Source organism: Xanthomonas populi (assembly GCF_002940065.1).
GTDB classification, from domain to species: Bacteria; Pseudomonadota; Gammaproteobacteria; order Xanthomonadales; family Xanthomonadaceae; genus Xanthomonas; species Xanthomonas populi.
Genome location: NZ_MDEJ01000013.1, coordinates 1 through 48,674 on the forward strand (window position 1 = coordinate 1; position 48,674 = coordinate 48,674).

The following is a 48,674-nucleotide window of genomic DNA, read 5'->3' on the forward strand; positions in this document are numbered from 1 at the left end:
AGCTGATCATGTCTGTCGTTCTCCGCTGGCAGGGCGTCAAGTCAATGATGGCAGATTGATGGGGTTTTTAGAGGCTCCTTGGACATGATCGCAGCGCAGTACGTGGACGATTTCAAGCAATTGCTCAAGTCGTTGTCCAAGGGCGAGCCGCCACCGGCGCAGTACAAGGTCGACGCACGCCGACTGGGAGGCGACACCTTCCCGGCGACGATGGAATTCGCAACAGCCACGTATGAAGGCGAGCCGTGCATCCAGGTGGTGTTCCGGCGTCGCGAAGAGTTCGATCCGGAATTGGCGCGCGAAGTCGAAGGGCTGCGTCAACGCGATCAGGTCACCGGCCTGCTCAATCGGCCGACCTTCATGGTCGCGCTGGAACAAGCGGTGGCACAGGCTGGCCGCAGCGAGGGCCAGTCCGGCTTCCTGTTGATCGAGCCGGATCACTACGCGCGTCTGCTCCCGGAAATCGGCCTGGATTCGGCCGATGCCTTGATCGCCGCCTTGGCCGCGCACGTGGCCAGCATGCTGGATGACAGCGTGGTCGCCGCCCGTTTCGGCGAGCACAGTTTTGCCTTGTTGATGGACGGCAATTACGCGCGCACCCATGCCCTTGCAGAAACGGTGCGCGATGCGTTTGCGCAGCATGTCTTCAGCATCGGTGCGCGCTCGGCCACGGTGACGGTGAGCATTGGCGGCGTGCAGATTGGCGAAAAGATTGCCAGCATCGGCCAGGTACTCAATCGCGGCACCGAGGCGGTGCGCACCACCGCCGAGATCGGCGGCAATGCGGTCAGCATCTATGACCCGGCGGCGTCCGATCGAGCCGAAGAAGAACGCATCGAACGCTGGCTGGAACAGCTGCGCGAAGCACTGGTCGGCGATGGCTTCCTGCTGCATTACCAGCCGGTGCTCAACCTGCAGGGCGAGCCGCTGGAGCTGTATCAGGCCTTCCTGCGCCTGGAACGCAATGGCGAGATGATGTCGCCGAACGCGTTTATCGCCATCGCCGAAGAGCACGACCTGATTACCGAGATCGATCGCTGGGTGGTGGCCCGCGCGATTCGCCAGCTCGGCGAGCGCCAGCGGGCCGGACACAAGACGCATCTATTGGTGCGCATTGGCCCGAACTCGTTCTCCGACCCGCAGATGATCGAAACCATCCGCGAGCAGTTGGCGGTGTACAGCGTACCGGGTGAGCGGTTGTGGCTGCAGACGCCGGAATCGAAGGTGTTTACGCACCTGCGCAATGCCCAGCAGTTTCTGGCATCGGTGTCGGCAATGGGCTGCAAGATCGGGCTGGAACAATTCGGCTCGGGCCTGGATTCGTTTCAGTTGCTGGCGCATTTCCAGCCAGCCTTTCTCAAGTTGGATCGCGGCATCACCGGCGATGTCGCATCTGCGCGTGAAAGTCAGGAGAAGATCCGTGAGATCACCTCGCGCGCGCAACCGGCCGGCATTCTCACCGTGGCCGAATTCGTGGCCGATGCGCAGTCGATGAGCAGCTTCTTCGGCGCAGGTGTGGATTATGTTCAAGGCGACTTCGTCGCACCGACCGGTCCGTTGATGAATTACGAATTCGGTTGATGTCTTGGCTGGCATCGCGTCCGATGCCAGAGCGATTTACACAACAAAAAACCCGCATCACGCGGGTTTTTTGTTGGCAAGCAATCATCAAACCCACAGCATGGTCTTACATCGCAGCGCCGTTACTCGCACGCAGCGCGGCGATGCGCTCGGTCAGCGGCGGGTGGCTCAGGAACAGACGGCGCAAGCCATCGCCAACCCCACCGGAAATACCGAACGCCTGCACCTGCGAAGGAAAGGTGTTCTGGCCGTGATTAAGTGACAGGCGCTCCAGCGCGGCGATCATCTTGCTGTGCCCGGCCAGCTGCGCACCACCGTCGTCGGCACGGAACTCGCGACGACGCGAAAACCACATCGCGATCATGGTGGCGAACAAGCCGAACACCATCTCCAGCGCGAACACGATGATGTAGTACGCAAAGCCGCGACCACCTTCGCGATTGTTGGAGATGGCACCGTCGATGACACCACCGACCACCCGCGCCAGAACGATCACGAAGGTATTGAGCACGCCTTGCAGCAGCGCCATGGTCACCATATCGCCGTTGGCCACGTGCGAGATTTCGTGGCCCAGCACTGCTTCGGCCTCGTCCTGGCTCATGTTCTGCAACAGGCCGCTAGACACCGCCACCAACGCATTATTGCGATTGGCGCCAGTCGCGAAGGCGTTGATTTCCGGGCCGTCGTAGATCGCCACTTCCGGCATACCGATGCCGGCCGCCTGGGCCTGACGGCGCACGGTTTGCAGCAGCCAACGCTCGGTCGGGGTGCGCGGTTCGGTGATCACGTGGGCGCCGGTGCTGCGCTTGGCCATGAACTTGGACAGCAGCAAGGAAACGAGCGACCCGCCAAAGCCGAACACAGCCGCCATCACCAGCAAGCCGCTCATCTGCGCGGGATTGACGCCCAGCACCGACATCACGATGCCAGCCAGCATCAGCACCGCAAAATTGGTCAGCAGAAACAGAAAAATGCGGTTGAACATGGCGCGATGACTCCACACATGTGGTAATGAACAGCAGCGGATTTGCGGCCGCCTGCGCTTGAAATCAAGCAAGCATCTCACCGACGATTCAGTTGCCCATGTCATCGCCCACCTACCGCGGCCGCTTCGCGCCCTCCCCCACCGGCCCCCTGCACTTCGGCTCCCTGCTGGCGGCATTCGGCAGCTGGCTGCTCGCGCGGCATTCCGGCGGCGAGTGGTGCGTGCGTATCGAAGACATCGACCCGCCGCGCGCCGAGCCGGGCGCCACTGAACGCCAGTTGCGCACGCTGTCCGCATTCGGGCTGAGCTCGGACCTGCCGGTGCTGTATCAGTCCGATCGCGACGCGCAGTACACCGCCGCTCTGATCACGTTGCTGGACGCCGGGCTGGCCTTCGAATGCAGCTGCAGCCGCGCCGATCTTGCGGACACGGGCGGCATCCACCACGCCTGTGTGGCGCCGCTGAGTGCACGCCGCGCGGTGCGCCTGCGGGTGCCGCCGCAGCCGCCGGTCGGCTTCGACGACGCGTTGCAGGGGCGCGTGGTGCAGGACGTGTATGCCGATGTGGGCGATGTGGTGCTGCGCCGTGCCGACGGCTATTGGGCTTACCAACTGGCGGTGGTGGTAGACGATGCCGCGCAAGCCATTACCGATGTGGTGCGCGGCGCGGATCTGCTCGACTCCACCCCACGCCAGCTGCTGCTGCAGCGCGCCCTGGGACTGCCGCAGCCGCGCCATCTGCACTTGCCGCTGATCCTGGATGGCGACGGCCGCAAGCTGTCCAAGTCGCAGCATGCGCCCGCGCTAGAGGACGCCGACCCGCTACCGGCCCTGCACGCCGCGTGGGCCGCACTAGGGCAGAACGCGGCAGCATTGCCGCGTCATGCTGTCGTCGACACGCTGCTGCAACATGCCGTGCAGCATTTTTCGCCCCAACTCCTGCCCCGCCACCACATCCGAACGTGACCGGACGCGCATCACAGCGCGTGCGTGACTAGAATTGCGACCCAGCACCGGCAACCGGGCGCGGCGCGACTGCCGGCATCCCGATTGCCTCCAGCCCCATCTGTTGATTGGAGTCGTCATGACATCTCGCGTCGCATTGATCACCGGCGGCACTGGCGGCATCGGCACCGCCATCTGCAAGCGCCTGGCCGACCAGGGGCACCGGGTCGCCAGCAATTTCCGCAATGCCGAAAAAGCCCGCGCATGGCAGCAGCGCATGCAGGCACTGGGCTACGAATTGGCTCTGTTTCGCGGCGATGTGGCCTCCTCCGAGCATGCGCGCGCCTTGGTCGAAGAAGTCGAAGCGTCGCTGGGGCCGATCGAAATACTGGTCAACAACGCCGGCATCACCCGCGATACCACCTTCCACCGCATGACTGCCGAGCAGTGGCACGAGGTGATCAATACCAACCTCAATTCGGTCTTCAACGTCACCCGCCCGGTGATTGAAGGCATGCGCAAACGCGGCTGGGGTCGGGTGATTCAGATCAGTTCCATCAATGGATTGAAGGGCCAGTACGGGCAGGCCAACTACGCCGCCGCCAAGGCCGGCATGCACGGCTTCACCATCTCGCTGGCGCGCGAAAACGCGGCATTCGGGGTGACCGTGAACACCGTCTCACCAGGCTACGTGGCCACCGACATGGTGATGGCGGTGCCGGAAGAGGTGCGTGCCAAGATCGTCGCCGACATCCCCTCCGGGCGGCTGGGTCGCCCGGAAGAAATTGCCTATGCAGTGGCATTTCTGGTTGCAGAAGAGGCTGCCTGGATCACCGGATCCAACCTGGATATCAATGGCGGACATCACATGGGCTGGTAGCGTTTGCTGCAACTTCGCGCTGCAGCATGAAATTTCTTTAAAGATCATGCTGCGCACCATTTTTTTGGTGTGTACTTAAGAAAATAAGGCATTTTGCTGTTGCAAGCGCTGTTGCGGTGCGCCATCCTGCGTGCATTATCGTTGTGAGTGAACGTTCCATGGCCGGACTTCGCATCATCAAGAAGTATCCAAATCGCCGTCTTTACGACACGGAAATTTCCAGCTACATCACCATCGAGGATGTGCGTCAGCTCATCATCGACGGCGAAGAATTCGAAGTGCGCGACGCCAAGAGCGGCGAAGACCTCAGTCGCGCTGTGTTGTTGCAGATCATTGCCGACCGCGAACAGGACGGCGAGCCGATGCTCTCCACCCAGTTGCTGAGTCAGATCATCCGTTTTTACGGCGACTCGCTGCAGGGCTTCATGGGCAATTACCTGGAGCGCAGCATGCAGGTGTTTCTGGATCAGCAGCAGCAGTTCCGCCAGCAGATGGGCAACCTGCTTGGGCAGACCCCGTGGGCGATGATGAACCAGCTGACCGAGCGCAACCTGGAGTTGTGGCAGGAATTCCAGCGCAATTTTGGCGCCGGCTTCGGTCGTCCAGGCGGCCCTGGTACGCAGCCGACACCGCCGGGCTCCTCTGGCATAGGCAGCGGCCCGATGGGCACCGGCACGCATAAGGGAACCGGTACACACAGCACTGCCGGTAACACCGGCAAGGCCCGCAATCGCGGGTGAAAGACGACTGCTGCGCTGAAGCGTGACACGCTCCCGGCGCAGCCAGATCAGCGACCTGCCTGCTCCTTGCAGGCCGAGCAGATCCGCTGCACGCGGTAGCCACGTGCACGCAGACGCTCTACCACGCCATCGCTACCCAACAGATGCAGCGTACCGACCACCGCCAGCGTGGTTCCGCTGCCTTTGACGAGCCGCTGTTCCAGAAGCGGTACCCAACGCGCATTGCGCTCGACGTTGATGTCCTGGTACAGCGCCGGGTATTGCCGGCGCATGTCTTCGGCCATTTGCGTGGATAGCGTGCGCATATCGCCGTTTCGCCAGGCGGTGTGCAGCTGACGCACCTGATCGGTGGCCTCAGCCTCGTCCAGCGACTCTTCCAGCAACTGGTGCTGCTCGGTGGGCGACATGCCATCGAGCAGGGCGATCTGTTGTTCGGCGCGTTCCAGGCCATCGGCCGGCTTGCCCTTGGCCTGCGCCTGTTCCATCAGGTAATGATCCAGACCTGCGTTCGGGTCCATGCCTTGCCGGCTCATCTCGGCCAGGCTGATCGTCAAGGCGACAAACCAGGGTTCGAGTGGCTGGAGGGTGTCGAGCGACATGCCGTATTTGCGCGCGTAGGCGCTCAATGCCTGCCAGGTCTTTGCATCGAGCGCGTCCTGCAACCGGCGCCCGTCGGTGCGCCGCGCCGCCTGGAGCATGCGGCCTGCCAGCTCCGGCGATCGCGCATCGGAGGGCGGTAGTTCGAACACTAGCCGGTCGGCCTTGGCGAAGGCCTGCAGTACATCCGGAGACAGCGGGTAATCGCTGGGCTTGAGCACATGGAAGGAACCGAGCAGATACAGCGTGCCGCCCTTGCCATCGACCTTCCACAACAACGGCACCGGTGGGCCGCCCGGGGTCTGGCTGACGCTCCGTGCCCACGCGGGTGCACGCGCGCCGCTCCCGCTCCACAGCGCCAGGCCGAGCGCTGCGCAGACACACCATCGGGCGAATGTCGTACGCCTGCGCGCGCGCGCCGCACTGACCGCAACGCGCAATCTCGATATCGGCTTCATCATGTCAGTGCGGCACTTTGTAGGTTTTCTCGCCGGCAGACACGGCCAGGTCTATCCGGTTTTCCGGCGGCGGCAATGGGCAGGTCGCAAAGGGGGTAAATGCGCATGGCGGGTTGTAGGCGCGATTGAAATCAATCACCACGTGGGCGCTCGCATCGGGTACATCAATGTCTAGAAAACGCCCCGCCGGATAACTGCCATGTCCGCTGGTGCGGTCGGCGAACACCACCAACATCGGCCGCCCCGGTTCGCCGATGGTCTCCAATCGATACGGCTTGCCGGAGCGCTCGAATTCCAGCGCTCCGGCGTTCGGCTGCTCGCTGCTGATGCCGACGATATCCACGATGGGAATGGTCTTGCCCACATCGTTGGGCACATAGCGCGCGGTGATGCGCCAGGACAGATCGACCGGCCAATAATCCAAGCCGGCGAATCCGCTGCGCGATGCGGCGTCGGCATGCTTGACCCGCAGTGCATTGCGGTCACCGCGATGGATCAGGCTCAATACGCCCTTGCCGTCATCGAAATGGATGAAGGTCGGCTGCGGGTCGCGATCGGACTGGAAGCGGATCCTGCCGGTCAGCGGTTTGCCATCGACGTTAAGCCCTGCGCCGCGCTCGGGCACCCACCAGACCGCATCGCCCTCGGTGGAGACCATGCCCATCTTGGGTGGCCCCACTGCCAGCCTGATGCTGCTGCCGGCGCTGCTACCGATGTAATGCGCTTTCAGCGACAGCCAGTGCAGGCCGACCAGGCTGGTCCAGCCATCGGGCGCACGCAGTTCCTTCAGGCGGGCTTCGCGCCAGGCGGCGTTGTCGGCCGTAAAGGTATTGTCGAGCGCGACCGGCGCGGCTGGCGGCGGCGCGTCTTTCCCGCAGCCGGCCAGCGACATGATCACCAGCATGCCGAGCCAGCGCCTTTCCTTCCGCAACACCGCCATCAAAGCCCCCTGAGAAACCAACGATCGATTTCGCCCAGCGTAAACCGAGCCCAGGTCGGTCGGCCATGGTTGCATTGGCCCGAGCGTTCGGTGGCTTCCATATCGCGCAGCAGCGCGTTCATTTCAGGCACGGTGAGGCGCCGATTCGCGCGCACTGCACCGTGGCAGGCCATGGTCGACAGCAGCTCGTCGCGCGCAGTGGCGATGCGGCGGCTCTGACCGTGTTGGCGCAGGTCGCCGAGGACATCGCGCAACAGCGCTTCCGGTTCGGCATTGGCAAGCAGCGCGGGAATACTGCGCACATGCAGCGACTGCGGGCCGGCACGGGTGATCTCGAACCCCAGGCTGGCCAGCGTGTCGGCCTCGCGCTCGGCGGTGTCGGCCTCGCGCTCGCCCACCGACAGCGTCATCGGCACCAACAGCGGCTGCGCGTGCAAACCGATACTGTCGTGCGCGTTCTTGAGCCGTTCGTAACCGATGCGTTCATGCGCGGCGTGCATGTCCACCACGATCAAGCCTTCGGCGTTTTCGGCCAGGATGTAGATGCCGTGCAATTGCGCGACTGCATAACCGAGCGGCGGCACACCGCTGTCTTGCGACGTGGCCGGCAGGCCGGTGCCGGAGAAGGTCTGCGTTGCCCCGGACTGCTGCTGTGCGCTGCCAGACGACGGCGTGTACAGCGCGCTGTACGCCGCACGCGCTTCATCCACGCGCAAGCCCAAGGGTGTCTGCGACGGGCTCCAGTTGCCGTAACCGGTGCCGCCACCACTGCTGGCTGCGCCGCCGTCGTTTGGGGCGTTGACCATCCCGCTTGGCGCTACGCTAGCGTCAGCGATGCCTTCCGTACCGATGCTGTTGGGTATCGCGCCGGCACGCGTGTGGGCCAGCGCGTCCTGCAAGGTACGGTAGACGAAGTCGTGGATCAGCCGCACCTCGCGGAAGCGCACCTCGTGCTTGGCCGGATGCACGTTGACGTCCACCCGCGCCGGGTCCAGTTCCAGAAACAGCACATAGGCCGGCTGACGGCCATGGAACAGTACATCGCCATAAGCCGTCTTCACTGCATGCGCCACGCTGCGATCGCGTACCGAACGGCTATTGACGTAAAGATACTGCTGGTCGCTACTGGCACGCGAGTAATGCGGCTGCGCGACCCAGCCATGCAGACGCAGACCGGCGCCACTGTGATCCACGCGCAAGGCCTGCCGGGCGAAATCCTCGCCCAAGGTTTCGCCAAGACGCGCATCCGAATACAGATCGCCCGGCTTGTAGCGACGCGACGGCTTGCCGTTGTGCGAGACGCGCAACTCCACATCCGGCCGCGCCAACGCCAGCGAGCGCAGCCACTCTTCGATATGCCCAAGCTCGGTGCGCTCGGCACGCAGAAATTTGCGCCGCGCCGGGACGTTGTAGAACAGCTCGCGCACTTCCACCGTGGTGCCCAGCGTATGCGCACGCGGCGTCACTTCGCCCAGACGCCCGCCTTCGATTTCCAACGCGGAGCCGTGTTGGGCGTCGTGGCGGCGCGAGACCAGAGTGAAGCGGCTGACCGAGGCGATCGACGGCAAGGCTTCACCGCGAAAACCGAGCGTGACCACGGTTTCCAGATCGTCCAACGAGGCGATCTTGCTGGTGGCATGCCGCGACACTGCCAGCGGCAGTTCGTCCGGTGCGATGCCGCCGCCGTTGTCGCGGATACGGATCAAGCGCACGCCGCCCTCTTCGAGTTCGATATCCACGCGGGTGGCGCCGGCATCGAGCGCGTTTTCGACCAATTCCTTGACCACCGACGCTGGCCGCTCGACGACTTCGCCGGCGGCAATCTGGTTGATCAGGATCTCGGGAAGCTGACGAATCGCCATCAGCGCGCGCGTCCCTGTTGGGAGCGGGAAACACGATGCATCAAGCGGGTGACAGGCAAGACAGACGTCGGCACGGCAATCCGGCGGCGCGTGGCGCCGTCATCAAGGAATCAGTGCGGAATGATAGCCGAGCGGGTCAGCGGCTGCCGCCGGCCACGGTGCCGGCTCCGGCATCGGCTTCGGCCTGCGCACGCGCCGCGAACAGGGTGCCCGGCGGCGGCTGGCGGGTGAAGAAGGTATCGATGCCATCCAGCACCGCCGAAGCGATCTTGCGCTGGTAGGCAGGATCAATCAAACGACGCTCTTCATCCGGATTGGAGATAAAAGCGGTTTCCACCAGCATCGCCGGCATGTCCGAGGTCCGCAGCACGGCGAAATTGGCGCGTTCCAGGAACGGCTTGTGATTGTTGCCGATCCGCTTGAGGCCACCGAGCACATGCCCGGCGGCATCTTCGGAGGCTTTCATGTGGCCGCTTTGCGCCAGGTCCAGCAACACGTTGGCGAGCGTGCTTTCGGTCTGCTGCAAGCGCACGCCACCGACCAGATCGGCGGCATTTTCCTTGTCGGCTAGCCAGCGCGCGCGCTGCGAGGAGGCGCCCTTGGTGGACAGCACATAGACAGATGAGCCAGTCGCGCTGCGGTTTTCTGCGGCGTCGGCATGGATCGAAATGAAGATATCGGCTTTTGCAGCGCGCGCTTTTTGCGCACGCATCGGCAGCGGAATGAACACGTCGGTATCGCGGGTCATGTACGCCTTCATGCCGGGCGTGGCGTTGATCTGGCGGGCCAATTCGCGCCCGACGGCCAAGGTCACGTCTTTTTCGCGCTTGCCGGTCGGGCCCATGGCGCCCGGATCCTGGCCGCCATGGCCGGGATCGATCGCCACGATCAGCGGCCGCATACCCGGCGCCATCTTGATCCGCGATGCTTCGCTGGGCAGTACCGGGCGCGGCGGGATGTCGTCATTGTCTGTTGCCGCAACGGTTCCGGACGCCGCGTTCGGCACGGCTGCAGCGTTGTTGCCGGACACAGCGCCTATTGGCGCGTTGCCACCGTTCAAGATCGCAGCTGGCGATGCGGCATTACCCGCCATCGCCGCGCCGGCCGGAGCATTTGCGGTAGTGACCGTGACGCGATTGGGAGTGTTGTCAACGGAACTTGCTGGCACAGCCGTGCTGGTCGTCACCGTGGTCGTGGCAACGCCCGGACGCGGTGTCGGCACGCCCGTGGCGACCGTAGTTGGCACGGGTGCCGTCGGGACGGTGGGCATGGCCGACGCAGGCACGTAAGGCGCTGGTGCTGGCGGCGGCGTGGAGGAAGCGCGCTGCGTGGAGGCAGCCAAGGCTGCGGTTGCACGCGCTGCTTCAGCCTGTGCGTTCACCGGCTGCATGATCACCGGGCGCGGCAGCGGCATTGCTGCGGGCGCTGTCGTCGTGGTGACGGCAGTGACCGCAGCCGGCGTTGGATCGCCCGGCCACTCGATCACCAATGTCGAGGCACTGTCCAACGTCTGCATCTGCGGCTTGAGCGGCGTGACCGGCGTCGCCAACTCGAACACCACCCGGAACGTGCCCGGCACTGGCTGCCCGGTGCGCACAGAGGTCACCAGACCGGCAGCGCCCGGCAGCTTGAGACCGCGTACGCCCGACGAATCGGGGAAATCCACGACCAAACGGTTGGGGTTAGCCAGCGATAGTGTTTTGAAGCCACCGCTGCCGGCGAGCTGAATTTCAGCGCGCGTGCCGGTCGCGCCTGTGCTGACGCCGACGCTCTTGATTTCGCCGGCCCACGCAGCGAAAACCGCCAGGCTCACGCTGGCGGTCAGGACGGAAACACAGAACTGGCGGAACCCCGGTGTCATGGGGCTGGATTCAATCACCCAATAGTGTTAATTGCAAGGTGATTTCCCTTAATAATCCACAACCTGGCGTTCATTCTTCTTGTGAGCTAGCAAATAAGTGCTGCAACTGAGCCTGCTGTGCCAATTGCCTCAGCCAGCCGCGCCCGGTTTCGCTGCGGCCCAGCAGCCGGATGCTGCGGCCCACACCTTCGACAGCCAGTTCCACATCCAGATCGACTGGTGGCAGAGCGCCTGCGCCGCGTTCGGGCCATTCAATCAGCCACAGGCTTGCGCTGCCCTCGTCGAGCCCGAGGAAGTCCAGTTCACCCGCATGCCCGATGCGATACAGATCCAGATGCCAGGCCTCGTCGCCGGTGCTGAGGCGATAGCGCTCGACCAAGGTGTAAGTGGGGCTACGGATTGGCCCGGTGACGCCCAGTGCGCGCAACAGAGCGCGTGCCAATGTGGATTTGCCAGCCCCCAGATCGCCGTGCAGTTGCACCACCGCGCTCGCAGGCCGGGTGGCCGCCAGTGCCTGGCCCAGTGTTTCTGTGGCCTGGGCGTCTGCCAATTGTCCGCTCAGTTCACTCATGCAATGGCTCCTGCGTTGGCGAGGCGGCGCAGTTCGGGCAGCAGATCGGTCGGCAGCAGGCCGCGCTCGCCAGCGCGTGCGGCCGCATCGCCGGCACAGGCATGCAACACGGCGCCCAGGCTGGCGGCATCGAAGAGCGACCAGCCCTGCGCCAGCAAGGCGGCGATCACACCGGTCAGCAGATCGCCCATACCACCGACCGCCATGCCCGGATTGCCGGCGTCGATAATGCGTGGCACAGCATGCGGTGCGGCGATCACGCTACCGGCGCCCTTGAGCACCACAACGGCGTCGAAGCGCTTGGCCAAGGCGTCTGCGGCGGCCAGACGGTCGCGCTGGACGTGGGCGGTGGACAGACCAAGCAGGCGGCCTGCCTCGCCGGGATGCGGGGTCAGCACATGCGGGCCGCGGCTCGGCACTGCGTTGGCAGCCAGCAGATTCAGGCCATCGGCATCGATGACGACCGCAGTGTCAGAGGCCAACGCCGCATGCCACAACGCCTGCGCCCAGGCGTCCTGACCCAAGCCTGGCCCCAGTGCGACCACGTCGGCCGCAGCAGCCAATGCGACGATGTCGTCGTCGGCCTGCACCGCGCGCACCATCGCCTCCGGGCAGCGCGCGAGCAGCGGCGCCACATGCGCGGCGCGGGTGACGACCTGCACCAACCCTGCCCCGCTGCGCAATGCCGCTTCGGCCGTCAGCATGATCGCGCCACCGCTGCCCACATTGCCGCCAACACACAGCACGCGCCCGGATTCGCCCTTGTGCGTGTTGCGTCGACGCGGGCGCAACTGCGCGGCCAAGGCGTCGATGTCCCAACCATGCGCGGCCGGCACCAGCCCATCGAACGCGGCATCCGGCACCTCCAGCGCGGCGATTGCGCGCTCACCGGCATGCTCCAACGCATCGCCGGTATAGAGCCCGACATGCGCCACGATGAACTGCAAGGTGGCGTTCGCATGCACTGCCGCGCCGAAGGCCACGCCGTGATCGGCATCGATCCCGCTTGGCACATCCAGCGCCAAGACCGGCACGTTGGCCACGTTGATGGCCTCGATCAACGCGGTGGTGTCAGCATCCGGCGCGCGGTTGAGGCCGATGCCGAACAGCGCATCGACGATCACATCGGCCTGCGCCAGCGGAGACGGAAACACGTCGATCGCCCCACCCACGGCCAGATAATCGGTGCAGGCGCGCTGCGCCAGCGCCGAGGCCGGGCCGTGCTCGGGCAGATGCACCACCCGCACAGCACGCCCGGCCCGCTGTGCCAGGCGCGCCAGCACATAGCCATCGCCCCCGTTGTTGCCCGTGCCGCAGACCACCACGATGCGGCGCGCATGTGGCCAGCGCGCCAGCACGTAGTGCCAGGCGGCCTGCCCTGCGCGTTGCATCAGGAGGTAGCCATCGCCACCCAGCAGCATGGTGGCCTGTGCATCCAGCCTGCGCGCGGCGGCGGTGTTGTAAAGATCGAGCGGTGCATACATGCCGGGAATTCTATACTTGTCGCCATGTCTGCCGCCCTCGCCCGCCCCGATCCCACCGACGCTGCCGCGCGCATCCGTGCGCTTGCACGCGAGGCCGGCTTTCAACGTTGCGGTATCACCGGCATCGAGCTGGGCGAAGACGAGGCGCATCTGCGCAGCTGGCTGGAAGAAGGCCTGTACGGGACCATGCATTGGATGGCCCAGCACGGCGACAAGCGTTCGCGCCCGCAGGAGCTGGTGCCCGGCACCTTGCGCGTGTTGTCGGTGGCCATGGACTACGGCCGCAAAGACGACACCTAAGCCTGGAACACCTTGCACGACGGTCGCCGCGCCTATGTGGCGCGCTATGCGCTGGGGCGCGACTACCACAAGCTGATGCGCAACCGGCTGCAGAAACTGGCCGAGCGTATCCAGGGCGAAGTCGGCGCATCCGGCTATCGCGTGTTCGTCGATTCCGCACCGGTGCTGGAGCGCGCATTGGCGCGCAACGCCGGGCTGGGCTGGGCTGGATCGGCAAACACAGCTACCTGATCGACCGCAAAGGCGGTTCATGGTTCTTTTTGGGCGAAATCTACCTTGATCTGCCACTGCCCATCGACACCCCGGCCACCGCGCATTGCGGCACCTGCACGCGCTGCATCGACATCTGCCCGACCCAGGCCATCATCGCGCCGCACAGGCTAGACGCACGCCGCTGCATCGCCTATCTCACCATCGAACACGATGGGACGATTCCCGAACAGATGCGCAAGCCGATCGGCAACCGCATCTTCGGCTGCGACGACTGCCAGCTGATCTGTCCCTGGAACAAGTTCGCCCAACGCACCGACGAAGCTGATTTTCGCGCCCGCAACGAGCTGGATGTGGCGACGTTGCCGCAGCTGTTTGCCTGGAACCAAGACGAGTTCCTACGCCGCACCGAAGGCAGCCCGATCCGCCGCAGCGGCCACCAACGCTGGTTGCGCAATATCGCGCTGGGGCTGGGCAATGCGCCTGGCACGCCGGAGGTGTTGGCGGCATTGCAAGCGCGTCGCAACGACGATTCGGAGCTGGTGCGCGAGCACGTGGGTTGGGCGCTGGCGCAACACGGCCTGTGAGTTTTCGCCTGATGTGCTCACGCATGCGCGTCGCCGCTGCAGGATAATGCGGCGATGGCCGACCGCAACGAACAGATCCTCACCCCCAGCCAACTCAACACGCTGGCGCGCGACCTGCTGGAAGGCAGCTTCCCGCTGGTCTGGGTGGAAGCAGAGCTGAGCAGTGTCACCCGCCCGTCCTCGGGCCATCTGTATTTCACGCTCAAGGACGCCCGCGCGCAGATCCGTTGCGCGATGTTCAAGCCCAAGAGCACCTGGCTGAAGTTCCAGCCGCGCGAAGGCTTGCGCGTGCTCGCGCGCGGACGTCTCACCCTGTACGAAGCACGCGGCGACTACCAGCTGGTGCTCGACCACATGGAAGAAGCCGGCGAAGGCGCCTTGCGCCGCGCCTTCGACGAGCTACGCGCGTGCCTGGCCGCCGAAGGCCTGTTCGATGCCGAGCGCAAGCAGCCGTTGCCCGCGCATGTGCGGCGTTTGGCGGTGATCACCTCACCCAGCGGTGCGGCGGTACGCGATGTCCTCAGCGTCTTGGCGCGCCGCTTTCCGCTACTGGAAGTGGACTTGCTGCCCTCACTGGTGCAAGGCGACAGCGCCGCTGCGCAGATCACCTCGTTGCTGCAGCGTGCAGACGCCTCCGGGCGCTACGACGTCATTCTGATCACCCGTGGCGGCGGCTCGCTGGAAGATCTGTGGGCCTTCAACGACGAGCGTCTGGCACGCGCGATTGCCGCCGCGCAGACACCGGTGGTGTCGGCGGTTGGCCACGAGACCGACTTCAGCCTCAGCGATTTCGTCGCCGACGTGCGTGCGCCCACGCCATCGGTGGCCGCCGAATTGCTGGTGCCCGATCAACGCGAGCTGGTCGCCCGCGTGCGGCGCGCGCACGCCCTAATTGCCCAACTGCAACAGCACGCGCTGGGCAATGCGATGCACCGTGCCGACCGGCTTGCATTGCGGCTGCGTGCGCACCGCCCGCAGGCACGACTGCAACTGCTGCACCGCCGCCAGGAAGATGCCGGCCGCCAGTTGCGGGCGCGCATGACCCAGTTGCTGGAGCGGCTGCAGGCGCGCGTGCAACGTGGCCAGGCGCGCCTACACGCGCACAACCCGCAACGCGATCTGGCCAACTTGCAGCAGCGCCTGCAGGCGCTGCATCCGCAGGCGGCCATGCAGCGACGTTTGCAACACGATCAACGACGTCTGCGCGGTCTGGCACGTTCTCTGGAAGCGGTCAGCCCGCTCGCCACGGTGGCGCGCGGCTACGCCATCGTGACCCGCCCAACCGATGGCAGCGTGGTGCGTAGCGCCCGCGAGGTGACTCCCGGCGAGCACCTGCGTGCGCAGCTGGCAGATGGCAGCATCGAGGTGCGCGTCCAGTCCAATGACGGATAAGAGCGGCTAACAAAACGTAGCGAGCAGTCGTCAGGTGGGTGCGGACGGCGCGCTCAGAACCGGAGTGTACGAGTGGTACATGCCGATTCCGAGCACCGGCCGCGCCCGCCTAGCGGCTGCGCAGTAGTTTTGTTAGCCGCTCTAAGTCAAGCCGCTAAAGAAGCGCCGTAGGCGGAAGCGAGAAACTGTGTGTACGTCATCGCAATAACACATCGGAATCCAGCCGGTATGCAGGCAGCTTCGGTTCGGATTCCAGGTACCAACCGCAAACGGCGATTCGGCTTTCGGCTCGCCGACTGAAAGGAGAGACAATGAGCGAGGGGCTTGTCATCAGCTCAGAACCGTTCCACTGCCGTCCTTCAACGATCAGTCGCCGCCCCTCAACCACGACCGTGCGTCTGCGCCGCATGCTGCCAGCCCTGCAGCAGCAATCCGGCCAGCACCGCAGGGTCGTGATCGAAGTGATGCCCGCCCGGACGCGCAATTACCTCGACGCCGCGTGCGCGCAACTCAGGGCACAGCGTGTCTTTTTCCTGATCGCCGTAGATACATTGCAGACGATGCGCGTCCAGCGACTGGATCGCAGGCTCCACATCGCGCTCGGCATCGTTATGCCACCCCAGCCAGCCGCCGACGCGCACCTTGAAATCAGCCTGGTGGCCAAGCCCAAGCAGGCTGACGAATTGCACGGATGCGCGCTGCTGCGGCGACAGTTCCGGATACGCAAACGGCAACACATCGGCACCGAATGAGTAGCCCAACAAGGCGACGTGGTGGATATGCCAGCGCTGCCGATAGGTCGCGATCACACGATCCAGATCCGCCCCGACCTGCTGCGGCGTGCGGCTGCCCAAGAAGTAGCGCAGGCTGTTCCAGCCCACCACCGACACGCCCTGCTGCTGTAACTGCGCAGCGATACCTTTGTCCAGTTCGCGCCAGCCACCATCGCCGGACAGCATCACCACCAAGCGGTCGCTGCCAGGCGCCGGCAATTCCACCAAAGGCAGATCGCCCACGCCTTGCGCCTGCGCTGCCTGAAAATGGCCAAAAGTGGCAGCGGCAATCTGCATCGGGTTGGCCTCGTCGACCAGATCGTCCAGGAAACCCTGATTGGCGTCGGGCACATCACGTGAGCAGGCCAGGCCGACATCGCTGGTGCCGCCATCGGCGACGACCGCGCCACCCAGCACGTCCGGCGCCGCAGACGCCATCGCCTGGCGTGCCAGCACCGCGCCATCCCCCTGTCCCACCAGCACCGGTGGCAGGAATGCATCCACGTGCTCGGCGCGCAGCAACTTCTTGCCCAGCCGCTCGGCATCGTCGGCCAACGAACTGGAGGCGGCGCGGTGGGACCGCACACGTTCGCGGTAACTGGCGGTATCGATCAGCGCGACCAACGCGCCGTCGTTGCTCAGCATCTCGGCAAGCCGCTGGCCGTCCTCGGGATGGCCGCTGTCGGGCAACACCACCACCATTGCCTTGGGCGTGCCCTCGGGACGCACTACTTCGACCGAGCTGTAATGCCCGGCTGTGTTTCCATCCCGCAGATGACGCGCTACGGCGTAGCCACTGCCGCCGATCAGCAACCCCGCGATCGCCCAGCGAAACACATTGATCCCCCAGCTCATCGCAGCAATCCTCAAGAAGCGCTAACGCTTCGACCGCACGTGCCGCGAGCGGTTCCGTACTGTCCCGGGGAATGTTCGCTGCGGTTAAGCCGGTACGCCGTGCCGGTCAAATACCACGCGCCAGGCGAAAGCCGATCCGCGCGCTGGTGCTATCCGAATCCTGCGACTGCCGCCAGGCCGCACGTGTCTGCTGCGGCGAATTGGCCCAGCTGCCGCCGCGGATCATGCGCTGCCGGCAACCGGGGTTGAACCATGCGGCACCGTCGGCCGGCGCGCGGCGGTAGCTGGCATGCCAGCAGTCGGCCACCCATTCGCTCAGGTTGCCGCCCATGTCGTGCAAGCCCCAGGCATTGGCGCGAAAACTGCCCACCGGCGCCGGCCCCCAGAAGCCGTCGCCATAGCCGACAAAGCCATTGTTCCAGTGCCGGCCGCTGCGCGAGACATCGTTGCCGCCGGTGACGTTGCCCGCATCCAGCGGCGGTGAACCTGCATTGCCCCATGGATAACGCCCGGTGGTGCCTGCACGCACCGCGTATTCGAACTCGGCTTCGCTGGGCACGTGGTAGTGGCGGCCGGTCTGTTCCGACAACCAGCTCGCATAGGCTTCGGCGTCGCGAATACTGACGTGCATCAACGGGCTATTGGGCGCAGCCTGCGCACCGTTGTAGTCCGACTGCCAATCCACCCCGCTGCGGCGGATGAAGTTGCCGCTGCGCTCGTCGTACACCACCGAGTGCCCACGCCGGGTGGCGCGTGGCCGTGCGCCGGTGGCCTTGATGAATTGACGAAACTCGGCGACGGTCACTTCAGTGATCGACAGTGCAAAGCCACGCGCGAAGCGCACGTAATGCGCGGGGCGCTCATTGTCCGACGCCCCCGGCTCGGCGTCGCCTGCGCCCATCTGGAACGCACCATGGGGCACCACGATCATCTGCGGCCCGCGCCCGCCGACCTTGAGCCCATCGGTGAACACCTGCCCGGGGCGAAAACTGCCGTAATGGGTGGCCAGTTCCAGACGACGACGCAGATCGCCGGCCACCGCATCGCCCGGGTCGGCGATGCGCAACACTTCGGCCAATTTTTCGCCCGCCGGCTTGAGCCCACGCGGCGAATTAAGATCGTGCAGAGCGGCATCGTGCAACGCTGTGATCTGTGCGTGGCGCATACGCTCCGCACGCGCCCGTGCATCAGCGATGGTCGGCGCGCGTTCGCGCACCTGCCCCGCTATCTGCAACCAGTAACGCGTACCGATGAAGTCGCTTGCCTGAGCAGCCTGCTCGGCGCGTGCCAGCAAGCCGCTTTCCACTGCCGCAAGCCCCTGGCGCGTGCGTGGGTTGTCGGGTTCCAGCCGGGCCGCATCGCGAAAATTCACCAGCGCGCCATTGCCGTCTTCGCCCAGCCGTCCACCGCGCAGATCTTCTTCGCCGGCACGATTGAAGCCAAATACGCGCTGCGCGGTTTCAACCGCACGCTGCAGCGCGCGCACCTTGGGATCCTGCGGGGCCAGTGCCAGGGCCACGATGGCCAGCTCACGCGCCTGTTCGAGCGCACTGTCCTGGCCGTCGGTCTGTTCGATCAGCGCCTCGCCATGCTCGATCAACCGGCGACGCGCCTGCTCCAGCCCGCGACGGCTGGCGGCATCCTTGCCGTCGGCACGTTGCTGGATCGCCAGATACAACGGAATTGCATCGTCGCCGTCGCGAAACAACCGATCTTCCTGCAAGGCCTGGTCGGCACGCTTGCGCGCCTGCGCCAGGGTCTCATCGCCAAGGTCTACTGACGGTGGTTGCCATTGCGCTACGGTCTCGGCGGATTCTTCACCACCGATCGAAACATTCGGTTTGCTCGGGGCTGCGGTGGCCGCTGGCTGCGGCGTGGAAGCGGGCGCTGGCGTCGGTGCACGCGAACAGGCGCACATGCCAAAAACAGCTGACAGAACGACAGCGCAGCCGCCAGGCAGGCGCGGCCGGTGCTCGGAATTGCCATGTACCACTTGTACACTCCGGTTCCTGCGCGCCGTCCGCACCCAACTGACAACTGCTCGCAACGTTTTGTCAGCCGCTCTTCGCGCGACCAGTTCCCACGCTGCCATCCGGTTACCGCACTCACCCACCACCTGCTCCTTCCAGTGCTCTGCCGCACGACAGGCGATCGCGACGTTAGGCTATTCTGCGCGTTCTGCGCAAACCCTCGCTGTCGACGGAAATCACTTGCCCCACTGGATCACCCACCCCTCCGAGCTGACTGACCGCCTGCATGCAGCGCGTCCGTCCCGCATTGGCCTGGACACAGAATTCATTCGCGAACGCAGCTACTGGCCGCAACTGGCGCTGGTGCAGATGGCCATCGGCGAGGAGACGCTGCTGATCGACCCGCTGATCCCTGGCATGAACGCGGCGCTCGGGCAGTGGTTGACCGCCACCGATATCGTCAAGGTGATGCATAGCGCCAGCGAAGATCTGGTCACCTTCAAATGCGCGTGCGGGGTGTTGCCGCGGCCGTTGTTCGACACCCAGATCGCTGCTGCGCTGGCCGGTGTGGGCGGTGGCATTGGCTATCAGAAGCTGGTGCAGGAAGTCACTGGCACCTTGCTGACCAAAAGCGAGACGCGCTCGGACTGGATGCGCCGTCCGCTGTCGCCGGCACAGCTGGAATACGCCGCCAACGATGTGCGTTATCTGTTCGCAATCCATGACGAACTCACCAGCCGCTTGACCGAGCAGGATCGCCTGGGTTGGCTAGCCGAAGATGCCGAGCGCCTGCTCGCCACGGTGGAGCACGACGATGGCGAGCGTTGGCCGCATGTGAGCCTGCGCGCCGCGCAATTCCTTGAGCCTGCAGCGCAGCGTCGACTGTTGCGGCTGCTGCGCTGGCGCGATCTGCAAGCGCGTCAGAGCGACCGACCGCGCAGTTGGATCCTGGACAACGAACTGGCCAGTCAGCTGGCGCGTTTTCCACCCGACGATCTAGATGCCTTGCTGCGCCAGTTCGACAAATTCCCCAAGGCACCGCGCAAGCTCGCGGCCGCACTATGGGAAGCGCTCAACACATCGTTGCCGGACGAGGACCACGCGCCGCTGGCGCAGGCCGCCACCGACGGCAACAAGGCCGTGCTCAAGCGGCTGCAGGACGCGGTGGCGCAGCGCAGCCGCGAACTGGGCCTGCCGGACGGCATCCTGGCCTCGAGGCGGCACCTGGAAACCCTGATCGAACAACACAGCTGGCCTGCACCGCTCGGCCAATGGCGCCGCGAGGTGCTGGAAGCGCAAGTGATGCCTCTGCTGGATGAGGCAACCGCGCAGTGATCGCAATCACAGCACTGCCCCGCTGCTGTATCGTGACGGCCGGGTTTGCTGCACAGGCAGACGCTGGACAGCAGCTGTAACGCCCCCGCAGAAAACGGCCGCGCAGCCCCCGTGGCACGGCTGTTTCAGAGCGTGTGCGAGCCCCGGTCACGCAACGGCCACCCCCGGGCCGCATGCCATAATGACGCGCGCCCTGTGGCGGCGTCTCCACTACTTTTATTCCGAGGCTATACGTCTGTGAGCAATACCACTTCGAAACTGGATTCCATCGCACAAGCCAAAGCCAAGCTGCTGGACGAACTGCACAAGCTGGAAGAACAGGAGAAAACCGAGCGCGCGAGCGAGGCATCCTCTGCGCATGCCACCATCGTCTCGCTGCTCGAGCAATTCGCTGGTCACTTCAACACCAAGCAGCGCAACGATATTGCCGGGTACCTGGGCACCAGCGCCACACGTAAGGAAGTGGTGAAGAGCGGCCGTAGCGAAGTCAAGCCGAAGTACGAACTGCCGCACACCGGCGAGACCTGGTCTGGCCGTGGCCGCACCCCCAAGGCCTTCGCTGCATGGGAAGGCTCGGTGTTGTACAAGGAATGGAAGGCCAAGAACCCGGACCTCAAGTTCCCGTTGATCGGCGAGTGATCGCAGCGCTTGGTTGAATTCGAACCGCATCCCTTCAGATCGCATCCTTGAGCGTGCGGCCTGCCGCCGCCGGCCGGCCCTTGGCGAACCGAGCGGCATTTGGTTAGAATCCAGGCGCGTGGGGCGGTAGCTCAGCTGGGAGAGCGTCGCGTTCGCATCGCGAAGGTCGAGGGTTCGATCCCCTTCCGCTCCACCACTGCATGAATCGGAAGAGCCTCGAAAACTGTGTGTTTTAGGGGCTCTTCTGTTTTGGGCGCAGCTGTAGCTGACATCAGTGCGACAACGGAACCATGCCGCCGGGATCACACCGGGCGCGCTAACGTCCGTATTACTCCATACAGCGGACGCAAGCGCCATGAGCAATCAGCAAAAACAGCCCGATCACGTCGTCGACAATCAGCACGGCGTCGCCGAGAGCCAGCAGGACCGCAAGCAGGATGAGGCCGCCAAGCAGCGTCCGGGGCAGAAGGATCAGCAGATTCACGACGAACAGACCCGCAGGCCCAAAGGAAACGCGGGTCAAGGCGAGTGACCTACTGAGCGCACTGGACGCCGGATTCGGTGCTGCGCAGAATGGAATCGCCAGCGCTTACGGTGCGTGGCCAATGTGGCAAGATTCGAGCATGGGTTCGCCGCCAGGGTGGTCGACGCGCCAGCTCCAACCGTCGGGCAATGGGTCGGTTGTATCGGTTATTGCCTGACTCGTCCATTTCTCTCATCGCCTGACGGCGCACTGTTACGGTGGTCCTTAGCATGCAGAATCCCGACGCGCCCGGGTTGAGCCTGATACAGGCGACACTGTTGCCCGGCGGCATCAACGCTACATTTGGCGCGCGCAAGCCGGCCAATGAAGACGATCGCCTGGCCGCACTGCACGACTACCAGATGTTGGATACCGCGCCAGAGCCAAGCTACGACGAATTCACTTCGATCGCTGCGGCAGTGTGCCGGACGCCGATGGCGCTGATTTCCCTGATCGACACGCAACGCCAGTGGTTCAAATCCAGGATCGGCATGCAGCCGAGTGAGACGCCGCGCGACCTGTCGTTCTGCGCGCACGCCATTCTCGAACCCGATCAGGTGATGGAAGTGGGCGACACCCATCTGGACGCGCGCTTTGTCGACAATGCGCTGGTCACCGGCGAGCCGCAGATACGCTTCTATGCAGGCGCCCCGCTACTGACTTCCGACGGTATTGCGCTGGGTACGCTGTGCGTCTTGGATCGCATACCGCGGCGCCTGTCGGTGGCCGAATGCAACGCGCTGAAGGCGCTTGCGCGGCAGGTCGTCAATACCATCGAGTTGCGTCACGCAGCCAGGCTGGTCGAGCTGGACGCGCTACGCGACGCACTCACCGGCTTATGGAATCGCGCCGGTCTGGAGAGCGCAGTGCACGCGCTTGCAGACGCGCCGAGTGCTTCGTATAAGCAATCGCTCGGCTTTTTGCTGATCGATCTGGATGGCTTCAAGCGGCAAAAATTGCAGGCCGGCGCGGATGCAGCGGATGCAACACTGGTCCAGGCCGCCAGAATTATCGCAGCACAGCTGTCGCCCACCGCCAGTGTCGCGCGGTTGAATTCGGATCAGCTGTGTGTGGCGTTACCGTCGACGTCGGCGCAGGTCGCTGCGGAAACCGCCGAACGGATCCGCACGGCAATCGAAGCGGCCACCTGGCTCACTGCCCCGTTGACGATCAGCATCGGGCTGGTCGCGACGTCTGACGGCGATCTGCACGACACCAACGCCTTGCTGGCGCGTGCGCGGCATGCACTGCAGATCGCAATGCGCAGTGGGCGCAATCGCGTGCATCGCTTTGCCGGTTGGTACCCGCAGGACTGATTGATCGCGCTCAGGCAACCAATGCGTCGGTATTACCCGCAATCTCGTCGACGTGCAGCACCTGTTCCATTGCCAGCAACACCACGAAACGCTCGCCCACCTTGCCCATGCCGCGCAGCAGATCGTGGCGGATATGCGTGCCGAACGAAGGCGCCGCTTCGATGTTCTGATCGGCCAGTTCGATCACCGCGTTGACTGCATCGACCAATACCCCGATCACCTGCGGTCCCTGCGCCTGCACGGTGGCCAGAATCACGATGCAGCTGCGCTTGCCGATTGCGCTGTCGGCACGCCCCAACCGCGATTGCAGATCCACCACCGGTACCACTGCGCCACGCAGATTGATCACCCCGCGCACGCAGGCCGGCATCGACGGCACCGGTGTCGGCGTGCGGTACTGGATGATTTCGCGAATGCCAAGAATGCTGATGGCAAACGTTTCGCCGTCCAGTTGGAAGGTCAGATACTGGGCCGCCGCATCAGCGTCGCCAGGCATCACATCGTCGGTCTGTGCAGTCATTGATCGGTCTCTCAGAAGCGAGCGAACTGGCCTTCGTCCGGGCCCTCGGACATGGCATAGGCGGGTGCCGCATTGCGCCGCCAACGGCCTGTGCTGGTGGCGCGCGCGTGGCGTACGGCGACCACCTTGCCGCGCTTGAGCGGCGTGGTCGCCGGCCCCTGCGCGCCCAGGCGGAAGAACACCATGCTTTGCTGCAGTTGTTCGGCCTGGGCGCTCATTTCCTCGACGGTGGCGGCCAGTTCTTCGGACGCGCTGGCGTTCTGCTGGGTGGTCTGACTCAGCTGCATCACCGCCGAATTAATCTGACTGACGCCGCAGGATTGCTCTTCGAATGCGGCACAAATGTCCTGCACCAGATCCGAAGTGCGCTTGATGCTGGGCACGATGGTGTCCAGCAAACGCCCGGCGCGACCGGCCAATTCCACGCTGGAACTGGCCACCTCGCCGATCTCCTGCGCGGCCACCTGGCTGCGTTCGGCCAGCTTGCGCACCTCGGCGGCGACTCCTGCAAATCCTTTACCATGTTCGCCGGCACGCGCCGCCTCGATCGCAGCGTTGAGCGCAAGCAGATTGGTCTGATACGCAATGTCGTCGATGATGCCAATCTTCTGCGCGATCTGCTTCATCGCCTGGGTGGTCGCGACAACGGCTTCGCCGCCTTCGATGGTTTCTTTCGCGGCCTGGGTGGCCATGCCGTCGGTAATGCGCGCGTTATCGGCGTTTTGGCTGATCGATGCGGTCATCTGTTCCAGCGATGCACTGGTTTTTTCCACACCGGCGGCCTGCTCGCTGGCGGCCTGCAACAGGCTCTGTGCGGTGGCACTGACCTGTTCCGATGCGCTGGCCAAGGTCTCGGCACTGGCGTTAACCTCACCGACCACCTGCGAGAGCTTCTGCACCATGGTGCGCATCGCTTCGAGCAACTGCGCGGTTGCGTCGCGACTCTGCACCTCGATGCGCATGCTCAGATCGCCTTCTGACAAACCATTTGCAACTGCCACTGCACGGCGGATCGGGCCGGTGACACTGCGGCTGATCACCACACTGAGCATCGCGCCGAGCAGCACGCCGCCGCAGATGATGGCGATCAGCAGCCTGGAACTGCGTGCATGGATGGCGCCGGTTTCAGCATTGGCCAATGCCGCGCTGCGCTCGCGCAGGCTGCTCAACTCGGTCATCAGATGATCGACTTCATCCGAACTGGCGCGCACCGCCCGCGACAGCGCCGCAAATTCCGGATTGTTTTCGCGCAAGGCCTCGCGGTTGGCGACTTCGCTAAAACGGCCGCGCTCGTCCAGATACTTTTGCCAGGCGCGATCGAACTGCGCCAGCTTGTTCTTGCCCTCTTCGGTTGCGAAACTGCCACGCGCACGGGTCATAGAATCGACCACCCCGGCGGTGTACTTGTCGATGCTCTGCACATGCGATTGCCGTTCTTCGGCGCTGCTGGCCAATAGCGCGTTGGCGCGGGCGCGGCCGGCGTAGATGAGGTCGATGTTGGCCTCTTTCACATTCGACAAGCCGAGCAATTCGCGCTCGTACAACGAGGTCGACAGGTCGCTGATGCGGCTGGAGTTGGAAGAGCCCACCCACCAGATGCATGCGCCGAGCGCCGAGACGATCAGCAACGCCACGATCAGCCTGGTTCCGATTCTGAAGTTGCCTACCATTGGGGAGTTCTCTTGACTGGTGCGCGCGACATGCGCTGCATGGACCAGTGGCGTGCAGCCAAGGACCGATCACGACGATGCGGCGTTGCTAACCGTTCGTTAACTACTATCGGCAAAGGCAAAACGCGCTTGAGCTGCGGGCGTGACCGCACTGCTATTCAGGCAGTTGGATGTGCGCTTTTGTGACCGGTCATGCGCTCGCAACAGTTCGCATTCGGAAAAATCCTACCCCTGGTCGACGCATTCTCCGGGACAGTCCGTAGAGACATTTGCAGCAGCGACATCACGGCCGCGCCGCTACGCTGAGCGCATGTCACTTCGGCCACTCCCACGCACGTTTTACGACCACGACGCACGCAGCGTCGCACCGCAATTGCTCAACAAGGTGCTGGTCGGCGCGGACGGACAATGAGGCCGCATCACCGAGGTCCAGGCGTATTGGGGCAGCGAGGATCCGGCGGCGCATTCGTTCCGCGGCATGACCCCACGCACGCAGGTGATGTTTGGCGCGCCCGCGCATCTCTGTTTGTGTATTTCATCTATGACATGCACTGGGCAATCAACGCGGTGTGCGGCGGCGCGGCTGGGCATGCGGTGCTGATGCGCGCGCTCGAGCCGCTCGCCGGGGGCGACACCATGCAGACCGCGCGCATGCCGCCCCGCTGAAGACCTTGACCACCGGCCCCGGTCGCCTGGCCCAGGCCGTTGGCGTAACGACACCCGATAACGGGCTGGATCTGACCAACGCAGCCGCACTGCTATGGATCGACGACGACGGCCTGCCACCACCGTCGATTCCGCTGGGCACGCCGCGCATCGGCATTCGCAAGGCGATGGATGCGCCGTGGCGCTGGGTCGTGCCGGAGAGCCGTTATCTGTCGCGCCCGCTTCCACGCACGATCGGCAAGCGACCTGCGCGACCGGGCGACTGAGCCAGCCACTGTTCCATCGGCGTCTGCTCGGCAGCGCCGGGGCCGCGCTGCAGCAAGCGCAGCGCCTGGTCTGCCTGCTCCGCAGTCAGCTCCTGCAGCGGCGCAAAGCGATCGGCCGTCCAGGCTGCCAATGGCAAGCCATCGAGATAGGCAACGCGATTGCCCGGCACGCGCGCGATGCGCTCGCCCGGCAGAAGACTGCCGAGCAGATTGCTTGGGTCGCTCGCACTCACACACACCCACTGCTGTTGCAACGGCTGTGCACGCACGCGGCGCAACGCGGCAATCGCGTCAGGCAGCGCGAACTGCTCGCCGGACAGGCCTGCGATAAAACGCCCGCCACGGATCTCGCCGCGCGCTTCCAGCCGTTGATACATGCGCAGCAATTCGCGCCACGGCGGCAACCAGGCGGCCTCGCGTTCGAGCAAGCGCCAACAAACCACACCATAGCGATGCAACAGCGTGCGCGCAACGTGTTCAAGGGTGTCCTGATGCCGCTCGCCGGCTTCGGCAAAGGTCAACTCGGGGAGCGCGCGCACCGGCGCCCAGCGACCGGCATCGCGAATGCCCAGCGCACTGGCACGGCGACGTTGGCGCGACAACGCGCTCGGTCGCTTGGACGCCGGCACCAGCAGCGCACGCAGCCCGGCGTAACTGTCGCAATGCACGCGACCACGCATCACCAGCTCGCTCAACGCGTCTTCCAGCTCGGTGCTCATCAAGCGGGCGGCATCAGCGATCTCATCGAAGAACAGAGCGCCTTGCTGCTGCAATACGTCGGCCACGCGTTGCGCGCGCGAGCCTAACGGCGCGTCATCGATACCGCGTGCCAGGCTGCTCCACTGCTGCGCCTGGCGACGCGGTAGCAAAACGATCGGCGTCGCGCGCAACGCAGCGCCGCTGCGGCCACCGCCGGGACGCAAGCGTGCCCACACGGTGCGCCCGGCCGTGCACAACTCGTCCAGCCACGCCAGTTGATAGTCGCGCACGCGCGCCGGTAACAGCTCACTCTCCCACAGCAACGCAGGCGCTTCGAAGCCTTCCAGCTGTCCGACCACGCCGGCCAATGCATCCGGCCCAGCCACACGGCTAGCGCTGTCGACGTGCTGCCATTCGAACAGAAAGCGTGCGTACTCGCGTTGTGCCACCGGCTCGATCTCGCGGCGCAGGCGCCCCAAGGTGTAGCGATGGATGCGCGCCAACAAATGGCGTTCGCACCACTCTTCCGACTGTGCCTGCGCACTGAACTGGCCGGCCATGACATAGCCCTCGCGCTGCAATGCCGCCAGGGCGAGCACGATCTCGGCGTCGGGCAAGTGCAGTGCGCCAGCCAATGCCGCCACCTGTGCCGGGCCGATGGCAGACAAGCGCCCGCGCAGCAGTTCGCGCACGGCCCAGTCGCGTTCCCACTCGGCGACACGGCAATCGGCCGGCGCCCGCAACGGCGGTTGCGGTAACGCATCTGGATACAGCGGCATGAACCAGTCGATGCGCTCGGCGCTGATCCACAGCGCGGGCGCACCGTTCAACACCAAGCAGCTGGCACGACCATCGGCAGCGAGTGCAGCCAACCATGTGTGCCATTGCGCATCGGCGGCTTCACCGATGGGCAGTACGCCCAGTCCGACCAGCGCTTCGTGCATTTCTTCGGCATCGCGCGGCTGCGGCCAGGCTTGCTCGCTTACCGAGGCGATGGCGTCCGGATCGAGCCGCCCCAGATCGTCGCTGGTCTGCGGCGTGTAGCGGCGGTTTTGCACCGCCTGGGTGCGGCGTTCTTCCAGTGGCGCGTCGTCCAGAAACGCGTACGGACGCGCGTTCAAGGCTTCGGCCGCCAACGGCGATGGCGCGGCCAGATCGCGCGCCATCAACGTGATCGCGCCGGATTCCAACCCACGCAGCACCTGCAACCAGCCTTCGCTGTCCATGGCCTGATGCAGGCAGTCCTCCAGCGTCTGCGACACCAATGGATGGTCCGGCACCTGCCGCTCGCCGACCAGATTTTCTGCGCAGGCGACCTGATCGGGGAACACGCTCGCCAGCAGGTCTTCGGACTTCATCCGCTGCAACTGCGGCGCCACCTTGTTGCCGCCACTGAAGCGCGGCAGCGCCATCGCATTGGTCGCATTCCAGCGCCAGCGCACGCCGAACAGCGGCGCATCCAGCACGGCCTGGATCAACACATGCTCGGCCGACGACGAGTGCAGATAACGGGCCACCTCCTCCAATGCAAAACTATGACTGGTGGAGAGCGACAACACGATCGCATCTTCGGTTGCCGCCGCCTGCAATTCGACATTGAAGGTGCGACAAAAACGCTTGCGCAACGCCAATCCCCAGGCGCGATTGATGCGGCTGCCATACGGCGAATGGAGTACCAGCTGGGTGCCGCCGCTGGCATCGAAGAAGCGCTCCATCACAAGACACTTTTGGGTCGGCAGCGTGCCCAGCGCCGCGCAGGCGTGCGCCAGATAGTCCACCAGTTGGCGCGCAGCTTCTGCGGCCAGGCCTAATTCGCTGCAAAGCCAATCGCAGACGGACTGATGTGGCATGCTGGTGAGGGGCATGCTGGTGAGGGGCATGCTGGTGAGGGGCATGCTGGTGAGGGGCCTGGCGTCGAAGGGAATACCGTCGAGGCGCGCGCTGTCGAGCCGCGCGGCGATCTCGCCACGTAACCGCGACACCGCCGCCGACAATTCATCGCTGCGGCCCGGCGCTTCGCCCAGCCAAAACGGAATGTTTGGCGGCGCGCCCTTGGCATCTTCCACGCGTACCCGGCCCGCATCCACGCGCAGGATGCGGTAGCTGGCATTGCCGAGCTGAAACACATCGCCGGTGAGGCTTTCGACCGCGAAATCTTCGTTCACCGTGCCGATCTTTTCCGCCTGCGGTTCCAGCACCACGCTGTAGTCGCCGGTTTCGGGAATGGTGCCGCCGGAGGTCAGTGCGGTCATGCGTGCGCCACGGCGGGCATGCAGCCGCCGATGCACCGCATCGCGATGCAGATAGCCCGCACGCGGCCCAAGCCGGGTACTGAAGCCATCGCACAACATGCCCACCAAGCGATCGAACGTCTCCCGGCTCAGCTGAGCGAATGGCCAGGCGCGGCGCACCAATGCGAACAGCGCGTCTTCGTCCCAGTCCTCGCAGGCGACCTCGGCCACGATCTGCTGTGCAAGCACATCGATGGGCGCACGTGGAATCCGCAACGTGTCCAGCTCACCGCGGCGCACACTGTCCAACACTGCAGCGCATTCGACCAACTCATCGCGGGTCTGCGGAAACAGCCGCGCCTTCGGTGTGCCACCGACCGCATGCCCGGAGCGTCCGGCACGTTGTAGGAACGTGGCGATCGAACGTGGCGAACCAAGCTGGCAGACCAGATCGACACCGCCGATATCCAGGCCGAGCTCCAGCGATGCGGTGGCTACCAAGACGGTCAGTTCGCCGGCCTTGAGGCGCTGCTCGGCCAACAAGCGCGTTTCCCGCGACAGGCTGCCGTGATGCGCAGCCACGCGCTGTTTGCCAAGCAGATCGCCAAGATGCCGCGTGGCCCGCTCGGCCATGCGCCGGGTGTTGACGAACACCAGCGTGGTGCGATGTTGCTGCGCGAGCTTGGCGACATCGGCATACACCTGCAGCCACTGATCGTTGGACATCACCACGCTCAGCGGCGTCGGTGGCAAGACCAGTGCGAGATCGCGCGTGCGGGTGTAGCCGATATCCACGATCTCGCACTGCGGTGGCGGTTGGCTGGCTTCGCCGACACCGACCAGAAACTGCGCCACGGTCTCGATCGGCTTCTGCGTCGCGGATAAGCCAATGCGCGTGATCGGGCGCTCGGCCAGCCGCTGCAATCGCTCCAACGTCAGGGTCAGATGACTGCCGCGTTTATCCGCCGCCACCGCGTGGATCTCATCGACGATGACGGTGCGCACATGCCGCAGCGCATTGCGCCCGGATGCCGAGCCCAACAACACGTACAAGGACTCCGGCGTGGTCACCAGGATATGTGGCGGCGTGCGGCGCGCCTGTGCCCGCTCACGCTGCGGGGTGTCGCCGGTACGCACCGCCGTGCGCACCGCCACGTCCGGCAGGCCGCTCGCGACCAGCGCGGTGCGGATGCCCTGCAAAGGCGCCTCCAGGTTGAGGTGGATATCGTTGGACAGCGCCTTCAGCGGCGAGACGTAGACCACGCGGGTCTCATCGGGCAGCGCCCCGCCATGGTCGAGTCCGTCGCGGATCAACGCATCGATGGCTGCGAAGAATGCGGTCAGCGTCTTGCCCGAGCCGGTCGGCGCGGCCACCAACGTGTGGCGCCCGGCCTGGATCGCCGGCCACGCGGCAATCTGCGCTGGCGTGGGCGCAGCGAAGGTCCGTGCAAACCACGCAGCGACCACAGGATGAAATTGCTGCAGAACAGGATGCATGGGTGGTGCCCGAAGCCGCGACGGCAACCGGCCGCGCGGCAATCGGATTCAACTCGGCAGGACTGCTATGGATGGGGGTGCGGTGCAGCGCATGCAAGACTGATGTGGCCTTGGCGGCAATCGATTCAAAGCGCCCCCACCGCGCAGCCGCTCGGCCCGCCCAACCAATGCCCGACATTGAGGCTGTCGGCCGCAGCATGGCGGGCGGGTGACCAGTTTGAGGCTCAGCCCCTGGATGCCGTAAGACGCGAGCGAGCCCGGCACGTGCGTGCTCTCTTCATAGCGGGCATGCCGGATGATGCGTTGCCGGTGTGCACTGGACCGACGTCACGCCCTTGTTGCCCTACCATCGGTTTAGATTCACCAGCATCCCGCAAGGGATACTCAAAGGTCCAGCACAGGGTCCGCGATTTATCGTGGTTGGTGCATGTAAATTTGACTAGCCCGAAATATCTAAACCAACTTTTTCCCGAAGCCAGGCGTTTTCCGCCTTCTGCTTGCGATCCAAAAAGTCTGCAGCAAGCTCATTATACTTTATCGACTCAGCCACATGCGCGTCATCGCCGGGCGGCACGTCCAGCTCATAGAACGCATCATTATTGAACGACTCCATCAATGCCTCGTATTCAGCGGCATACAACTGCTTGACCCCCGCTCTCCACGTCTCGTTAGCCAACATAAAATCACCGAATGCATCCTTATCCCGTTCGCGCTCGCGAACAGAGCTTGCTAGCGTGGTCAAATCTTCATTGGTCAACGCACTTATCGACTGGAATATCATCGATGACGGCACGTTCGGCAAATCGAGCTCCTCACGCAACATCACCTTGGCATGCATCATCGTTTCCACCGGCTCATCTTGAAGCGTCTTCAACCTTTTGAAAAGCTGCGACTGCCTGAATGATTGCTCTTCGGTTGGCAACCCGCCATTGCTTGCGAGCTGGGCATATTGCCTTGATACCTCGCCATTGCTTGCGAGCTGGTTCCAGTCATTTCGACGTTGACTCATATATTGCATCATCCCGACCATATACTGCACCCCAGGGTCGGTCGGCGCGGCCGGCAGTTGCCCCGCCGCGTACCTCGCTAAAATGTCTTGTACCAAGGAAGCAAGTTCCCTTGTAATATCCGCACTGTCTGAAGACCCGGATTGGTCAATCCTGTCCATCAGCTCGCCGATTCTCGGGTCGAGTGGGGCCAGTAGCCTAAAATTTTCCGTGAAGGTTAATATAGTCCTTTGGATATCCGCTACGCAGGCCTGTAGCGCAAATGCACCTGAGAACTGTTCAAGCTCCGTCGTGCAGGCTTTGATAGAACGCTTGATGAAGCGATGCACTTCCGACTCGAGCGCATCCAGGCGAAACTGCCGGCTCGCCCAAGCCTGCAACCCGGCAGCATTGAGCCTTCTTTGCTTCACGGCTAGTGACATCTGGTGATTACGAACCGTATTGACGATGGCCGAGAATCCGGTTGAAACATTGTCATGGCATGTCCCAAGCGCACTCTCCGCCATTGCAAACACCAGCTTGCGTAATTCAGGATCTGCGGCGACTGCGTTGATCACTTCCGCTCCCAGTTGCAGCACCTCACCCTGTTCAATTTCCGACTGGTGCGCTGTTGCTTGATAGCGCTTCTCGAGAAGCTTGGAAAACTGTCCCGCGTTAAACTCATCATCGAACGCGTGCCCGTTTTCCAGGCACGGCTGGCAGGCCGCTGTCAGCCAATGATCAACCTGCTCCCCGAGAGCCCGCGGCGGCGACTCGTCCGTGCCCCCCAATTGCGAATTCACGTGGATTTGCAACGCGCGCATGGCCTCGGACCAATCCACGATATCAACCGCCTCCGCAGGGGGCGGGGCAGACGCACTGGCACTGCCCACCGCTTGACTGTGGACCTGTGAATATGGCTGAGCCCGGGAACGCAACGGGGACCGAGACCGGGAAGAAAGACCGGCAAGCGGACCGGCGCCGGAGTGAGGGGGGGACGCGGATGGGGGCGAAGAGTCGGGTACCGCAACGTGATGATGACCAGCCGGATCATCGACCGGCACCCGGCTCGTTGACGGCACGCCGGAGGACGAAGTAATGGGAAGACGTGACATGAGCTCTTTGCCCCTTTACACGTGTATTGGCACGATGGCGCCCAGCGAAAAATGCCGCACAGACTTCATTGGTTTGAAGCGTTTTGTCCCTGTAGTGGCTGACCGCGTTAGTTTGGCCATGATATTGGACACACACGCTACATCCCGACCCACCGCCGAAGAAACCCTTCCAGCTGCGAAGAGTGCATGGCGCGATGCGTTTTAATGGCGCGGCGGCATCTCGTCGCGAGCGGTGACGCCGGCAAGCCTGTCGTCACCGCTCAGGCGTTCGAGATGGCGCATCGGTGGCTTTCTTGATGTGCGCGCACCTACAACGGTGCCGCGCGAAAAGGCCATTGTGGACCGGCCCGCAGCCATGGCACATTGGCTGCCATGCCCAGTCTCATCCTGTTCATGATTGCCGGCGCAGCGCTGTTCGCGTTCTGGAACTCCTCGCGTGCCGCTGCCGAACGCGCCGACACCCTCGGCCGCAATGCCTGCCGCGCCGCCGATGTGCAGTGGTTGGACCAGAGCGTGCATTCCACCAACCTGCGCATCTGCCGCAAGCCCAATGGTTGGCTGGGCTTCGAGCGTACGTTTCGCTTCGAGTATTCGCATGACGGCGTGGACCGCCACAGCGGTCGTCTGGTGCTGCGCGGCGATCAACTGATCGCCTTCACCGGCCCACAAGTGGCCACGGTGATGCCGCTGAATCCGGATCATCAGCACCTGAATTGAGTGCAGCTTGACCAGTTTGCGCAAGTGCAGGCACGTCGTGGCGCTCAACGGTGTGCGACTGAACGTCTGCAGTGCAATGGCGACGCATCGATAGCGCAGATGCGTCGATTGCAGCTACGCCCGTCTATCCGTGTCGCATGCGTACAGTGCACATGAGCATCCGCAGCGCATGCCATACATTCTACAGCGGACGCGCAAACGCGCGCCCGCGCGTCTGCCTACTTGACCACACGCAAATGCGGGCGCTTGCCGGCAGTTGGCAGCTCGTCCGACGTGGGCGGGCTCGGCGGAGGAGGCGCACCGGGATCGGGTGGCTCGGTGCTGGTGCCGGGAATGTCGTCCGGCAAGGCCATGCCCTGCCCGGTCTCGCGTGCGTACACCGCCAGCACGGCGGCCATCGGCACCATGACCGGATGGCTGACGCCGCCGAAGCGCGCAGTAAAGCGCACGCTTTCGTTATCGACCTGTAGCCCAACCACGGCGCGCTCGGCGATGTTCAACACGACGCGGCCGTCCTTGACGGCACTGGCAGGCACCTGCACGCCAGGCAATCCTGCGTCCACCAGAACGTGCGGCGTCATGCCGTTGTCGTTGATCCATTCGACCAAGGCCCGCAGCAGGTAGGGGCGATGGCTGGTCATGCGGGGGAAATCTTCGCTCATGGCGTCATTTTACCCGCACACGGCCCGCAGCGGCGGCGCTGCGATCGGACCTCGGTCTGTTGGCATACAGCCCTCGCATCAGCCCGGCATGTCGCGCAGTTTGCGTTCGTGATCGGTCAGGCTTCGGATGAAGCCGGGATTGCGGAAGATCCGGTTGCCATAGTCCTCGATCGCCTTGCCGTCATTGGGCAGCCCGATCTCCAACGCGTCCAGTCGCCAGATGATCGGTGCCATCGCGCAATCGGCCAGACTCATTTCCGCATTGAGGAAGAATTTGCTGGCCTTGAACAACGGCACCGATGCGGTGAGCAGTTCTTTCAGGCGCTTGCGGCCGGCTTCGGCCTGGGTCTTGTTGCCAAGCTGGATCGCCTGCACCTGCGGCACCCAGTCGTGCTCGATCCGCAGCATCGCCAGACGCAGGCGCGCGCGCGATAGCGGGTCGACCGGCATCAGCGGCGGATGCGGATAGCGCTCGTCGAGGTACTCGCTGACCACCGATGCGGCGTACAGCACCAGGTCGCGTTCGACCAGGGTGGGAACCGAATGATAGGGATTGAGATCGATCAGATCTTCGGGAGGATTTTGTGGGTCGACCGGCACCAGGTCGTAGGTCACCCCTTTCGCCGCCAGGACCAGCCGGACCCGGTGGCACAACACGTCGTCGTTGGACGAAAACAAAGTCAAGGTATTCCGCATACGCACACTCGTCGCCATTCAAGGCTCTCCGACGACCGGAATCCGCCGGCCGCATCGGCGCGGCCGGCCCAACGCCGACCGTCACCACGGTCCTTTGAGTGTGCAATCACGTCACGCAAAAGCCAAGGGTGATGGGTGCGATTAACACTCCGATAGGCTACGTTTTTGCACTCGATGGCTGATAAGGGGGTAATGACGCGTTAGCGGCGCGGTGCTGGCCGTTGATTTGTGTCTTGCGGATCGGCTGGCGGCTGCGATGACGACTGGAGCGCTAGGGCTGGCTTTGCTTCACGCGGTCGCTCGCTTGTCGGTTGGGACAGGCGCATGCACGTTCACTTTCTTGCGACGCACACTTTTTTTCTACACACGCTTCGAAGCAGGTGTGGCCTATGTAGAGCGTCAATCCACGTCAAGTTGCGACGGGGCGGGCGATGCGCACCCTGTCGAGTGACGACGGTGTGGGAGTTGAAGTCTACATTGTCACCAACGGATACTTTACTTGTTCACTTACCCTCACCCCAACCCCTATGCCGAGGGGAGAGGGGCTTGAGGCGCCTGCTGCGGCTTCGCGGCAGGCTGCTAGGCGATCAATGCACGTCCTTCCAATAGTCCTTCTTGAGCAGGTAGGCGATGAAGGTGAGCAGGACAAGGAACAGGATCACCCACACGCCCATGCTTTGCCTCTTCAGCGCAGCCGGCTCGCCTGCGTACTCCAGGAAGTTGGAGATATCGCGCACGGTTTGATCGAACTCGACCGGCGTCTGTCGTCCAGTTTGAGCCAGATTGAGCGCCTGCACCGGCTTGTCGCCGGTGGCCTTGTCGGGCAGCCCGTACTGCGCCTGCTGCAGGCCTTGCAGTTCCCACAGCGGGTTGGGCATGGACGCATTCGGGAACAACTGGTTATTCCAGCCCAGCGGACGGGTCTGATCCAGATAGAACGACTTGAGGTAGGTGTAGACCCAGTCGGTGCCGCGCACGCGGGCAATGAGGGTCAGATCCGGCGGTGCCTTGCCGAACCATTTGGTCGCCGCATCGTGCGGCATGGTGCCTTCGATGTGTTCGCCCACCTTGGCACCGGTGAAGTTGAGGTTGGCCATGACCTCTGCCTCGCTCAAGCCCAGATCGCTGGCCATGCGCGAATAACGCAGGTATTTCAGCGAATGGCAGCCCGAACAGTAGTTCATGAACAGCTGCGCGCCACGTTGCAGCGACGCGCGATCGCTCAGATCGTTACCGGCCTGATGCACCGTGCCACCCTCAGCTGCCATCCCTCCACCGGCCATGGCCAAGCTGCATAGCAACGCAGCCACATGCCACTTCCATGACTTCACCATGCGCTTAGTCATGGGTGGTCACCCGCTCCGGTACCGGCTTTGTCTTATCCAGCCGCGTCCACACCGGCATGGTGATGAAGAAGGCGAAATACAGGAAGGTCAGCACGCGCCCGACATAGGTCTCGTATGCATCGGTGCCCGGCCCGGAGCCAATCACGCCCAACCATACGAAGCACACCACCAGCACGCCGAGTGCGACCTTGGAGATCCAGCCGCGGTAGCGGATCGAACGCACCTTGGCGCGGTCCAGCCATGGCACCAGAAACAGGATCGCAATCGCCGAGAACATCACCACCACGCCACCCAGCTTGTTGGGCACCACCCGCAACATCGCGTAGTACGGCGTGTAGTACCACACCGGTTTGATGTGCTCCGGCGTCACCAGCCGGTTGGCCTCGGTAAAGTTGTCGTGCTCAAGAAACAGACCGCCGAAGGCCGGTGCAAAGAAGATGATGAATGCCGCAATCAGCAGCAGAAACCCGATACCGACCAGATCCTTGACCGTGTAATACGGGTGGAACGGAATGCCGTCGGCCGGCTTGTGCGCATCCCAGCGATTGCCCTTGGGGCCTTTCTTGATGTCGACGCCATCGGGATTGTTGGAGCCCACTTCGTGCAGCGCGCCCAGATGCAGCACGATCAGCAACAGCAGCACCAGCGGCAAGGCGATCACGTGCAGCGCAAAGAAGCGGTTGAGCGTGGCATCGCCGGGCAGGTAGTCGCCCATGATCCACTCGGTCAAGCCATTGCCGATCACCGGAATGGCGCCGAACAGCGAAATGATCACCTTCGCGCCCCAGAACGACATCTGCCCCCAGGGCAGCACGTAGCCCATGAAGGCTTCGGCCATCAGCACCAGATAGATCAGCATGCCGAGAATCCACACCAGCTCGCGCGGCTTCTGGTAACTGCCGTACATCAAGCCGCGGAACATGTGCAAATACACCACGATGAAGAACAGCGAGGCGCCGGTGCTGTGCATGTAGCGGATCAGCCAGCCCCACTCCACGTCGCGCATGATGTATTCGATCGAGGCGAACGCATCGGCGGCGCTGGTCTTGTAATGCATCGTCAGGAAGATGCCGGTGACGATCTGATTGACCAGCACCACCATCGCCAGCGAACCGAAGTAGTACCAGATGTTGAAGTTCTTGGGCGCGTAGTACTCGCTGATGTGCTTGCGATAGACCGGCATCAAGCCGGGCGCGCGTTCGTTGACCCACTCGAACACCCCGTTCGCGGTACGGACAAGAATATTGCTCATCAGGCAGCCCCCGTGCTTTTGGCCGACGTACCGGCGCCATCCGGATCGACGCCGATGACCAGTGTGTTGTCGTCCACGTAGTGGTGTGGGGGCACCAGCAGGTTGATCGGTGCCGGCACGCCGTCGAAGACGCGGCCGGACATGTCGAAGCGCGATTTATGGCAGGGGCAGAAGTAACCGCCCTTCCATTGCGGGTCGTAGGGCTCGGGCCGGATCTCGGCGACCATCTCCGGCGAACAGCCCAGATGCGTGCACAGACCGACCAGGACCGAGATATCGGACTTGATCGAGCGGTACTCAGGGTTCTTCAGCACGTAGTCCGGCTGCTGGTCCTTGTTATCGGACTTGGGGTCCTTGAGCCGGTCATCCAACGACGGCAGTGCGTCGAGCATTGCCTTGGAGCGCTTGACGATCCAGATCGGCTGACCGCGCCACTCAAGAACCAGCCGTTGCCCCTCTTGCAAGGCGCTGATGTCGGCGGTCACCGGTGCGCCGGCCAATTTGGCGCGCGCACTGGGATTCCACGACTTCACGAACGGAACTGCAACAAATCCTGCTCCTACCGCACCGACCACGGCCGTTGTCGCGGTCAAAAACCGACGACGCCCGAGATCGGCAGGTGCGTTAACCCCATCGTTGGCCATCCGGCTCTCCGATCTTGATTAGGTAGCGTGAGGCTGCCAACGGCTGGCGGGGGGTCCAGCCGCGATGAATCGACCGCAGTGTAGCGGAACGCTTAATGCACAGACAATGCAATGTACGCAGTCGGAGCTGCGCTGTGCAAACACTGGATGCATGCCCGCGTTGATTGCGTGGTGTGCTGGCCCTGGAACCGTGCGGGCAACTGTGGCGCAGTGCCTGAAGACAGCGCCGCTCAAGTCAGAGACATGGTGGGCGTTCGCTGCACGATCCTGATTACGCAAAGGCAGCAGCCACGCAGTGGAAACGACCTGATATCGGCATCGAGCATGCGCAGTCGAGACACTTGATAGCGCGCAGCAAGTGTGTACAAACGCACGTAGCTCAATTGGCTGCCGTCGTCTGCCCGCGATAGCGACCGGCCAGCAGGCCGACGCGCTGCACATAGCGCTTGGTCTCGCTGTAAGGCGGCACGCCACCGTAGCGATCCACCGCGCCCTCGCCTGCGTTGTAGCCGGCGGCGGCAAGCGTGAAATCGCCGTTGAAGCGTTTCAGCAACCAGGCCAGATACTGCACGCCGCCGCGAATATTTTGCGATACATCATAGGCATCGCTGACGCCGAAACGGCGCGCGGTACCCGGCATCAATTGCATCAGCCCTTGCGCGCCGGCACGGCTGAGCGCCAGCGGGTTGTAGGCCGACTCGGCATGGATGATCGCGCGCACGATCGATTCTTCGACCCCGAACTCGCGCGCGGCCGCAGTGATTTCCTGCTGATAGGCATTGGTATTGAGGCGGATCTCACCGAAGTTGACGCCGGGCTTGGCAGCGCAGGCGTAGCAGGTCTCGATAAAGCTGTAGTGGATGGTGCGCAGGCCTTCGATGCTGGCGACCTGACGCGGGCGCGCACTGGTGTAGTGGCGCACGCCGTCCTTCATATAAGAATAAACCTGCCCGCTAACGACGCGTCGCGGATTGACCCCTGCGGCGACAGAAGCCTGCACGATGGACGTCTCCGACACCGGCAGCGCGCGCGGCACCACTGCTGAAGCGACCTCGGCGGCGCGGCGCGGCGGTTGGCTGACAGGCTGGCTGAGGATCGTGGACGGCACGCCGCTGTCGATAGTGGCGATGCTGCGCACCGGGCTGGCAATCGCGCCTGACGTTGGGCGCACCGAAGACGGCGGTGTGCGGCGGGCAGATCGATCAGGGGTGTAACTGCTGATGACACTGCAGATCGCGCCACGCTGGCGCTTGCTCAAATAGCTGGTGATGCCGTCATCGCTGACGCACTTGTACAACGTGCCTGCGCTGACCGGCGCCGCCGACAACGCGACAAACAACAGCCCCAGCAATCGTGACATCCCCTTCATGTGGCGCAGTGTCCCAGCTTGCCCTGGGCTTGCCAAGTGTCGGCAGGCGTTGCCGGGGCAGCCGGTGCAGTTGCGCTCGCAACGCGTTCCTCGATCCGCAAAAAGGCGAGCAGCTCGCGCCCGAGTACCTGGCAATCAACACGATGGGCAAGATTCCAGCGATTCGGCACGGCGACAGCGTGGTCACCGAACAGGGCGCGGATCTGTGAGTACCTGGCCGAGTTGTATCTGGAAGCCGGTCTGTCGCCGGCGCCGGGCGATGCGGATCGCGGCGCCTATTTACGCTGGCTGGCCTTCTACGGTGCGGCGTTCAAGCAGGCGATCATCGACCGCGGGCTGAAACGCGACGCCGCGCCCCGCTCGATCTCACCCTATTCCGACTGCGAGACGGTTCTGCAAGCGATGGATGCGCAACTGGCCAAGAGCGACTATCTCTTGAGCGATCGCTGCAGCGCGGCCGATGTACTGAGGAGCGGCGCGCTCGGCTGGATGGTCGATTTCGGACCGGTCGACCCGCCCGCCACCACGCGCGCCTCCATCGCCCGCATATGGCCGACCTGTCGGCATTCGGCGGCGCCGAGGCGATCAGCGCCAAGGCCTGAGCATTCGGACGCAGCCGGCGCAAGCGGTTAGACTACACGGCTATCTGCTACCCGCCTGGAATAAGCGCCATGCCCGGGACATCCGTTTCCGATCTGTCCGCAGCCACCTCTGTGGACGCACCCGCCCTGTTGCCGCTGCCCATCGCCCGCCCGGCCGCGCCTGCCGTGGTGCGCGGCAAGCTGTACATCAAGACGCACGGGTGCCAGATGAACGAGTACGACTCGGCCAAGATGGCCGACGTGCTCGCCGCCTCCGAAGGGCTGGAGCTGACCGACAACCCCGAAGACGCCGACGTGGTGCTGGTCAACACCTGCTCCATCCGCGAAAAGGCGCAGGAGAAGGTGTTCAGTCAATTAGGCCGCTGGCGCTTGCTCAAGGAGAGCAGGCGCAAGGCCGGCGGCACGCCGGTGATCATCGGGGTGGGCGGCTGCGTGGCCTCGCAGGAAGGCGAAGCCATCGTCAAGCGCGCGCCTTATGTGGACCTGGTGTTCGGCCCGCAGACGCTGCATCGCCTTCCCGAGCTGATCCGCGCGCGGCGCCAATCGGGCAAGTCGCAGGTGGACATCAGCTTCCCGGAAATCGAAAAGTTCGATCGCCTGCCCGAGCCACGTGCCGACAGCCCGTCTGCGTTCGTGTCGATCATGGAAGGCTGTTCCAAATACTGCTCGTTCTGCGTGGTGCCCTACACCCGCGGCGAAGAAGTGAGCCGGCCGTTCGAAGACGTGCTGGTGGAAGTGGCGCAGCTCGCTGCGCAAGGCGTGCGCGAGATCAATCTGCTCGGCCAGAACGTCAACGCCTATCGCGGTGCGTATGGCGCCGATGCGGGCGAAGCCGCGCAATACGCGGATCTGGGCTTGTTGATTCGCACCATCGCGCAGATCGACGGCATTGGCCGTATCCGTTTCACCACCTCGCATCCGCTGGAATTTTCCGATTCGCTGGTGGATGCGTATCGAGATGTGCCGCAGCTTGCCAATTATCTGCATCTGCCGGTGCAGGCCGGCAGCGACCGCATTCTGTCGGCGATGAAGCGTGGCTACACCGCGCTGGAATTCAAATCCAAGATCCGCAAGCTGCGTGCGGTGCGCCCGGACATTTCGATCAGCTCGGACTTCATCGTCGGCTTTCCTGGCGAAACCGAAGCGGATTTCGAAAAGACGATGAAGTTGATCGAAGACGTGGGCTTCGATCAAAGTTTTTCCTTCATCTACTCGCGTCGGCCTGGAACGCCGGCCTCGGATCTGCAGGACGACACGCCCGACACCGTCAAACAGGCGCGCCTGGCACGTTTGCAGGCGCAGATCAGCGCGCATGCCGCGAGCATTTCGCAGTCCATGGTGGGCAGCGTGCAGCGGGTGTTGGTGGAAGGCCCCTCGCGACGCGATCTGAACGAATTGACCGGCAAGAGCGAGAACATGCGCCCGGTAAATTTCCCCGGCAATGCGCGCTTGATCGGGCAGTTTGTCGATGTGCTGATCACCGAGGCGATGAGCAATTCGCTGCGTGGTCGGATCCAGCTGGATGAAAGCGTACGCTGATGCAGTGCAGGCGCCGGTCTGATCGGCGCCATGTTGAAGGTATCGCGTGAAGCACGCGCTGCCGACGATCACTCCAATCTTGCGCGCTAGCAACGCTCACACGACTTACCTGAGCGGTTCTTCGCAATGGCACACGGCGACAACGACAAGCATCGACATTGATCAGTTGCCTCGCTCGCGGCGCGCGCCCGTGGCGAAAAATTCACCACCTGTCTACGACACCTTGCTACGCAAGGCGTCGAACCACTTACCCACAGGATTTACCGAATTCGATCCACATCGGTTGTGGACAAGCGCGTGCGCACTGGTGATTTTTCCACCACCACTCTGTCGGACCTTGCGGCAGTAAGCCTTACGCATTTTATCCACAGGTTATGGAGGTGTGACTCCACAGCACTTGTGGAGAACGCGAGCGTGCAGACGGACACGCTCAAGGTCACAACGCCGTACCGCCGGGCGTGTTGGTGGGATCACACGCTGCGCGCTACCCTTTTCGCCCCGCCATACCGACGCCGCATGCGTGCGCTGTCCGATCCGACCATGAACTCACCCGCACATCGCGACTTCACCTTGAAACCCGACGACACCGAGCGCCTGGCCAATCTGGCCGGCCCGTTCGACGCGCATCTGCGCCAGATCGAACTCAAGCTCGGCGTGGAGATTGCCAACCGCGGCAACATCTTCCGCATCACCGGCCCGGAGCCGGCGATCACCGCCGCGCAGACGCTGCTGATTGCGCTGTATGAAGAGGCCGCCTCCACCCTATTCGACAACCACGCGATCCATCTGCGTTTGAACGATGCCAATGTCGAACACGTGGTCGAGCGTTCCTACGATGCCCAGGACGTGGCGATCAAAGTCAAACGCGGCACCGTGCGCGGACGCGGCGCCAACCAAGCCAAGTATCTGCATGCGATCGCCACCCACGACATCAACTTCGGCATCGGCCCGGCCGGCACCGGCAAGACCTTCCTGGCAGTCGCATGCGCTGTGGAAGCCTTGAACGAATCGCGCGTGCAACGATTGATTCTGGTGCGCCCGGCGGTAGAAGCCGGCGAAAAACTGGGCTTTTTGCCGGGTGACCTCAGCCAGAAGGTGGACCCGTATCTGCGCCCGCTCTACGACGCGCTGTACGAAATGCTGGGTGTGGAAAAAGTGGTCAAGCTGCTGGAGCGCAACGTCATCGAGATCGCGCCGCTGGCCTATATGCGCGGCCGCACGCTCAACGATGCCTACGTGATCCTGGACGAAGCGCAGAACACCACCATCGAGCAGATGAAGATGTTCCTGACCCGCCTGGGCTTCGGCTCCACCGCAGTGATCACCGGCGACCTGACCCAGATCGATCTGCCCAAACAGGTCAAATCCGGCCTGCGCGATGCGGTGGAAGTGCTGCGCGATGTGGAAGGCGCCAGCTTCACCTTCTTCGAAGCGCGCGACGTGGTGCGCCACCCGCTGGTGCAGCGCATTGTCACTGCATATGAAAAGCGCGATCAGCAGGACGCTAACGCCACGAAACAGCCTGAGTGAAGGCACCGCTTGCCGGCCGTGCGCTGGCAGGCGGGCCAGTCGCGGTGACCACCACCGGCGACAGCCCGGCGTCGTTTCAAGGTTGAATGTCCGGCATTACAATCGCGGCTGCAGACGTGGGCCGATCGACAGTACGAACTACCGCGTTGCCGAAGGGTTTGCGGTGATGCTGCTCAGCATCTGCTCCCATTGAATCACCCTTGCCCAGGAAGCTCTCGCCATGACCCGTGGACCTGTCCGTCTCGACGTTACCGTCAGTTACGCATTGCCGCGCGCCGGTTTGCCGTCGGCGGTGAGTTTTCGTAAGTGGGTGGCTGCCGCGCTGAAGGGACGCATCCGCGAGGCCGATCTGGCGGTGCGCATTGTCGATGAGAAGGAAGGCTGCTCGCTCAACCACCATTACCGTGGAAAGGATTACGCCACCAATGTGTTGAGTTTCCCGGGCGAATTACCCGAAGGCCTGCCCAAGGGCATCAAGATGCCGCTGCTGGGCGATCTAGTGATCTGCGCGCCGGTGGTGGCACGCGAGGCCGCCGAACAAGGCAAATCGCTGGCCGCGCATTACGCCCATCTGACCGTGCACGGCACCCTGCACCTGCTGGGTTGGGATCACGAAGACGACAAGGAAGCCGATGCGATGGAGCAACTCGAACGCGAGATCCTGGCCGACCTCGGTATCGAGGATCCATATGCGGGAGAACACTGATGCGCGTGTGGGCTGCGAGCGCGGCGTGGCTGTTGAGTTGCTGCACCGCCTGGGCGCAGGCCGCGCCGGTACGCCCCGACCTGCCCGCCTTGATCGAATGCCGCCAGCGCATAGGCGACTTCAACGCGTTGGCACCGGTGCTGGCCGACCCGCTCAAGGCGGTCGCGCTGGGCTGGACGCCGCTGCGGCAGGCAAACCTGTTCATGACCGAATACACGCTCAACACGCCGATCAGCGTGTTCGGCCATCGCACCACCCACATCGCGTTCTCCGGTGCCAGCGTCATGGCGCTGTTGGACCTGCCGGACCCGCGCCCGCTGGCCACGCAGTTGAACCTGGAACTGGGCGTGGATAACGCCGACAAGGTCATGTACGGCCGCGAGCTGGTCAGCGAAGACACCACCAACCCCAAGACCGGCGAGGCGATGATCGAATCGGTGGTGCTCAGCGTCTCCAACGTGAAGTCGCATCCGGGCAAGACCGTGGTCGGCTGCGGTTACAGCCTGGATCTGCCCTGACACCGGAAGCACTGCCACACCTCCACAGCGCCCTGCCGGCTTCCTGTTAGACTGGCCGCTATCGCCTGGTTTGCCGGGTGCCGTCCCCCGTCACGATGTCCGAAGACGACAGTAGCCAATCCCAAGAAACACCCGAAAAACGCCGTAGCTGGCTCGAGCGCCTGAGCGCTGCCTTCTCCGGCGAACCCCACACCCGCGACGAACTGGTCGCGCTGCTGCGGACAGCCGAGCAGGACGGTCTCATCGCCGCAGACACATTGCGCATGATGGAAGGCGCGATCTCCGTGTCCGAGCTCACCGTGGGCGACGTGATGATCTCGCGCTCGCAAATGGTCTCGCTCCCGGTGGAAGCGCGCTTTCTCGATCTGATGCAGCAGGTGGTCGAATCCGGCCATTCGCGCTTCCCGGTGCACGGCGAGAACAAGGATGAAGTGCTCGGCATCCTGCTGGCCAAGGACTTGTTGCGCGGCGTGGTGTCCGACAACGGCCCCGGCAACGTGCGCGAGTTGCTGCGCCCGGCGGTGCTGATTCCCGAGTCGAAGAAGCTCAACGTCCTGCTCAAGGAATTTCGTCTGTCGCGCAACCACATGGCGATCGTGGTGGACGAGTACGGCGGCGTCGCCGGGCTGGTGACCATCGAAGACGTGCTGGAGCAGATCGTGGGCCAGATCGACGACGAGCACGACGATGCCGAAGAAGAGAATTCGCTGATCGCGATCCAGGCCGACGGCCGTTATGTGGTCGATGCGCTGACGCCGATCGAAGACTTCAACGAACGCTTTGGCGCCGAGTTCCCCGACGACGAATACGACACCGTCGGTGGCCTGGTCACCGATGCGATCGGCCATCTGCCGGAAACCGGCGAAGAGCTGACCCTGGGGCGTTTCGCGTTCCGTGTGGCCAAGGCCGATGCGCGGCGCGTGCATGCCTTCCACGTCACCATGTTGCCGCCCGACCCGCAGGACCACGCTTGAACCTCTCGCACCGCGTGAGCGCTGCAGCGTTCCGCTGCGGCAGGGTTCGGCGCCGGGTTGCGTCCTGCGTGCTGGTGGTGCTGGCGTTGCTGCTCGCACCGTCGGCAATGGCCCAGAGCGCCGCGCCGGCATCCGCACCGGCACCGCGCGTCGGCGTGGTCACCATGCAACCGGGCGAGGTGTTCTTCGAGCGCTTCGGCCACGATGCCATCGTGGTCGTCGATCCCGTCACCCAACAGGCCACCTCGTACAACTTCGGCTTTTTCGACCCGAGCGAGCCAGACTTCGTTCCGCGTTTTACCCGCGGCCAAATGATGTATTACCTGGTCGCGCTGCCGCTGGAAGAAGACCTGTCGCAATACCGCGCCATCGGCCGTGGCGTCAGCATCCAGTGGCTGGATCTGCCGCCGGACCAGGCGCGCGCACTGGCTGAGGGACTGGCCGTGCGCAGCCAGCCCGAGAACGCGCGCTATCACTACGATTATTTCGTGGCCAACTGCGCCACGATGGTCCGCGACACGCTGGACCGCGCAATGGGCGGCGCACTGAAATCGCAGCTGGCTGGGCGCTCGCGCGGTAACACCTTCCGCAGCGAAGCGGTGCGCCTGGCCTCCCCTGCCCCGTGGATGTGGCTGGGCTTCGACCTGGGGCTGGGGCCGTACGCAGACCGCCCGTTGTCGCGCTGGGAAGAAGCCTTCGTGCCGATGCGGCTGGCCGATAGCCTGACGCAGGTGCACAACAGCGCTGGCCGCCCGTTGGTGCAGTCCACCCAGGTCTTGCTGCCGCACCGCATCGCACCGGAGCCGGACGAACAGCAACGCCATTGGTGGCCATGGCTGCTGACCGGGATGATCGTCGCTGCTGGCGTGTTGGCGCTGGGCCGCAGACCACGTCTGCTTGCGGCAATCGCGTTGCCTTACTGGCTGCTGTGTGCGGTGGGCGGCGGATTGCTGGTGTATCTGTGGGGCTTTACCGCGCACCAATCGGCCTGGGCCAATCGCAACCTGTTGCTGGTCAACCCGTTGTGCGTGCTGTTGCTGATCGGTGGCATCGCATTGCTGCGCGGGCGTCGACCCGGGCGCTGGTTCGACGTGCTGCGCTGGGTGATTGCCGTGGCGGCACTGTTGGCTTTGCTGATTCATTGGCTCTCATTCCAGGCGCAGGACAACCTGCAATGGGTACTGCTGCTGTTGCCGATGCATGCCGCGCTCGCGATCGCATTACGGCGGCGTGACTTGTCCATCCGCACGCGCTGATCCAGGATGCGCCCATGAATCATCACGGTCGCCATCCCGACAACCCGTCCTGCGTTATCACCTGCGCCTACTACGACGTCGATGCCGAACGCCACGACATCAGCCTGGAGCAGATCAGCGACGTGCTGCAGCGCCCGGAGGGCTTTGTCTGGGTCGGCCTATACGAGCCGCAGGAATCGGTGTTGCACAAGCTGCAGGAAGAGTTTGGCCTGCACGATCTGGCCATCGAAGATGCGCTCAAAGCGCACCAACGCCCCAAGGCAGAGAGCTACGGCAACTCGTTGTTCGTGGTGGTCAACACTGCACAACTGGTCAACGAGCGCATCCGCTACGGCGAGACGCACGCGTTTCTCGGCGCACGCTTTCTGTTGACCGTGCGGCATGGTGCATCGCTGTCTTATACGCCGGTGCGGCACCGGGTCGAACGCGAACCGGCCATGCTGCGCATGGGCGCCTCCTTCTGTCTGTACGGCGTGCTCGACTTCGTGGTCGACAACTATCTTCCGATCATGGACGAGTTCCGCGACACGCTGGAAGGCCTGGGAAAAGACATCTTCGCCGACAACTACAAGCGCGAGACCGTGGTGCACCTGTACGAGCTCAAGCGCGAACTCAACAAGATGCGGCTGGTGGTTGCGCCACTGCAGGACGTGCTCTCGCACCTCAAGCGCAACCCCGGCTCGCTGATCCACGACGAAGTGGGCATTTACCTGCGCGACGTGCTCGATCACGCGGTGCGCATCAACGACGCCATCGACACCTTGCGCGAAATGCTGGGCACCGCGCTGAGCGTCAACCTGTCGATGGTGACCCTGGCCCAGGGCGAAACCGTCAAACGCCTGGGCGCCTGGGCCGCCCTGCTGGCAGCGCCTACCCTGATCACCAGCTGGTACGGCATGAACTTCACCCACATGCCCGAACTTGACAAACCTTACGCCTACCCAGTGCTGGTCGCCGGCGTGGTCGCCTCCTGCCTGGTGCTGTATCGCCTGTTCAAGCGTGCGCGGTGGATTTGAGCTGGGAATCGAGAATGGGGATTCGTGAATGGGGATTCGTGAATGGGTAGAGCCGATTTCCCGAGTGCTGGTTTTTGGCTTGGGCTTTGAGCTGCTCGTCATTTGTTTCCGACTGCCAAGTATTCGTGCGTCGTTCCCAGCTGTTGGCTTCTAGCTGTCAGGGAAGCTCTGAACAACTCTTTCGTGAGGTTCCGATCAACACACGAGGGAATCTCCACCACGCGCTAGTGCTTGATTTTCAGCATGTGCGACCGTCACGATCGAGCGAAATTCCAAGTTCGCTCGCAACGTCGTTGGACGTGGCCTTCAAGCCTGCGACCATCAAGGCATAGGTGCGCCAGCAAACGGCAAAAACCTGAGCCATCGGGGCTGCCAGGCCTCGATGAACGGGCTGCCGCTCGCCAGGAGGACCTCATCTCATCACGGATTCAAAAGGACGGACATCTGATCGTCAGCATCCAGATCGGCGCTCAGCCCAGGTTGTGAGAGGTTACCTCTAAGGTTTCTTCAGAAAAATTGCTTGAAAACTAACTTTATCTCTCACACCACTATTATCTCTAAAAAACTCTTTTGTATCTTTAAATTCAAGAACTTCCCCATGAAATGGCTCCCTTATGCTCAAGTAAAATTTTCCCTTGTACTCCCTCACGCCATCGAGCATTAAAACGTGCGCACCTTTAGCGAATATGCAAGAACCCATTTCATCAATCTTTTTTCCAAGATCACGCAACGCATCCCTTCGGGTCTCATGCAAACCTCCCATTAGGCTTTTTTTATAGCTGACGTTTTCGTATTCAAGCGAAACAGGATCCATTCCGGTGCTTGCACTCAACGATGACGCAATCTGCGACATATCCCTCCGCCTACCCATGTCCGTGGGGCCGCTATTGCCATCAACTGAGATTTTCTGATGGTCCAGCCTCATCATTAATTAGCAGGCAAAGCTACAATCACGAAAACTAGGTTGCGGCACCATAAATTTACCATTGGGAAGCGGATATGCGTCGAACGATCCAATGCGTATCGGGCTGACAACATAGCCATCCACCATGAATGCCTGCTGATGGTCATTTGTCGCCTCCAAACCACCAAAGCGTTGAGTTACCCGATCCGAGGGCACACTGTAAATTAATCCCTCTGCAATTTGACTCAGGTAATTTGCATCTGGCAGCCTTTTGAAGGTCGGATAGCGCCGGACAAGCCCAACCGAACAACGCACCATCGGTTCAGAACTCCAATCACGTGGACCTAGCCGATCATTCAAGCATAGGCCGAAAGTGTCGATAATACCTACAACGTTCGGAACATTCTTTAATAGGAGCCTCTAAAAACCCCAGCAATCTGCCATCATTGACTTGACGCCCTGCCAGCGGAGAACGACAGACATGATCAGC

38 protein-coding genes, 1 tRNA gene, 2 other RNA genes and 4 pseudogenes are annotated in these 48,674 nt (G+C 63.4%); 23 read left to right on the top strand and 22 right to left on the bottom strand.

The genetic code is table 11. The features are described 5' to 3' along the window. Positions 1-78: 78 nt before the first annotated feature. Positions 79-1,581 (top strand): annotated as a pseudogene (locus XpopCFBP1817_RS03505) (EAL domain-containing protein); the annotation flags it as partial. Positions 1,582-1,687: 106 nt separating this feature from the next. On the opposite strand, the gene htpX reads toward XpopCFBP1817_RS03505, so the two are convergent. After that, on the bottom strand, positions 1,688-2,566 hold the full coding sequence (htpX, locus tag XpopCFBP1817_RS03510; RefSeq protein WP_128416012.1) for a protease HtpX: 879 nt from the start codon (positions 2,564-2,566) through the stop codon (positions 1,688-1,690). A gap of 98 nt (positions 2,567-2,664) precedes the next feature. Between htpX and gluQRS the strand changes: the two genes are divergently transcribed. The 3 genes from gluQRS to phaR all read left to right on the top strand — a co-directional run bounded on the left by gluQRS (position 2,665) and on the right by phaR (position 5,130). Further along, on the top strand, positions 2,665-3,531 hold the full coding sequence (gene gluQRS, locus XpopCFBP1817_RS03515; protein WP_128416013.1) for a tRNA glutamyl-Q(34) synthetase GluQRS: 867 nt from the start codon (positions 2,665-2,667) through the stop codon (positions 3,529-3,531). 118 nt (positions 3,532-3,649) lie between these two features. Then, positions 3,650-4,390 (top strand): beta-ketoacyl-ACP reductase, encoded by a 741-nt coding sequence (gene phbB, locus XpopCFBP1817_RS03520; protein ID WP_128416014.1) that lies wholly within the window; start codon positions 3,650-3,652, stop codon positions 4,388-4,390. A 158-nt stretch (positions 4,391-4,548) separates the two neighbouring features. After that, entirely contained in the window at positions 4,549-5,130 is a 582-nt protein-coding gene (gene phaR / locus XpopCFBP1817_RS03525; protein WP_128416046.1) for a polyhydroxyalkanoate synthesis repressor PhaR, read from the top strand. Positions 5,131-5,177: 47 nt separating this feature from the next. Here the strand turns inward: phaR and XpopCFBP1817_RS03530 are convergent, their stop codons facing one another. The 6 genes from XpopCFBP1817_RS03530 to XpopCFBP1817_RS03555 form a co-directional block, all read right to left on the bottom strand. Next, a complete protein-coding gene (locus XpopCFBP1817_RS03530) occupies positions 5,178-6,185 on the bottom strand; it encodes a TraB/GumN family protein (RefSeq protein ID WP_128416015.1) in 1,008 nt (335 codons plus the stop codon). A gap of 4 nt (positions 6,186-6,189) precedes the next feature. Continuing rightward, positions 6,190-7,125: a DUF1684 domain-containing protein gene (locus XpopCFBP1817_RS03535; protein ID WP_128416016.1), complete on the bottom strand. Its 936-nt coding sequence runs from the start codon at positions 7,123-7,125 to the stop codon at positions 6,190-6,192. Continuing rightward, positions 7,125-8,987, bottom strand: coding sequence for a DNA mismatch repair endonuclease MutL (gene mutL, locus XpopCFBP1817_RS03540; protein WP_128416017.1), 1,863 nt, complete (start codon positions 8,985-8,987; stop codon positions 7,125-7,127). Before mutL ends, XpopCFBP1817_RS03535 begins: the two co-directional genes overlap by 1 nt. A gap of 136 nt (positions 8,988-9,123) precedes the next feature. Then, positions 9,124-10,848: an N-acetylmuramoyl-L-alanine amidase gene (locus tag XpopCFBP1817_RS03545; protein WP_128416018.1), complete on the bottom strand. Its 1,725-nt coding sequence runs from the start codon at positions 10,846-10,848 to the stop codon at positions 9,124-9,126. Between the two features lie 70 nt (positions 10,849-10,918). Continuing rightward, positions 10,919-11,419 carry a tRNA (adenosine(37)-N6)-threonylcarbamoyltransferase complex ATPase subunit type 1 TsaE gene (gene tsaE / locus XpopCFBP1817_RS03550; protein WP_128416019.1) on the bottom strand — a complete coding sequence of 167 codons (501 nt, stop codon included), beginning with the start codon at positions 11,417-11,419 and terminating at the stop codon, positions 10,919-10,921. Continuing rightward, on the bottom strand, positions 11,416-12,903 hold the full coding sequence (locus tag XpopCFBP1817_RS03555) for an NAD(P)H-hydrate dehydratase (protein WP_128416020.1): 1,488 nt from the start codon (positions 12,901-12,903) through the stop codon (positions 11,416-11,418). The genes tsaE and XpopCFBP1817_RS03555 overlap by 4 nt, the downstream gene beginning before the upstream one ends. 24 nt (positions 12,904-12,927) lie before the next feature. Between XpopCFBP1817_RS03555 and queG the strand changes: the two are divergent. Further along, a pseudogene (gene queG, locus XpopCFBP1817_RS03560) lies at positions 12,928-14,000 on the top strand (tRNA epoxyqueuosine(34) reductase QueG). A gap of 54 nt (positions 14,001-14,054) precedes the next feature. Beyond that, entirely contained in the window at positions 14,055-15,392 is a 1,338-nt protein-coding gene (gene xseA, locus XpopCFBP1817_RS03565) for an exodeoxyribonuclease VII large subunit (RefSeq protein ID WP_128416021.1), read from the top strand. Positions 15,393-15,396: 4 nt separating this feature from the next. Here xseA and XpopCFBP1817_RS03570 read toward each other — a convergent pair. From XpopCFBP1817_RS03570 to XpopCFBP1817_RS03580, 3 genes are all read right to left on the bottom strand, one after another. Then, positions 15,397-15,473: non-coding RNA, sX9 sRNA (locus XpopCFBP1817_RS03570), on the bottom strand. 299 nt (positions 15,474-15,772) lie between these two features. Continuing rightward, on the bottom strand, positions 15,773-17,020 hold the full coding sequence (locus XpopCFBP1817_RS03575) for a virulence factor family protein (RefSeq protein WP_128416022.1): 1,248 nt from the start codon (positions 17,018-17,020) through the stop codon (positions 15,773-15,775). Between the two features lie 106 nt (positions 17,021-17,126). Further along, positions 17,127-18,938: a formylglycine-generating enzyme family protein gene (locus tag XpopCFBP1817_RS03580; protein WP_244171046.1), complete on the bottom strand. Its 1,812-nt coding sequence runs from the start codon at positions 18,936-18,938 to the stop codon at positions 17,127-17,129. Positions 18,939-19,004: 66 nt separating this feature from the next. On the opposite strand from XpopCFBP1817_RS03580, the gene XpopCFBP1817_RS03585 reads away from it, so the two are divergent. From XpopCFBP1817_RS03585 to XpopCFBP1817_RS03605, 6 genes are all read left to right on the top strand, one after another. Beyond that, positions 19,005-19,080, top strand: a non-coding RNA gene (locus XpopCFBP1817_RS03585) — sX9 sRNA. Positions 19,081-19,230: 150 nt separating this feature from the next. Beyond that, positions 19,231-20,325 (top strand): ribonuclease D, encoded by a 1,095-nt coding sequence (gene rnd / locus XpopCFBP1817_RS03590; protein WP_128416024.1) that lies wholly within the window; start codon positions 19,231-19,233, stop codon positions 20,323-20,325. A gap of 237 nt (positions 20,326-20,562) precedes the next feature. Continuing rightward, on the top strand, positions 20,563-20,964 hold the full coding sequence (locus XpopCFBP1817_RS03595) for an H-NS histone family protein (protein WP_128416025.1): 402 nt from the start codon (positions 20,563-20,565) through the stop codon (positions 20,962-20,964). A gap of 120 nt (positions 20,965-21,084) precedes the next feature. Continuing rightward, a tRNA-Ala gene (locus XpopCFBP1817_RS03600) sits at positions 21,085-21,160 on the top strand. Between the two features lie 159 nt (positions 21,161-21,319). Beyond that, positions 21,320-21,496 (top strand): hypothetical protein, encoded by a 177-nt coding sequence (locus tag XpopCFBP1817_RS21785; RefSeq protein ID WP_167393816.1) that lies wholly within the window; start codon positions 21,320-21,322, stop codon positions 21,494-21,496. Between the two features lie 221 nt (positions 21,497-21,717). Beyond that, positions 21,718-22,803 (top strand): GGDEF domain-containing protein, encoded by a 1,086-nt coding sequence (locus tag XpopCFBP1817_RS03605; RefSeq protein WP_128416026.1) that lies wholly within the window; start codon positions 21,718-21,720, stop codon positions 22,801-22,803. A gap of 10 nt (positions 22,804-22,813) precedes the next feature. Here XpopCFBP1817_RS03605 and XpopCFBP1817_RS03610 read toward each other — a convergent pair whose 3' ends face one another. Both XpopCFBP1817_RS03610 and XpopCFBP1817_RS03615 read right to left on the bottom strand, forming a co-directional pair. Beyond that, positions 22,814-23,323, bottom strand: coding sequence for a chemotaxis protein CheW (locus XpopCFBP1817_RS03610; protein ID WP_128416027.1), 510 nt, complete (start codon positions 23,321-23,323; stop codon positions 22,814-22,816). An 11-nt stretch (positions 23,324-23,334) separates the two neighbouring features. Next, positions 23,335-24,993 (bottom strand): methyl-accepting chemotaxis protein, encoded by a 1,659-nt coding sequence (locus tag XpopCFBP1817_RS03615; RefSeq protein WP_128416028.1) that lies wholly within the window; start codon positions 24,991-24,993, stop codon positions 23,335-23,337. Between the two features lie 418 nt (positions 24,994-25,411). Between XpopCFBP1817_RS03615 and XpopCFBP1817_RS23505 the strand changes: the two genes are divergently transcribed. Beyond that, on the top strand, positions 25,412-25,594 hold the full coding sequence (locus XpopCFBP1817_RS23505; protein WP_279627093.1) for a DNA-3-methyladenine glycosylase: 183 nt from the start codon (positions 25,412-25,414) through the stop codon (positions 25,592-25,594). After that, a pseudogene (locus XpopCFBP1817_RS03620) lies at positions 25,540-25,925 on the top strand (DNA-3-methyladenine glycosylase). Before XpopCFBP1817_RS23505 ends, XpopCFBP1817_RS03620 begins: the two are co-directional and overlap by 55 nt. Here the strand turns inward: XpopCFBP1817_RS03620 and XpopCFBP1817_RS03625 are convergent. Both XpopCFBP1817_RS03625 and XpopCFBP1817_RS03630 read right to left on the bottom strand, forming a co-directional pair. Continuing rightward, positions 25,865-30,352, bottom strand: coding sequence for a DEAD/DEAH box helicase (locus XpopCFBP1817_RS03625; protein ID WP_128416029.1), 4,488 nt, complete (start codon positions 30,350-30,352; stop codon positions 25,865-25,867). The pseudogene XpopCFBP1817_RS03620 and the gene XpopCFBP1817_RS03625 sit on opposite strands and share 61 nt — an antisense overlap. Before the next feature lie 439 nt (positions 30,353-30,791). Further along, the gene (locus tag XpopCFBP1817_RS03630) at positions 30,792-32,180 is read right to left on the bottom strand and encodes an NEL-type E3 ubiquitin ligase domain-containing protein (RefSeq protein WP_158251268.1); all 1,389 of its coding nucleotides are present in this window, start codon (positions 32,178-32,180) and stop codon (positions 30,792-30,794) included. Between the two features lie 645 nt (positions 32,181-32,825). On the opposite strand from XpopCFBP1817_RS03630, the gene XpopCFBP1817_RS03635 reads away from it, so the two are divergent. Then, a complete protein-coding gene (locus tag XpopCFBP1817_RS03635) occupies positions 32,826-33,170 on the top strand; it encodes a DUF3301 domain-containing protein (protein WP_128416031.1) in 345 nt (114 codons plus the stop codon). Positions 33,171-33,388: 218 nt separating this feature from the next. Here XpopCFBP1817_RS03635 and XpopCFBP1817_RS03640 read toward each other — a convergent pair whose 3' ends face one another. From XpopCFBP1817_RS03640 to XpopCFBP1817_RS03665, 6 genes are all read right to left on the bottom strand, one after another. Further along, positions 33,389-33,832, bottom strand: a complete 444-nt coding sequence (locus tag XpopCFBP1817_RS03640) for a ClpXP protease specificity-enhancing factor (RefSeq protein ID WP_128416032.1) — start codon at positions 33,830-33,832, stop codon at positions 33,389-33,391. Between the two features lie 78 nt (positions 33,833-33,910). Beyond that, entirely contained in the window at positions 33,911-34,546 is a 636-nt protein-coding gene (locus XpopCFBP1817_RS03645) for a glutathione S-transferase N-terminal domain-containing protein (protein WP_128416033.1), read from the bottom strand. Between the two features lie 569 nt (positions 34,547-35,115). Beyond that, a complete protein-coding gene (locus XpopCFBP1817_RS03650; RefSeq protein WP_167393817.1) occupies positions 35,116-35,874 on the bottom strand; it encodes a cytochrome c1 in 759 nt (252 codons plus the stop codon). Then, entirely contained in the window at positions 35,867-37,126 is a 1,260-nt protein-coding gene (locus XpopCFBP1817_RS03655; RefSeq protein WP_128416034.1) for a cytochrome b, read from the bottom strand. Before XpopCFBP1817_RS03655 ends, XpopCFBP1817_RS03650 begins: the two co-directional genes overlap by 8 nt. Continuing rightward, positions 37,126-37,770 carry a ubiquinol-cytochrome c reductase iron-sulfur subunit gene (petA, locus tag XpopCFBP1817_RS03660; protein WP_128416035.1) on the bottom strand — a complete coding sequence of 215 codons (645 nt, stop codon included), beginning with the start codon at positions 37,768-37,770 and terminating at the stop codon, positions 37,126-37,128. Before petA ends, XpopCFBP1817_RS03655 begins: the two co-directional genes overlap by 1 nt. Positions 37,771-38,149: 379 nt before the next feature. Further along, entirely contained in the window at positions 38,150-39,139 is a 990-nt protein-coding gene (locus XpopCFBP1817_RS03665; RefSeq protein WP_128416036.1) for a lytic transglycosylase domain-containing protein, read from the bottom strand. Between the two features lie 29 nt (positions 39,140-39,168). Between XpopCFBP1817_RS03665 and XpopCFBP1817_RS03670 the strand changes: the two are divergent. From XpopCFBP1817_RS03670 to XpopCFBP1817_RS03705, 8 genes and pseudogenes are all read left to right on the top strand, one after another. Further along, positions 39,169-39,772, top strand: a pseudogene (locus tag XpopCFBP1817_RS03670) (glutathione S-transferase family protein). Positions 39,773-39,810: 38 nt separating this feature from the next. Next, the gene (gene miaB, locus XpopCFBP1817_RS03675; RefSeq protein ID WP_128416037.1) at positions 39,811-41,280 is read left to right on the top strand and encodes a tRNA (N6-isopentenyl adenosine(37)-C2)-methylthiotransferase MiaB; all 1,470 of its coding nucleotides are present in this window, start codon (positions 39,811-39,813) and stop codon (positions 41,278-41,280) included. A gap of 540 nt (positions 41,281-41,820) precedes the next feature. Continuing rightward, positions 41,821-42,810 (top strand): PhoH family protein, encoded by a 990-nt coding sequence (locus XpopCFBP1817_RS03680; RefSeq protein WP_128416038.1) that lies wholly within the window; start codon positions 41,821-41,823, stop codon positions 42,808-42,810. A gap of 220 nt (positions 42,811-43,030) precedes the next feature. Next, entirely contained in the window at positions 43,031-43,516 is a 486-nt protein-coding gene (gene ybeY, locus XpopCFBP1817_RS03685) for an rRNA maturation RNase YbeY (protein ID WP_128416039.1), read from the top strand. Next, positions 43,516-44,034 (top strand): hypothetical protein, encoded by a 519-nt coding sequence (locus XpopCFBP1817_RS03690; RefSeq protein WP_128416040.1) that lies wholly within the window; start codon positions 43,516-43,518, stop codon positions 44,032-44,034. The genes ybeY and XpopCFBP1817_RS03690 overlap by 1 nt, the downstream gene beginning before the upstream one ends. Before the next feature lie 95 nt (positions 44,035-44,129). Next, a complete protein-coding gene (locus XpopCFBP1817_RS03695) occupies positions 44,130-45,008 on the top strand; it encodes a CorC family transporter (protein WP_128416041.1) in 879 nt (292 codons plus the stop codon). A 107-nt stretch (positions 45,009-45,115) separates the two neighbouring features. Beyond that, the gene (locus tag XpopCFBP1817_RS03700) at positions 45,116-46,264 is read left to right on the top strand and encodes a lipoprotein N-acyltransferase Lnb domain-containing protein (protein WP_425479053.1); all 1,149 of its coding nucleotides are present in this window, start codon (positions 45,116-45,118) and stop codon (positions 46,262-46,264) included. Positions 46,265-46,278: 14 nt separating this feature from the next. Beyond that, positions 46,279-47,280: a magnesium and cobalt transport protein CorA gene (locus XpopCFBP1817_RS03705; RefSeq protein ID WP_128416043.1), complete on the top strand. Its 1,002-nt coding sequence runs from the start codon at positions 46,279-46,281 to the stop codon at positions 47,278-47,280. 496 nt (positions 47,281-47,776) lie between these two features. Here XpopCFBP1817_RS03705 and XpopCFBP1817_RS03710 read toward each other — a convergent pair whose 3' ends face one another. Next, positions 47,777-48,112 (bottom strand): hypothetical protein, encoded by a 336-nt coding sequence (locus XpopCFBP1817_RS03710; protein WP_208619533.1) that lies wholly within the window; start codon positions 48,110-48,112, stop codon positions 47,777-47,779. 99 nt (positions 48,113-48,211) lie between these two features. Continuing rightward, entirely contained in the window at positions 48,212-48,502 is a 291-nt protein-coding gene (locus tag XpopCFBP1817_RS22030; protein WP_128416045.1) for a hypothetical protein, read from the bottom strand. Between the last annotated feature and the right edge of the window lie 172 nt (positions 48,503-48,674).

Excerpts from the sequence above, each read along its gene's own strand:
- XpopCFBP1817_RS03580 (WP_244171046.1), bottom strand. The coding sequence starts at position 18,938 with ATGTGCGCCTGTTCGCGTGCACCGACGCCAGCGCCCGCTTCCACGCCG.
- XpopCFBP1817_RS03575 (WP_128416022.1), bottom strand. The coding sequence starts at position 17,020 with ATGAGCTGGGGGATCAATGTGTTTCGCTGGGCGATCGCGGGGTTGCTG.
- petA (WP_128416035.1), bottom strand. The coding sequence starts at position 37,770 with ATGGCCAACGATGGGGTTAACGCACCTGCCGATCTCGGGCGTCGTCGG.
- ybeY (WP_128416039.1), top strand. The coding sequence starts at position 43,031 with ATGACCCGTGGACCTGTCCGTCTCGACGTTACCGTCAGTTACGCATTG.
- XpopCFBP1817_RS03650 (WP_167393817.1), bottom strand. The coding sequence starts at position 35,874 with ATGACTAAGCGCATGGTGAAGTCATGGAAGTGGCATGTGGCTGCGTTG.
- XpopCFBP1817_RS03645 (WP_128416033.1), bottom strand. The coding sequence starts at position 34,546 with ATGGCGACGAGTGTGCGTATGCGGAATACCTTGACTTTGTTTTCGTCC.
- XpopCFBP1817_RS03640 (WP_128416032.1), bottom strand. The coding sequence starts at position 33,832 with ATGAGCGAAGATTTCCCCCGCATGACCAGCCATCGCCCCTACCTGCTG.
- mutL (WP_128416017.1), bottom strand. The coding sequence starts at position 8,987 with ATGGCGATTCGTCAGCTTCCCGAGATCCTGATCAACCAGATTGCCGCC.
- miaB (WP_128416037.1), top strand. The coding sequence starts at position 39,811 with ATGCCCGGGACATCCGTTTCCGATCTGTCCGCAGCCACCTCTGTGGAC.
- XpopCFBP1817_RS03610 (WP_128416027.1), bottom strand. The coding sequence starts at position 23,323 with ATGACTGCACAGACCGACGATGTGATGCCTGGCGACGCTGATGCGGCG.
- XpopCFBP1817_RS03655 (WP_128416034.1), bottom strand. The coding sequence starts at position 37,126 with ATGAGCAATATTCTTGTCCGTACCGCGAACGGGGTGTTCGAGTGGGTC.
- xseA (WP_128416021.1), top strand. The coding sequence starts at position 14,055 with ATGGCCGACCGCAACGAACAGATCCTCACCCCCAGCCAACTCAACACG.
- XpopCFBP1817_RS03705 (WP_128416043.1), top strand. The coding sequence starts at position 46,279 with ATGAATCATCACGGTCGCCATCCCGACAACCCGTCCTGCGTTATCACC.
- XpopCFBP1817_RS03665 (WP_128416036.1), bottom strand. The coding sequence starts at position 39,139 with ATGAAGGGGATGTCACGATTGCTGGGGCTGTTGTTTGTCGCGTTGTCG.
- XpopCFBP1817_RS03625 (WP_128416029.1), bottom strand. The coding sequence starts at position 30,352 with ATGCATCCTGTTCTGCAGCAATTTCATCCTGTGGTCGCTGCGTGGTTT.
- gluQRS (WP_128416013.1), top strand. The coding sequence starts at position 2,665 with ATGTCATCGCCCACCTACCGCGGCCGCTTCGCGCCCTCCCCCACCGGC.
- XpopCFBP1817_RS03555 (WP_128416020.1), bottom strand. The coding sequence starts at position 12,903 with ATGTATGCACCGCTCGATCTTTACAACACCGCCGCCGCGCGCAGGCTG.
- XpopCFBP1817_RS03680 (WP_128416038.1), top strand. The coding sequence starts at position 41,821 with ATGAACTCACCCGCACATCGCGACTTCACCTTGAAACCCGACGACACC.
- XpopCFBP1817_RS03530 (WP_128416015.1), bottom strand. The coding sequence starts at position 6,185 with ATGAAGCCGATATCGAGATTGCGCGTTGCGGTCAGTGCGGCGCGCGCG.
- XpopCFBP1817_RS03695 (WP_128416041.1), top strand. The coding sequence starts at position 44,130 with ATGTCCGAAGACGACAGTAGCCAATCCCAAGAAACACCCGAAAAACGC.
- XpopCFBP1817_RS03545 (WP_128416018.1), bottom strand. The coding sequence starts at position 10,848 with ATGACACCGGGGTTCCGCCAGTTCTGTGTTTCCGTCCTGACCGCCAGC.
- XpopCFBP1817_RS03605 (WP_128416026.1), top strand. The coding sequence starts at position 21,718 with ATGCAGAATCCCGACGCGCCCGGGTTGAGCCTGATACAGGCGACACTG.
- XpopCFBP1817_RS21785 (WP_167393816.1), top strand. The coding sequence starts at position 21,320 with ATGAGCAATCAGCAAAAACAGCCCGATCACGTCGTCGACAATCAGCAC.
- XpopCFBP1817_RS03700 (WP_425479053.1), top strand. The coding sequence starts at position 45,116 with ATGGCCCAGAGCGCCGCGCCGGCATCCGCACCGGCACCGCGCGTCGGC.
- XpopCFBP1817_RS03615 (WP_128416028.1), bottom strand. The coding sequence starts at position 24,993 with ATGGTAGGCAACTTCAGAATCGGAACCAGGCTGATCGTGGCGTTGCTG.
- XpopCFBP1817_RS03635 (WP_128416031.1), top strand. The coding sequence starts at position 32,826 with ATGCCCAGTCTCATCCTGTTCATGATTGCCGGCGCAGCGCTGTTCGCG.
- phaR (WP_128416046.1), top strand. The coding sequence starts at position 4,549 with ATGGCCGGACTTCGCATCATCAAGAAGTATCCAAATCGCCGTCTTTAC.
- tsaE (WP_128416019.1), bottom strand. The coding sequence starts at position 11,419 with ATGAGTGAACTGAGCGGACAATTGGCAGACGCCCAGGCCACAGAAACA.
- phbB (WP_128416014.1), top strand. The coding sequence starts at position 3,650 with ATGACATCTCGCGTCGCATTGATCACCGGCGGCACTGGCGGCATCGGC.
- XpopCFBP1817_RS03690 (WP_128416040.1), top strand. The coding sequence starts at position 43,516 with ATGCGCGTGTGGGCTGCGAGCGCGGCGTGGCTGTTGAGTTGCTGCACC.
- XpopCFBP1817_RS22030 (WP_128416045.1), bottom strand. The coding sequence starts at position 48,502 with ATGGTGCGTTGTTCGGTTGGGCTTGTCCGGCGCTATCCGACCTTCAAA.
- htpX (WP_128416012.1), bottom strand. The coding sequence starts at position 2,566 with ATGTTCAACCGCATTTTTCTGTTTCTGCTGACCAATTTTGCGGTGCTG.
- XpopCFBP1817_RS03535 (WP_128416016.1), bottom strand. The coding sequence starts at position 7,125 with ATGGCGGTGTTGCGGAAGGAAAGGCGCTGGCTCGGCATGCTGGTGATC.